Source organism: Pseudomonas sp. GW821-FHT07G06 (genome assembly GCF_058986625.1).
The window spans coordinates 101576-153813 of sequence record NZ_JBYSVW010000018.1; the positions used below are offsets into that span (position 1 = coordinate 101576).

A 52238-nucleotide genomic window follows, 5' to 3' on the forward strand; every position below is an offset into this window, starting at 1 on the left:
CCCCCCCCCCCCCCAGATTGTGTTGTGTGTCTGGTGGGGTCGGAGAGGGGGAGAAGAGACAGGCATTCCAATTGTGGGAGCGAGCCTGCTCGCGAAGGGGCCCTTGAGAACAGCGCAGGCCTTAGACGCTGAGCATCAGGAACTCACGCTCCCAGGAACTGATCACGCGCTTGAAGTTCTCGTGCTCGGCGCGTTTGACCGCGACGTAGCCCCGTACGAACTTGCTGCCCAGGTAGCGGCTGATGGTGTCGCACTCTTCCATCTGGGTCAGGGCGTCTTCGATGGTGATCGGCAGGCGCAGATTACGACGCTCATAAGCGCGGCCCTGTACCGCAGCACTCGGCTCGATGCGCTCGACCATGCCCAGGTATCCGCACAGCAGGCTGGCGGCGATGGCCAGGTACGGGTTGGCGTCGGCGCCCGGCAGACGGTTTTCAACGCGCATGGCATCCGGGCTGGACGTCGGTACACGCAGGCCGACGGTGCGGTTTTCTTCGCCCCATTCGACGTTCACCGGTGCCGAGGTGTCCGGCAGGAAGCGGCGGAACGAGTTGACGTTCGGCGCGAACATCGGCAGCACTTTCGGGATGTACTTCTGCAAGCCACCGATGTGATGCAGGAACAGATCGCTCATGTTGCCATCGGCATCGGCGAAGATCGGCTGGCCGGTGGCAATGTCCACCACGCTCTGGTGAATGTGCATGGCGCTGCCAGGCTCGTCGCCGACCGGCTTGGCCATGAAGGTTGCCGCCACGTTGTGCTTGAGCGCCGCTTCACGCATGGTGCGCTTGAACACGGTGATCTGGTCGGCCAGGTCCAGTGCGTTGCCATGACGGAAGTTGATTTCCATCTGCGCCGGGCCGTCTTCGTGGATCAGCGTGTCGAGGTCCAGGCCTTGCAGTTCGCACCAGTCGTAGACGTCTTCGAACAACGGATCGAATTCGTTGGCCGCGTCGATGGAGAACGACTGGCGACCGCTTTCGGCACGGCCCGAACGGCCCATCGGCGCCTTGAGCGGCAAGTCCGGGTCTTCGCAACGCTGGGTCAGGTAGAACTCCATTTCCGGCGCGACAATCGGCCGCCAGCCTTTGTCGGTGTACAGCTGCAGGACTTTCTTGAGTACGTTGCGTGGCGACAGTTCGATCGGGTTGCCGAACTTGTCGAAGGTGTCGTGGATCACGATGGCGGTCGGCTCGATGGCCCATGGCACCACGTAGACGGCGTCGGCGTCCGGCTTGCAGACCATGTCGATGTCGGCCGGGTCGAGCAGGTCGTAGTAGATGTCGTCGTCGACAAAGTCCCCGGTTACCGTTTGCAGAAGGACACTTTCCGGCAGGCGCATGCCTCGCTCATGCAGGAACTTGTTGGTCGGTGCAATTTTGCCGCGTGCAATGCCGGTCAGGTCGCTGACAACGCACTCGACTTCGGTAATCTTGTGATCTTTCAGCCAAGTGAACAGCTGATCGAAAGGGACATTCATAAAGACCTCGTTATTGGTTTTATTAACGCCAGGAGAGGCCGGTTTCATCCGCCGGACACTTCCCCTGTAGCGCGTTGAGGTCTATCTTGGGCGAGCCTTGCGGTTCCATCTATCCACTTTAAGCAGCACAAAGCGCACCAAAAGAGTGCGTAAGGTCACCCATGACAGGTTCCAATTCCCTCCAGGTCCAAGCCTTCAACACCGCTGATGTCGCCGAGCAAATCCGCGCCACACCGGGTTGGACTCAGCATTACCAGCAGATGTCGCCGGGGCATTTCGCGGGGTTGGTGCGCTATCTGGATCTGCAGGGCGTGGAGATTTACGAAGAGTCGATGAACACCCGGGTCGAGCAGAATTTCAGTGCGCCCCAGGGCTCGTTGTCGTTCTGTTTCGATCGCGGCGACAACGCGCTGTACGTGTTGAATGGCGAAAGTCGCAACATCTGGATCACCCCGGAGAACTACCAGGAAATCGCCGTGGTGTTCGGGCCGGAGTTTGTAAAACGCCACAGCCTCGACATCGCCCGGCTCGAAGGGCTGTTCATGGCGCCGCTCAACTCGCAGCAGAACGCGCTGTTCTGCCGCTGGCTCAGCGGGACCCTGACGCGGCTGTCGCAGACCTTCGATCCACCGAGCCGCGAAGCGCTGACCCAGCAATTGCTGGAAGACTGTCTGTTCATTCTCGACAACGCCTGTGTCGGTCTCGACCAGGGCGCCTTGCAGCGCCGTGCTGGAGAGCGGGCGATCATGAAGCGGGTAGGGGAATGGGCGGCGGACACCCCGGAGGAACACCTCAACCTGCTGGAACTGTCCCAGGTGGCCGGGGTTTCACTGCGCCAGTTGCAGCATGCGTTCAAGACCTACACCGGCATGGCGCCGACCCAATGGCTGCGCCTGCGCCGCCTCAACAGCGCCCGCCGCGAACTGCTGAGCCGCACGCCCACGCAAACCACCGTGGCCGAAGTGGCGATGCACTGGTCGTTCTGGCACCTGGGGCGGTTTTCCAGTAGCTATCGCGCGCTGTTCAAGGAACTGCCGAGCGACACCCTCAAGCGTGCGAGTGTCGCGCAGCCGATCGGGCGCGGCCGGCGTTAAAACGTCGGCGGCGTAATCACCCAGATCACCACCGCGTCCACATCGCCGGGGTTGCCGTAGCGGTGCGGTTCCTGGCTGGAAAAGCTGAAGCTGTCGCCTTCATTGAGCTGGAAATGGCGTTCGCCAACCCACAGCTCGAAGCTGCCGGACAGCAGAAATCCGGCTTCTTCGCCTTCGTGGCTGTAGCATTGCTGGCTGTAGGTGCCGGGCGGGAACCGTGAGTGGAGCATTTCCAGTTGGCGGTTGGCTTGGGGCGTCAGCAACTGGTCGACGATGCCGTCTTCGTAATGCACGTTCAGGCGGCTGTTCTTGCGCACCACGACGCCATCGTCTTCGGGGGCGGTGACCGCTTCACTGGCGAAGAACCACTGGATGGTGACACCGAGGCTGCGGGCTATGTTGAACAGCGCCGGAATCGACGGGTAGGCGAGGTTGCGCTCCAGCTGGCTGATGTAGCCGGCCGTGAGTTCGCTCTGTTGCGCCAGTTCCGCCAGGGTCATGCCCCGGCGTTTGCGCAGGCCGCGAATGCGCGTGCCGAGGAAATGCGGTTCGGCGCTGCCGGTTTCGGACGGTTTCCTGCTGTTATTGCTCATGCTGAGTTCCAAACCCGGGTCTTCGCTACACCCCTGTAGGAGCTGCCGCAGGCTGCGATCTTTTGATCTTGTTTTTGAAAAGCAAAATCAAAAGATCGCAGCCTGCGGCAGCTCCTACAAAGAGCGATCATGTGTATGTAAAGCCCCGGAGTATAAACAGCCTTAAAGCTCCCACGCGACTTTCAGGCCCTCATAAATCGCTTCTTCAGCGGTGCGCGGCGCCAGGCAGTCGCCGATGCGGCGAAACTCCACCAGCCCTTGCAGCTCGGCACCCAGGGTATCCACCGGTTGGTGACCCTGGCACAGCACCAGCGTATCGATGTTCTCCATCAGCATCGGCTCGCCGCTGGCGGTGTGTTGCAGGTAGACCGTGTTGTCATCGCAGCCATACAGCCGCGCGTACGGCGTGATTGGCACGCCCAGTTTATGCAGCTCGCCGGCCAGTTGATCGCGCACGTACAGCGGCAGGTTTTCCCCGCAATGGGTGCCGTTGACCGCCAGTTGCACCTGATGCCCGGCACGCACCAGGCGCTCGGCGATGCCGGGGCCGATCCAGTCGCAGCGCCAGTCGACCACCACCACCGAACGGCCGATCTGTACCTCGTCGCGCAACACCTGCCAGGCGTCCACCACCTGCAATTCACCGCCACGCTCGAAGGTTGGCCAGTAGGGCTCGGCACCGGTGGCGATGATCACCATGTCCGGTTTTTCCTGCTCCACCAGCGCCCGGTCGACCCGGGTATTGCGCACCACGCGCACCCCGGCCAGCTGCATTTCCCGCTGCAGGTTGGTGCTGGCGCCGCCAAACTCGCTGCGCCGTGGCAGCAGTTGCGCGAGCAACACCTGGCCGCCCAGTTGTGAACCGGCCTCGTACAGGGTCACGTCATGTCCGCGCTGGGCGGCGACAGCGGCTGCTTTCATCCCGGCCGGGCCGCCGCCGGCGATCATGATGCGTTTGCGATTTGTCGCTTGTCGGCGCTCAGCAAAAATCAGTTCGCGACCGGTTTCCGGGTGCTGGATGCAGGAAATCGGCAAGCCCTTGTGGAAGTGCCCGATGCATGCCTGATTACAGGCAATGCACGCGCGCACGTCTTCGACGCGGCCGGTGTCGGTCTTGTTGGGCATCTGCGGATCGCAGATCAGCGCCCGGGTCATGCCGCAGACGTCGGCCTGGCCGCGAGCCAGAATCAGCTCGGCTTCCTGGGGCTGGTTGATGCGCCCGGTGACGAACAGCGGAATGTTCAAACCGGCCTTGAACGTCCCGGCTTCCTTGGCCAGGTACGCCGCTTCGATCGCCATGGGTGGCACGATATGCACCGCGCCGCCAAGGGAAGCCGAAGTCCCGGCGACGATGTGCACGTAGTCGAGCTGCGCTTGCAGTGACTGTACGGCGGCCAGGGATTCGTCTTCGGTCAGGCCTTCGGGGTCGCGCTCGTCGGCGGAAATGCGCAGGCCGATGATGAACTGCTCGTCAGTCGCCGCCCGCACTGCGGCGATGACTTCGCGCAGAAAACGCAAGCGCTGTTCCAGCTCGCCGTTGTAGCCATCGGTGCGCCGGTTGACCCGCGGATTGATGAATTGCGCCGGCAGGTAACCATGGCTGGCAACCACTTCGACGCCATCGATCCCGGCCTGATGCAGGCGGCGGGCGGCAGCGGCATAACCGGCGACGATCTCGTCGATCATGGCCTGATCGAGGGCGCGGGGCATCACCCGGAAACGTTCATTTGGCACTGACGAGGCCGAATAGGCCACCGCCAGCAGGCCATCGCTGGACTCCATGATCTCCCGCCCCGGATGGAACACCTGGGACAACACCACGGTGCCGTGGGCATGGCAGGTTTGCGCCAGTTTGCGATAGCCCTCGATGCACGCATCGTCGGTGGCCATCAGCACATGGGAGGTGTAGCGCGCACTGTCGTGCACACCGGCCACTTGCAGCACGATGAGCCCGGCACCGCCTTCGGCACGCGCCCGGTGGTAGGCGATCAATTGCTCGTTGACCAGATTGTCGGTGGGCATCGAGGTGTCGTGACCGCTGGACATGATGCGGTTTTTCAGGCGCTTGCCACGGATTTCCAGGGGTTCGAACAGGTGCGCGAAGGCAGGTGTCGAGGTCGGCATGGTGCGGGTACTCCAGGCAGGCTGACCTGTGTAGGAGCGAGCTTGCTCGCGATGGACCTGAGAACGCCGCGGGGTGTCAGGTACCCAGCGTTATCGTTGACGTCCATCGCGAGCAGGCTCGCTCCTACAGAGGCATCAGGTTTTCGGTTGTTATTATTGGTCTATAGAAATTTACCTTCAGTAAAAAATCAACTTGTTTTTTTACTGTGGCGTGGAGTAATTTCATTTCGAGCCCGCTCCCGGGCCGTACCTCACAACAATAAAAAGGGCTGCGCCGGCCTCTGTCCGGGCGGTACCTGCAAGAGGAACCCTTGATGAAATCGCACACGCTCAAGCACGGTTTTTATCCCTTGGTGTTGTCCGTGGCCATGGGCCTGGGCAGCGCTCAGGCAGCATCGGACATGGTGGTGGTCGGATACGGCGGAGCCGGACAAAAAGCCCAGGACGTGGCGTTCTTTCAACCCTTCGCCACCGTGGATCAAAGCAAGGTGATCCAGAGCGAATACAACGGCGAGATGGCCAAGATCAAAGTCATGGTCGACACCGGCAACGTCGACTGGGACGTGGTGCAGATCGAAGGCCCGGACCTGATGCGCGGCTGCGAGGAAGGCATGTACGAGCGGCTGGACTGGACCCGCCTGGGCCACGCCGACCAGTTGATCCCCGATGCGGCGCAGGAATGCGGTTCCGCCGCACTGGTGTGGAGCGTGGCGATTGCCTACGACACCGACAAACTGGCCCAGGCCCCGACCTCCTGGGCAGACTTCTGGGACGTGAAGAAAACCCCCGGCAAGCGCGGGCTGCGCAAACGCGCGGTGTACAACCTGGAATTCGCCTTGCTCGCGGACGGCGTGAAAACCGAAGACGTCTACACAGTACTCGGCACCCCGCAAGGCGTGGACCGGGCATTCGCCAAGCTCACTGAACTCAAGCCGTACATCCAGTGGTGGGAGGCCGGCGCGCAACCGCCGCAATGGCTGACCGCCGGCGATGTGGTGATGACCTCGACCTACAGCGGACGCATCGCCGACGCCGCGCAGAAAGGCAGTCACCTCGGCCTGGTCTGGCCCGGCAGCCTGTACGGCATGGACTACTGGGCGATCATCAAAGGCTCCAGACACGTGGACCAGGCCAAGCGATTCATCGCCTTCGCCAATCAGCCGGACGCCCAGGTCAACTACGTGCAGCAGATCCCTTACGGCCCGACCAACACCCAGGCCGCTGCACGGCTGGACGACAAACTGGCGCAATGGGTGCCTACGGCGCCGCAGAACCTCAAGGGCGCGTTGTCGATGAACGTCGGCTTCTGGGTCGATCATGGTGAAGAACTGGAAGAGCGCTTCAACGCCTGGGCCAGTAAATAAACGCGGATGGCTGGACGTGTCCAAGCGTCCAGCCTTACTGTCTGCCCAGCCGATCAGCCTGGAGAACCCCGACCATGAATAAAATCGCCAGCCACCTGGCCCCTGAGCGCAGCGCCACCGAGCAGCGCCTGCGTGAGGAACTGGCGGCCTGCTACCGCCTGATTGCGCACTTTCGCATGACCGACCTGATCTTCACCCACATCTCGGTGCGCATTCCGGGGCCGGAGCATCACTTTCTGATCAACCCCTACGGGCTGATGTTCGACGAAATCACCGCGTCCAACCTGGTGAAAATCGACCTCAACGGCCACGCCGTAGAGCCATCGCCGTACCCGGTCAACCCGGCCGGTTTCGTGATTCACAGTGCGATCCACGGTGCCCGTGACGATGCGCAGTGCGTGCTGCACACCCACACCAAGTCCGGGTGTGCGGTGGCGGCGTTGAAGTGCGGGTTGTTGCCGGTCAATCAGATCTCCATGGAGTTCTATGGCCGGGTTGCTTATCACGACTACGAAGGCGTGGCGCTGGACCTGAGCGAGCAACAACGGCTGGTGGCGGACCTGGGCGACAAATCGGTCCTGATGCTGCGCAATCACGGGTTGCTGACGGTTGGCGAGACGGTGAGCCAGGCGTTCCTGCGCATGTACTACCTGGAAAAGGCCTGTGAAATCCAGTTGGCCGCGCAAGCTGCCGGTGAAGTTGTTTTGCCATCGCACGAGGTCTGCGCGCACACCGAACGGCAGTTCAATGATCCGGGGCGGCCGTTGGAAGAGGGCGAGTTGAACGATCCGGATGCCATGCAACTGGCCTGGGCGGCGTTGTTGCGGATGCTGGATCGGGTGGCACCGGGGTATCGGGGCTGATCCAGATCCTATGTTGTTTGAACTGGCCTATTCGCGAGCAGGCTCGCTCCCACAAGGGATTTACGTCGTACACAGAATGTGTGGAAACCCGAATCAACTGTGGGAGCGAGCCTGCTCGCGAAGGGCGCGCCACGGTCTACCAGACTGGCATCTGACTGGAGACAAGGCCCACTCTTGCTGTACAGTCGTTCAGCCCGCCGCCAACCCGCGCAGGCCCAAACGATTGAACCAAGGAGCGTGTCGCCCATGAACCAGGAAGCCCGTTTTTCCCGCATGGAACCGGAGCTGCGCAAAGCCAACCTGATCGAGGCGACGCTGGTGTGCCTCAAGCGTCACGGCTTCCAGGGCGCGTCGATCCGCAAGATTTCCGCCGAGGCCGGGGTCTCGGTGGGGCTGATCAGTCATCACTATTCTGGCAAGGATGAACTGGTGGCCGAGGCCTACATGGCAATCACCGGGCGGGTCATGACCCTGCTGCGCGACGCCATGGAGCAAGCCGCACCGAATGCCCGGGAGCGGTTGTCGGCGTTTTTTCGCGGTTCGTTTTCCGCCGAATTGCTCGATCCGCAACTGATCGATGCCTGGCTGGCGTTCTGGGGCGCGGTGAAAACCGCCGAGGCGATCAACAAGGCCCACGATCATTCCTATGGCGAGTATCGCGCCATCCTGCGCAAGGTGCTGGCGGAACTGGCCCAGGAGGAGGGTTGGGAAAACTTCGACGCCGACCTCGCCGCCATCAGCCTCAGCGCCTTGCTCGACGGCCTGTGGCTGGAGTCCGGGTTGAACCCCGGTACCTTTACCCCGGAGCAGGGCATCCAGATTTGCGAGGCCTGGGTCGATGGTTTGCAGGCCGGTGGACGCCAGCGCTTTTGCGTGCAGACGAGCGACTGTTGATCAGTTGTTCAACACTGGATACTCTCTGGCGCCGATGCGGGAAAACACTCTAATAAGAAACTGGCCTTCGGGCCTGAGCCGGACACCAAGCGATGACTCCTCGGGTACTGATCGTCGATGACGATCCGCTGATTCGCGATCTGCTGCACGCCTACCTGTCCCAGGAAGGCTACGACGTCCATTGCGCCGCCACGGCGGAACTGGCGGAAACCTTCCTCGCCAGCCAGGCCGTCGACCTGGTGATGCTCGACATCCGCCTGCCGGGCAAGGACGGCCTGACCCTGACCCGCGAGCTGCGGGTGCGTTCGGAGGTCGGGATCATCCTGATCACCGGGCGCAACGACGAAATCGACCGTATCGTCGGCCTCGAGTGCGGCGCCGATGACTATGTGATCAAACCCCTCAATCCAAGGGAACTGGTGTCCCGGGCGAAAAACCTGATTCGCCGGGTACGTCATGCGCAAATGCCACAGCCGGCCGTTGCGCTGGCCAAACCGGTCAAGCAGTTCGCCGATTGGGCGCTGGACACCGACCGCCGTCGCCTGATCGATCCATCGGGCAACGAAACCCTGCTGACCCACGGCGAATACCAGTTGCTCAGCGTGTTCCTGCGCAACAGCGGCCACACCCTCAGCCGCGATCAATTGATGGACCAGATCCGCAACCGCGAATGGGTGCCCAACGACCGCTCCATCGACGTGCTGGTCGGGCGCCTGCGTCGCAAGTTGCACGACGATCCGGCCGAACCGCAGTTGATCATCACCATTCACGGCGCCGGTTACCTGTTCACCGCCGGCGTGGCGGCCTGAACCGGATGGCGCGATGGCTTTGCCTGCTGGCGCTGCTGGTGGCCGGCCATGCCGTCGCGGCGGACAAGGTTCGCTATTGCGATTACCCGGTGTACCCGCCGATCTCCTGGAGCGATGGCAAACAGGTGCGCGGCCTGGCGCCGAGTGTGGTGAAAAACCTGTTCGGTCAGTTGGGGTACGAAGTCGAGATGGTCGTGCTGGGCAACTGGAAACGCTGCCTGCTGGACGCCGCCGAAGGTCGAGTCGATGTGGTGCTGGCCTACAGCACCGCGCAACGGGAGCAGAGCATGCTGTTCTCGACGGTGCCGGTATTGCGTGAAGAAGTGGCGCTGTTCATCAACCGTCAACACCCGGTGAAATTCGAACAACTGGATGACCTGGCCCATTACCGTGGCGGTCTGTTGTTCGGTGAAAGCTACGGGGTGGAGTTCGATCGCATGGTCGCGCGCAACAACAACATCGAATGGGTCTCCGACAGCCACCAGAACTTCGGCAAGCTGATTCGTGGACGCATCGATTTCATCACCCAGGAGCGGCGCACCGGCCAGTTGTACGTGGAAAACCTGCCCGGCGGCCAGGACATCGTTGCCTTGCCCAAAGCCTTGAGCGTGGACTATCTGCGGGTGGCCGTGTCGCGGCGCTCGCCCCTGGCCAATCGCATGCCCGAGATCAACGCGCAATTGCAGCGCATGGTCGATGCCGGCGACATCGAGCGCTGGCTCAATGAAAGCGAAGTGACCTACCGCGACATGATCAACCTGCCGGCGGATGCGCAATGATTCGTGCGCGTCCCGGCGGACTGTTGCGACGCCTGTTGCTGTTCATTCTATTGTTCAGCCTGTGCTTCACCGTGCTGGCCAGCAGCGTGCAACTGTACATCGAGTATCGACGGGAAATGCGCGACATCGATTCGCGCATGGAACTGATCCGAGCCGGCTACCTGGCCAGCCTGGAACGCAGCCTCTGGGACTTGAACCAGGAGCAGTTGAACGTGCAGTTGCGCGGGCTGGTGGACTTCTCCGACGTCGCGCGGGTGCACTTGACCAGCGCCGATTTCGACCTGATACAGGGCAACCCCGAGCCGGTCGGACCGCTGCGCATCGAGCGCTTTGCCCTGGACTATCAGCCGCCGTCCGGCCCGTTGCGCCACCTGGGCGAACTGGAAGTCAGCACCGATCTGGGCGCGGTTTACCAGCGTCTCTACGCCACCGGTTTGACCAGCCTGTTGTGGATGGCGGTGTTTCTCTGCGGTCTGGCCGTGGCGTTGTCGGGCTTGTTCTATCGACTGGTGACCCGACACCTGAAAGTCATGGCCGAGTTCGCCCGGCGCATCGCCGCCGGTGAATGGCAGGAGCCCCTGCAACTGGACAAGCGCCGCGGCAGCGACGAAATCGATACCGTCGCCCATGCCCTGGACGACATGCGCCGGGCGATCCTGCACGACATCGAGCGTCGGGAAAGCGATCGCCTGGCCTTGCAGGACAACCGTGACGAGCTGCTGAAAATGGTCGAGCGCCGCACCGCCAGCCTGATGCGCGCCAAGGATGAAGCGGAAGCGGCCAACCTTGCCAAGTCGCGGTTCCTGGCGACCATGAGCCACGAACTGCGCACGCCCCTCAACGGCATCCTCGGCATGGCCGAACTGCTGCGCGGCGCGCGCCTGGATGCCCGGGACGGTAAACGCCTGGATGCCTTGCACAAGGCCGGCGAAGGCTTGCTGACGATCCTCAACGAAGTGCTGTATTTCGCCAAGCTGGAGGAGGGCGTCAGCCATCCCGAGCCGGTGGATTTCTCGCTGCGCCAGTTGCTCGACGAAGTGCTGACACTGCTGGAACCGCGAGCGCTGAGTAACGACACGATCCTCAGTTGCCGGGTCGACCAGCGGATTGCCGAACATCACCACGGCGCCGAGCAGTTCCTGCGCCAGGTGCTGAGCAACCTGCTGGCCAACGCGATCAAGTTCACCGAAGGCGGCGAAGTCAGTGTCCAGGTGGCGCTTCTCGGCGAAATCGGCGAACAGGCGGGGCAGCGGCTGCGGGTCAGTGTCACTGACGACGGCATCGGCATTGCCCCGGCGATGCAGGCGAAGATTTTCGAGCGCTTCACCCAGGCCAGCGAAGAAGTCGCGCAACGTTTTGGTGGCACCGGATTGGGGTTGGCGATCTGCAAACACCTGGTGGAACAGATGGGCGGCTGCATCGGCGTGGACAGCGAAGAGGGGCGTGGCAGTTGTTTCTGGTTCGAGCTGTCCTTGCAGCCGGCCAGCGGCGTGGCGGAGGCCCCGGCGGTTCGGGAGGCGGGGCCGGCACTGGATATCCTGGTGGTCGAAGACGTGGCGCTCAACCGCGAAGTGGCCAAGGGTTTGCTGCAACGGGACGGCCACCGGGTGTGGCTGGCCGAAGACGGGGATCAGGCGCTGCAACACTGCGCAACGCAGGTTTTCGATTTGCTGTTGCTGGACGTGCATCTGCCGGGCATCAGCGGTGTCGAGTTATGCCGGCAGATCCGCGACAGCGACGGGCCGAACCGCCATACCCGGATTTTCGCCCTGACTGCCAGCGTGCAACCGGCACTGGTGCGCGGTTATCTGGAGGCCGGCATGGACGGCGTCCTGGCCAAGCCCTTGAAGCTGGAAAACCTGCGCCAGGTGCGGGAAGGGCGTACTCACAGCGCCGGGGCGCTGATGAGCGATGAAGCGATGGACTGGCCGCTGTTGCAGACCCATCGCACCTTGCTCGGTGAGCAAAAGGTCCAGGGCCTGCTGGCGGTGTTGCGCGACTCGATCCTTCAGCACCGCGATGCGCTGCATGAAGCCATGGCTGACGCTGACTGCACAGAGGTCGCGCAACTGGCGCACCGTCTGGCCGGCAGCTGCGATTCCCTGGGTTTTCGGGCCTTGGCCAGCACCTTGAGGACGCTGGAAACCCTGGCGTTGGCCAACGATGAATCGGACATCCAGCGCATGAGCCTGGCGCTGGATGAGCAATTGCAGCACTCGCTCGACACCCTCAAAGGCTTGTTGCAGAGCTGACGTACAAATTTGTTACGACTTTGTACAACTTCGATCTTTACGGTCAACGCGAACTTACATGGCTTTCCAATAATCGACGCAACCGCCGCAGCGCGGTCTTCGAAGCTTATTGGAGATAATAATAATGAATTGCCGTAAAGCTGATCCCTCCCTGCGCCGTGACGTCCTGTCATGCGCTGCGCACCTCTTCGACTGCTGAGGTGCCGATATGAACGAAAACTCTGATCGCAGCACCCATCAAAAAGGCATACAGCTGACCCGCGCCCTCAAGAGCCGGCACATCTTCATGCTGTCCCTGGGCGGCGTCATCGGCACCGGGTTGTTCATGGGCTCCGGCGTGACCATCAACCAGGGCGGCCCGGTGGGGGCGATCCTGGCTTACCTGGTCGCGGGTTTCCTGATGTACCTGGTGATGGTCTGCCTGGGCGAACTGTCGGTGCAGATGCCGGTGTCCGGTTCGTTCCAGACCCACGCCACCAAGTACATCGGCCCGGCCACCGGGTTCATGATCGGCTGGGTGTACTGGATGAGCTGGGCCACCACCGTCGGCCTGGAGTTCACCGCCGCCGGCATGTTGATGACCCGCTGGTTCCCGGCGGTGCCGATCTGGTACTGGTCGGCGCTGTTCGTCGTGGTGCTGTTCGGCATCAACGCCATGGCCACCCGCGCTTTCGGTGAAGCCGAATACTGGTTCTCGGGGATCAAGGTCGCGGCCATTCTCGGTTTCATTGTGGTCGGCGTGCTGGTGATCTTCGGCGTGATGCCCCTGAGCAGCGGCGCACCGGCACCGATGGCGACCAACCTGATCGGCGATTCGTTGTTCCCCAACGGTCTGTCCGCCGTATTCGCGGTGATGATGACCGTGGTCTACGCGTTCCAGGGTTGCGAGATCATGGGCGTGGCCGCCGGTGAAACCGACCAGCCGGAAAAGAGCATTCCCCGCGCCGTGCGCAACGTGGTGTTCCGCGTGCTGATTTTCTACGTGCTGGCGATTGTCGTGCTGTCGGCCATCGTGCCGTGGCAGCAGGCGGGACTGATGGAAAGCCCGTTCGTACAGGTGTTCGACATGGTCGGCATTCCCTACGCCGCCGACCTGATGAACTTCGTGATCCTCACCGCGATCCTGTCGGTGGGCAACTCCGGCCTGTATGCCTCGACGCGCATCCTGTGGGCGATGTCGAAAACCGGCATGGCGCCGAAAAGCCTGTCGCCCTTGAGCAAGCGTGGCGTGCCGTTGCGGGCGCTGAGCATCACCCTGTGCTTCGCGTTGGTGTCGCTGATGACCAGCTTCGTCGCCGCCGACACCTTGTTCATGGTGCTGATGGCGGTGAGCGGCATGTCCGGCACCGTGACCTGGATCGTCATCGCCCTGGCGCAGTACAAGTTCCGCAAGGCGTACCTGCGTGAAGGCGGCAAACTCAGCGACCTGAAGTACCGCGCACCCTGGTTCCCGGTATTGCCGCTGATGTGCATCACGCTGTGCTGCTCGTTGTTCGTGTTCCTGGCCCTGGATGAAACCCAGCGTCCGTCGCTGTATTGGGGCTTTGGCTTCATTGCGCTGTGCTATGGCGCGTACTTCCTGATTCATCGCAAGCGTCAGGCGGTGCTGGCACCGAGCTTGCCGACGGCCTGATACCTTGAAGTAAACACCATCCCCCTGTGGGAGCGAGCCTGCTCGCGAAAGCGGTGTGTCAGTCAACAGAGATGTTGAATGTGACACCGACTTCGCGAGCAGGCTCGCTCCCACAGTTGTTTCAAGCCATTTGCCGCTGGTCGCTACTGTCAGATCTGACAGTAGATCGCATGCAACCTCCACAGCCTAATGAAACCGTACCCATCGCTCGGTAATGCGAACTTCAAACCGGCCAGAAAGGAGCGTGCTCATGAAACGCAATCTGATCAGCAACGGAAACTTTGAAACCAGAAACTTCGAATCCTGGACAGTGACCGAGTCCGGTGGAAGAGCAAAAGTCGTTATACACAAAGATAGCTACAGGGCTGAAATCAGAGTGGGTAAGCGTGAGAAATTAAGGCTCGATACGGGCCGTTTCCGAGCCGGTCCGGGAGAGTTCGATCTTTCCCTCCAGGCCTCGATGCCTGAGTTAAAAACCGAGGACACGGCTGTCGAACGGCAAGATCCACCAATAATGTTTTGCACGTTATTCGGATGGAGCTCTGCCGAGCCGTTGCCGGTCGTCATCATGCCTATCTTTTTTTGGTTGTCTCAGCCCCGGAAACTCTATGAACACCACGGCGTCATGCCACCTGGCGTGGAGAACGTCCAATTGATCATCGCGTTTGAATCTGTATTGGAACCAGCGCTAACAGGGCCGATCTACCTCGACAACGTGAAGTTCAAAGCGGACCTTGCGGCGTAATCACGCGGTTCAAATGTCTCTGTCATTCGTGGTGCGTAAAGCAAATACACAACATTTTTATGTGGGAGCGAGCTTGCTCGCGATAGCGGTGGATCAGTCAACAGCGATGTTGAATGTGATGCCGCCTTCGCGAGCAGGCTCGCTCCCACAGTTGTTTTGTGTTCCCGCCATGCCTGTAGGAGCTGCCGAAGGCTGCGATCCTGGCGTCATCGTGTCCACAGTTGTTCAAAGTTGTAACAAAGCAACCAAGGTATTTTCCAGAAAAATAATTAAACCTAATAAAAACAATAGGTTGTCTGAATTCTGAAGCTGTTACAGCCCATTTCCCCACCGATTGCCGCCTTACTGAACACTCGTTTAGTATGGCCTCAAGTCGCATCACCTCAGACCAATCACAATAATTCGAGGATTCCCATGACCACTCAATCGTCGCTGCTCAGCCAGGTCGAAGCAGGCGTTGCCTGGATCACCCTCAATCGCACGGCCCAGCGCAATGCGCTGGACGTTCCGACGCTGAAAAACCTGCACGCCTTGCTCGACGGGTTCAACGCCGATCCAGCGGTGCGTGTGGTGGTATTGACGGGCAGTGGCCGCAGCTTCTGCGCGGGTGCCGACCTCGATGAATGGGCGGATGCCGAAGCCCGGGGCGCACTGGAAACCTACGGCTGGACTGAGACCGCCCACGCCTTGATGACTCGCCTGCACAGCCTGGAAAAACCCACCATCGCCGCCATCAACGGCACCGCCGTCGGCGCCGGGATGGACCTGACCCTGTGCTGCGACCTGCGCATTGCCGGTCAGTCGGCACGCTTCAAGGCCGGCTACACCAGCATGGCGTACTCGCCGGATGCCGGCGCCAGTTGGCACCTGCCACGCCTGATCGGCAGCGAACAGGCCAAACGCCTGCTGTTCCTCGATGAACTGTGGGGTGCTGACCGTGCCCTCGACGCCGGCCTGGTCGGCGATGTCTGTGCCGACGATCAGTTGCTGACGGTCACCAGCGAACTGGCTGCACGCCTGGCCGCCGGGCCGACGTTTGCCTTCGCCCAGACCAAAAAACTCATGCGCGAAGGCGCCGACCGCAGCCTGGCGGAACAACTGCAAGCCGAACTCGCCGCGGGCTTGCTCTGCGGTCGCAGTGAGGACGGCAACGAAGCCCTGCGCGCCGCCATGGAAAAACGCCCGGCACGTTTCGTCGGCCGTTGATTCCCACACTTCTTTCAGTACACGAACAACAGGTAGCAGCATGAATTTCCAACTGACCCAAGAACAAGAAATGTTGGTGGACTCGGTACGCAGCTTCGTCGAGAAGGAACTGCTGCCCTATGAAGAGCAAGTCGACCGCGCCGACGAGGTGTCCCCGGAGCTGGCGGCGCAGATCCGCGGCAAGGCAATTGCCGCCGGGTTCTACGCCTTCAACATGCCCGAAGAAGTGGGCGGTGGTGGCCTGGACTACCTGTCCCAGGCGCTGATCGAACGTGAGCTGTCCAAGGTGTCCTGGGCGCTGCACGTGTTCGTCGCGCGGCCGTCGAAAATCCTCATGGCCTGCACCGGCGACCAGATCAACGACTACCTGTTGCCGTGCATCCAGGGCGAGAAAATCGACTGCTTTGCCCTGACCGAACCGGGTGCCGGTTCCGACGCCAATGCAATCAAGACCCGCGCCGTGCGTGAAGGCGACGACTTCATTCTCAACGGCAGCAAGCATTTCATCAGTCACGCCGGGCATGCCGACTTCGCCATCGTCTTCGCCGTGACCGACACCTACGAACACAACGGCAAAAAGCGTAACGCCGTGACCTCGTTCCTGGTCGACCGCAACACCCCGGGCATGACCATCCGCCGTGGACCCAAGTGCGTGAGCAACCGGGGTTACCACACCTTCGAAATGTTCTTCGACGACTGCCGCGTACCGGCCAGCAAAGTGCTGGGCGAAGTCGGCAAAGGATGGGACGTGGCCAACGCCTGGCTGACTGCCGGCCGCGTGATGGTCGCGGCCAACTGCGTCGGTCAGGCCCAGCGTGCACTCGACGTGTCGTTGCAATGGGCGGCGGACCGCAAGCAATTCGGCCAGCCGATCGGCACCTACCAGGGCGTGTCGTTCAAGTTGGCCGACATGGCCACGCAGATTCGCGCAGCGGAACTGCTGACCCTGCACACCGCGTGGAAAATGGACCAGGGCACCATGACCGATGGCGAGGCCGGCATGGCCAAGCTGTTCGCCAGTGAAGTGCTCGGCCGTACCGCCGACGAAGCGGTGCAGATCTTCGGCGGCATGGGCCTGATGGACGAAGGTCCGGTGGAGCGCATCTGGCGCAACGCACGGATCGAACGGATCTGGGAAGGCACCTCGGAAATCCAGCGCCACATCATTTCCCGCGAGCTGCTGCGGCCGCTGCTGCGCTGACCGGCCCGGAGAATTCCCATGTCCCAATCCATTCGTGACAACCTCAAACGCATGCTCGCGCCGCAACACGTGGCGTTCGTCGGCGGCCGCAGCATGGCGCGCGCCCTCAAGCGCTGTGCCGAGGGCGGCTACCCGGGGCAAATGTGGCTGGTCAATCCGCAGCACGACAGCCTAGAAGGTGTACCCTGCGTGCGCAGCGTCGCCGAGCTGCCTTGCGGCCCGGACGCGGTATTCATCGCCACCAACCGCGAACTGACCCTGACCTGCGTCGCCGAACTGGCCGCCATCGGCGCGGGTGGTGCGATCTGCTACGCCTCCGGCTTCGCCGAAACCGGCGCCGAAGGCCAGGCCCTGCAACAGCAATTGCTCAAGGCCGCCGGCGACATGGCCTTGCTCGGCCCCAACTGCTACGGCCTGCTCGACTACCTGCACAGCTCTGCGCTGTGGCCGGTGGCCCATGGCGGCAAAGCGGTGGAGAAGGGTGTGGCGGTGCTGACCCAGAGCGGCAACTTCGCCTACAACCTGTCCATGAGCGACCGCTCGTTGCCGGTGGCCTACATGGCCTCGGTGGGCAATCAGGCGCAACTGGGCGTGGCTGAGTTGATGGACGTGTTGCTCGACGAACCGCGGGTCACCGCCATCGGCCTGCACCTTGAAGGCCTGAAAAACGTCCCGGGTTTTGCCCGCGCCGCGCACAAGGCGCTGGAGAAGGGCATCCCGATCATTGCCCTGAAAACCGGCGTGTCGCAGATCGGCGCCGAACTGGCCTTGAGTCACACCAGCTCGCTGTCCGGCTCCGATGCGCTGTACGACGCGCTGTTCGACCGTCTCGGGGTGATCCGCGTCAGCGGCCCGGTGAGTTTTGTCGAAACCCTCAAGGCCGCGGCCTGCGGCAACCTGCCGGCGGGTAACAGCCTGATCGCGCTGGCCTGTTCCGGCGGAGACGCCGGCCTGATTGCCGACTACGCCGAACGCAACGACCTGGGCCTGCCGAAACTCGATCAAGGACAGGTCGGCGAACTCGCGCAAGTGCTGCCGACCTACGCCAACCTGGTCAATCCGCTGGATTTCACCACGGCGATCTGGGGCGACGGCGAAGCCTTGAACCGCATGCTCGACAGCGCCCTGCGCACCGAAGCCGACGCGGCCATGCTGGTGCTCGACTACCCGTCGGAGTTCACCGGCGAGCGCAAGGAGTGCGACCTGCTGCTGGAGCTGTACTGCGCGGCACTGCAGCGCCACGGCAAGACCGGTTTCGTCACCTCGGCCTTCCCCGAATTGCTGCCGGCCCATGCCCGTGAGCGTCTGCACGCGCAAGGCGTCGCGGCGTTGCAGGGTGTTGAAGACGGGCTGGCCGCGTGGGGCCGCATCGCCGGTTATCAGCGCAATCGCCAGGCCTTGCTGGCGTTGGGCGAATCGGCGCTGGTGCCGCTGTGCCCGCACGCGCTGGAAGGCGAGGGGCGCTTGCTCAATGAATGGGATTCCAAACAGGCGTTGAAAGCCTTTGGCCTGCCGACGCCAAACGGCGTATTGAGCACCCCGGAACAGGCCCTGAAGGATGCCGAGTCACTGGGCTATCCGCTGGTCTTGAAAGCCGTCAGCGCACAGTTGCCGCACAAGACCGAGGCCGGTGCCGTGGCGCTGAACCTCAAGGATGGCGCGGCGTTGAGCGCAGCCCTGGAAAAAATGCACAGCAGCATCGCCGCCTACGCCCCGGGCGTAGCCTTCGATCAACTGTTGCTGGAGCCAATGGCCAAACCGCCACTGGCTGAGCTGATCGTCGGCATCAAGCGCGAAAACGATTTCGGCCTCGCGCTGGTGATCGGTGCCGGCGGCATTCTGGTGGAGTTGCTCAAGGACAGTCGCAGCCTGTTGCTGCCGACCACCGACGGTGCGATCCGCAATGCCTTGCTCAGCCTGCGCAGCGCCCCGTTGCTGCAAGGTTTCCGTGGCCGCGAGTCGGCTGACCTCGACGCCCTGGTGACGGCGATCCGCGCCGTGGCCGATTACGCCTGCGAAAACGCCGCGCAACTGCTGGAACTCGATGTGAACCCATTGTTGGTCGGTGCCCAGGGCACGACTGCGGTCGATGCGTTGATTCGCCTCGGTCAGGAGTGAGGACATGAACATGCAAAGCAAAACCTTGACCGGCGGCCAGGCCCTGGTGCGCCTGTTGGCCAACTATGGCGTCGATACGGTGTTCGGCATCCCCGGCGTACACACCCTGGAGCTGTATCGCGGCTTGCCCGGCAGCGGCATTCGCCACGTCTTGACCCGTCATGAGCAGGGCGCCAGCTTCATGGCCGACGGTTATGCCCGGGTCAGCGGCAAACCCGGCGTGTGCTTCGTCATCACCGGCCCCGGCGTGACCAACGCCGCTACCGGTATCGGCCAGGCCTATGCCGATTCGATTCCGATGCTGGTGATTTCCAGCGTCAACCACAGCGCCAGCCTCGGCAAGGGTTGGGGCAGCCTGCACGAGTGTCAGGATCAACGGGCGATGACCGCGCCGATCACCGCGTTCTCGGCCGTGGCGCTGACCGCCGAAGACCTGCCGGAACTGGTCGCCCGTGCCTACGCGGTATTCGACAGCGAGCGGCCGCGCCCGGTGCACATCTCGGTGCCGCTGGACGTGTTGGCGGCGCCGATTGCCCGTGACTGGAGCAACGACGTGGTGCGTCGTCCGGGCCGTGGTCCGGCATCCGCCACTGCGCTGGATCAAGCCGTGGCCAAACTCAAAGACGCGAAGCGACCGATGATCATCGCCGGTGGTGGTGCATTGAATGCCGTGCAGGAACTGAGCGAACTCAGCACACGTCTTGCTGCGCCACTGTTCACCAGCGTCGCCGGCAAGGGCCTGCTGGCACCGGATGCACCGCTCAACGCCGGCTCCTCGCTGTGTGTGGAGCCGGGCTGGAACCTGATCGCCGAGGCCGACGTGGTGCTGGCGGTCGGCACTGAAATGGCCGACACCGACTTCTGGCGCGAACGCCTGCCGCTCAAGGGCGAGTTGCTGCGCGTCGATATCGATCCGCGCAAATTCAACGACTTCTATCCCTGCGCAGTGGCCTTGCAGGGCGATGCACAACAAACCCTCAGTGGTTTGCTTGAGCGCCTGCCATCCGACGTGCGTGATGCCGGCACGGCGATCGCCTCGGTGGCCGCGTTGCGCGAAGCGGTCAAGGCCAGCCATGGCCCGCTGCAGTCGATCCATCAAGCGATTCTCGAGCGTATTGCTGTAGAGCTGCCGGAAAACGCCTTCATCAGCACCGACATGACCCAGCTTGCGTATACGGGCAACTACGCCTTTGACAGCCTGGCCATCCGCAGCTGGCTGCACCCGACCGGCTACGGCACCTTGGGTTATGGCCTGCCGGCGGGGATCGGCGCCAAGTTTGGCGCACCGCAACGGCCCGGTCTGGTGCTGGTCGGCGACGGTGGTTTCCTCTACACCGCGCAGGAACTGGCGACGGCCGTCGAAGAGCTGGACAGCCCGCTGGTGGTGCTGCTGTGGAACAACGACGCCCTGGGGCAGATCCGCGACGACATGCTCGGCCTGGACATCGAACCCATCGGCGTACTGCCGCGCAACCCGGACTTCGCTGCCCTCGCGCGTGCGTTCGGTTGCACGGTGAACCAGCCGCAAAGCCTGGCCGAGTTGCAAACCGACTTGCGCCATGGCTTCAAGCGCAACGGCGTGACCTTGATCGAACTCAAGCATGCCTGCGCGCACTGATCTGTATTTGAAGGGGACGAAGCCATGCGCTTTTCCGATCTGACTCAACGTATCGCCGGTGATGGCGCTGCCGCGTGGGATATTCACTACCGCGCCCTGGCGCTGCGCGAGCAGGGCCAGGACATTTTGCTGCTGTCCGTGGGCGACCCGGATTTCGACACGCCACAGCCCATCGTGCAGGGGGCCATCGATAGCCTGCTGAGCGGCAACACCCATTACGCCGAGGTGCGCGGCAAGCATGCCCTGCGTGAGGCCATTGCCAGGCGCCATCAACAACGCAGCGGTCAAAGCGTTTCGGCCGATCAGGTCACCGTGCTGGCCGGGGCGCAATGTGCGCTGTTCAGCGTGGCCCAATGCGTGCTCAATCCCGGTGACGAAGTGATAGTCGCCGAACCGATGTACGTCACCTACGAAGCGGTGTTCGGTGCCTGCGGCGCCGTGGTGGTGCCGGTGCCGGTGCGTTCGGAAAACGGCTTTCGCGTATTGCCTGAAGATGTCGCCGCACGCATCACGCCGCGCACCCGGGCCCTGGCACTGAACAGTCCGCACAACCCGTCCGGCGCGAGTCTGCCGCGCAGCACCTGGGCCGCACTGGCTGAGTTGTGCATCGCCCACGACCTGTGGCTGATTTCCGACGAGGTCTACAGCGAACTGCTGTTCGAAGGCGAACACGTCAGCCCGGCGAGTCTGCCGGGCATGGCCGAGCGCACCGCGACCCTCAACAGCCTGTCGAAATCCCACGCCATGACCGGCTGGCGTGTCGGGTGGGTGGTGGCGCCACCGTCTCTCGCGGCGCACCTGGAAAACCTCGCGCTGTGCATGCTCTACGGCTCGCCGGATTTCATTCAGGACGCTGCCGTGGTGGCCCTGGAAAGCAACCTGCCGGAACTGGAGGCCATGCGCGAAGCCTATCGCCAGCGTCGCGACCTGGTGTGCGACAGCCTGGCCGATTGCCCTGGCGTGCGGGCGTTGAAACCTGACGGCGGCATGTTCGTGATGCTCGACATCCGACAGACCGGGCTCAGTGCCCAGGCGTTTGCCGACCGTCTGCTCGATCGCCACGGTGTGTCGGTATTGGCGGGCGAGGCCTTTGGTCCGAGCGCTGCGGGGCACATTCGACTCGGTCTGGTGGTCGGCGCCGAACCCTTGCGCGATGCCTGCCAGCGCATTGCCCGTTGTGCCCAGGAATTGATGGAGACCCAGGTTAATGCTTAATCACAACGCATTGTTTATTGATGGGCGCTGGCAAAAGCCGTCGGGGCAAGGGATCGCCGAGGTAATCAACCCGGCCACCGAGGAAGTGTGCGGCAGTGTTCCGCTGGGCGATGAACTCGATGTCGAAAACGCTGTGGCCGCTGCACGCCGGGCCTTCGATTCATGGTCACGCACACCCTCCAGCGTGCGCGCCGGTTACATCCGTGCACTGGCCGGGCAATTGCGTGCCCGCGCTGATGAGATGGCCGCGGTCATCACCACTGAACTGGGCATGCCGGTGCAATGGTGCCGCTCGGTGCAGGTCGACGGGCCGATCGCTGGCCTTGAGCAGTACGTCGAACTGGCTCATCTCATGGACGAGGTGCGCGAAGTCGGCAATTCGCTGGTGATCCGCGAGGCCGTGGGCGTCTGCGCGTTCATCAACCCGTGGAATTACCCGCTGCACCAGTTGATCGGCAAACTCGCCCCGGCCCTGGCCGCCGGTTGCACCGTGGTGGTCAAGCCGAGCCAGGAAACGCCGCTGCATGCCTTCCTGCTGGCGCAAATGATCGAGGACATCGGCTTGCCGGCCGGGGTGTTCAACCTGGTCAGCGGGCCGGGTTCGAAAGTCGGCGAAGCGCTGGCCAAACACCCCGACGTGGACATGGTGTCGTTTACCGGTTCCACCGGCGCTGGCGTTCGCGTTGCGCAAGCGGCGGCGCCTTCAGTGAAACGGGTATGCCTGGAACTGGGCGGCAAGTCGCCGCTGCTGATTGCCGAGGATGCGGACTTCGACGCGGCCGTGCGCTACGGCGTGCAGGACGTGATGATCAACTCCGGCCAGACCTGCACCGCGCTGACCCGCATGCTGCTGCCGGCCAGTCGTTATGCCGAAGCCGTGGAAATCGCTCTGCAGGAGACTCTGAGCCTGCGCATGGGCGATCCCCTGGACCCGCAAAGCTTTCTCGGCCCGATGTGTTCAGCGGGGCAAAAACGCACCGTGCTCGATTACATCAAGGTCGGCCAACAGGAAGGCGCACGGCTGCTGTGCGGCGGTGATGCGCCGTCGGCATTCGAGCGCGGCTTCTATGTCAGCCCGACGCTGTTCGCCGATGTCGACAACCGCATGCGCATCGCCCAGGAAGAGATCTTCGGCCCGGTGCTGTGCCTGATTCCCTACACCGACGAGGCGCAAGCGGTGCAGATCGCCAACGACTCGCCGTTCGGCCTGTCCAGTGGCGTCTGGGCCGGCAGTGCCGAGCGTGCCTTGCACCTGGGCCGGCAGATGCGCGCCGGCCAGTGCTTCCTCAATGGCGCGGCGTTCAATTACCAGGCGCCGTTCGGTGGCTACAAACAATCGGGCAATGGCCGGGAGTGGGGTGAGGAGGGACTCAACGAGTTCGTCGAAGTGAAGGCGATCCAGGTGTGACGGTTGGCGATTCAAATGTTGTATGCACCGGGCCCTGGCCCGGTGTCTTGCGTGGTTTTGAACCGGTAATTCATTAGCTTTTTGATCAGGGGCAATGCAATGAGCGATAACAAAAACAAGATTACTCAAGCGAACCATGAATTCAGCTTCCCGCGCAGGGACTTCCTGAAGTACAGCGCGGCAGCCGCGGCGGTGGCCGGGGCGTTCTCCATGGGGCTGCCGTTTGGCGCCCTTGCCGGGGAGGCCACGCCAAAACCGGGCGGCGTGTTGCGTCTGGGCCTGGCGGGTGGCAGCACCACGGACTCGAAAGATCCGGGTTCCTGGTCCGACACCTTCACCTTCGTCGGCTTCTCGGCGGTCTATAACACCCTGACCGAAATTGCCGTCGACGGCACGGCCATCCCCGAACTGGCCGAAAGCTGGACCTCGACCCCGGATGCGCGTGTCTGGACTTTCAAGATTCGTCAGGGCGTGACCTTCCACAACGGCAAGACCCTGACCGCCGAGGACGTGGTGGCGTCGATCCAGCATCACCTCGGCGAGAAATCCACCTCGGCGGCCAAGACCGTGCTGGGTGACGTGGCCAAAGTCAGCGCCAATGGCAGCGACAGCGTGGTGTTCGAACTGCATTCGGGCAACGCCGACTTCTCCTATGTGGTTGCCGATTACCACCTGGCGATCATGCCGAGCAAGGACGGCGCGGCGGACTGGCAGGCCGGCGCCGGCACCGGTGGCTATCGCCTCAAGGACTTCGAACCGGGCGTGCGCATGACCCTGGAACGCAGCCCCGATTACTGGAAACCGGGGCGCGCGCACTTCGCCAGCGCCGAGTTGATCGCGATCTCCGACGGCGCGGCACGGGTCAATGCGCTGGTCACCGGGCAGGTGGATGTGATCAACAAGGTCGACCTGAAAACCGTCGCGCTGCTCAAGCGCAACCCGAACCTGGTCATCGAAGAAACCAAAGGCGCCCAGCACTACACCTTCCCGATGCTCACCGACAGCCAGGTCTTCCTCAACAACGACGTGCGCCTGGCGATGAAGCACGCGATCAACCGCGAAACCCTGTTGGCCTCGGTGCTGCACGGCTATGGCCTGGTGGGCAACGACCACCCGATCCAGCCCGGCAGCCGTTTCATCAACACTGCGCTGGAACAACGCACCTACGATCCGGACAAGTCGCGCTTCTACCTGAAAAAGGCCGGTCTGGATTCGCTCAAGGTGCGCCTGCAAGCCTCCGACGCGGCCTACACCGGCGCCGTGGACGCCTCGGTGCTGTTCAAGGAACAGGCCCGCGCCGCCGGGATCGACATCGACGTGGTGCGCGAACCGGCCGATGGTTTCTTCTCCAACGTGTGGATGAAGCAACCCTTCACCACCTCGTTCTGGTACAGCAGCCTGACCGCCGACCGCATGTTCAGCATCGGCTACGCCAAGGGGGCGGCCTGGAACGAAACCCACTGGGACAACCCGCGTTTCAATCAACTGCTCAACGCCGCTCGCGGCGAAATGAACGACCCGCTGCGCCGCGAGATGTACAACGAAATGCAGGCGCTGTGCCGGGACGAGGGCGGGGCGATCGTGCCGCTGTTCGCCAGTTCCGTGGCAGCGCGTTCCAACCGGGTGGTTCACGGCGGGCAGACGGCGCCCTACGGGGAACTGGATGGCCTGCGGGTGATCGAGCGCTGGTGGCAGGCATAAAGCGGAAAGTTGAACTGTGGAGATCAACTGTGGGAGCGAGCTTGCTCGCGATGACGGCAGCACATTCAACATCAATGTTGGCTGACAGTCCGCTATCGCGAGCAAGCTCGCTCCCACAGGGGGGCGTGTTCCCACAGTAGAAATTTTCAGGATTATGCAAGCGTGCCCACTTTCAAGGAACTGCACGATGAGAAGTATTTTCAAGCTGTTGGGACAGCGCCTCGCATTAGGCCTGCTGTCCCTGTTCGCCGTTTCAGTGATCATCTTCCTGGCTGTCGGCATGCTCCCGGGCGACATCGCCCAGGCCATGCTCGGCCAGTCGGCCACTCCGGAAACCGTGGCGGCCTATCGGGCGCAACTGGGGCTGGATTTGCCGCCGCTGACCCGTTTCGGCCACTGGATCTGGCAGTTGTTGCACGGTGATCTCGGTGTATCGCTGGCCAACCAGCGGCCCATCGCCGAGCTGGTTGGCTCGCGCCTGGGCAACACCTTCAGTCTCGCCTTGCTGGCGGCCCTGGTGTCGGTGCCGCTGGCATTGTGTCTGGGGATGCTCGCCGCGCTGTACCGCAACAGCTGGTTCGACCGCTTGCTCAACACCTCGGCCCTGAGCGCAGTGTCGTTCCCCGAGTTCTTTGTTGCCTACATCCTGATCCTGGTGTTCGCGGTGAAGCTCAACTGGTTCCCGAGCATTTCCAACCTGGCGCCCGACGCTTCGTTGGGCACGGTACTGGAACGCTCGGTGTTGCCGGTGGCGACCCTGAGCCTGGTGGTGATCGCGCAGATGATGCGCATGACCCGCGCCTCGTTGATCAACCTGCTGGCCAGCCCCTACATCGAAATGGCCAGGCTCAAGGGCATCAGCCAGTCGCGGATCATCTTTCGACACGCCTTGCCCAATGCCCTGGCGCCCATCGTCAACGTGGTGGCGTTGAACCTCGCGTACCTGGTGGTCGGCGTGGTGGTGGTCGAAGTGGTGTTTGTCTATCCGGGGCTCGGCCAGTTGCTGGTGGACTCGGTGGCCAAGCGCGACATCCCGGTGGTGCAGGCCTGCAGCCTGATCTTCGCCGCGACCTACATCCTGCTCAACACCAGCGCCGATGTACTGTCGATTGCCAGCAACCCACGCCTGATGCATCCGAAGGGGTAGACCATGAGCCTGTTAAGACACGTGTGGCGGGCGCCCCTGAGCGCCCGGTTCGGTTTGTTGATGATCCTGCTTTACGTGCTGGTGGCGGTGTTCGCACCGGTACTGGCGCCGTTCGGCGAAACCCAGGTGGTAGGCGGGGGCTTTGAGCCGTGGGGCGGGCAGTTCCTGTTGGGCACCGACAACCTGGGGCGCGACATGTTCAGCCGCCTGGTCTATGGCGCGCGCAACACCCTGGGCATTGCCTTCCTCACCACGGTGTTGGCGTTTTTGCTCGGTGGGTCCTGCGGCTTGATCGCGGCGATCAAGGGCGGCTGGGTCGATCAGGGTTTGTCGCGGGTGGTGGATATCCTCATGGCCATTCCGCAACTGATCTTCGCCTTGCTGATCCTCAGCGTGGTCGGTACCACGGCGACGTCGTTGGTGCTGGTGATTGCGCTGCTGGATGCGACCCGGGTGTTTCGCCTGTCGCGCGCGGTGGCCATGAACGTGGTGGTGCAGGACTTCGTCGAAGCCGCGCGCCTGCGCGGTGAAGGCCTGTGCTGGCTGGTGACCCGCGAGGTGCTGCCCAACGCCGCGGCGCCGCTGATTGCCGAGTTCGGCCTGCGCTTCTGCTTCGTGTTCCTGTTCATCAGTGCGTTGTCGTTCCTCGGCCTGGGCATTCAACCGCCCACCGCCGACTGGGGCAGCATGGTGCGCGACAACGCCGTGCTGATCACCTTCGGCGACATCAGTCCGTTGCTGCCCGCCCTGGCCGTGGCCTTGATCACGGTCAGCGTCAACTTCGTCGTCGACTGGATGCTGCACAAATCCAGCGGCCTCAAGGAGTGCTGAACATGACGACCACAAAACCTTTGCTGGAAATCCGCGACCTGCACATCGAAGGCCATTACGAAGACGCCTGGCATCCGCTGATCAAGGGCATCGACCTGACCCTGCAGCGGGGCGAAGTGCTGGGGCTGATCGGCGAGTCCGGCGCGGGCAAGTCGACCCTCGGCCTGTCGGCCATGGGCTACACCCGCGACGGTTGCCGGATCACCGGCGGTTCGGTGCACTTCGACGGCATCGACCTGCTCAAGGCCAAGCCTGAAGCCCTGCGCAAACTGCGGGGGCTGCGCATTGCCTATGTGGCACAGAGCGCGGCGGCTTCGTTCAACCCGGCCCACCGGCTGATCGACCAGCACGTCGAGACCGCTGTGAAAAACGGCGGCATGAGTCGCGAACAGGCCATGCGTGACGCAGTGGAACTGTATCGGGTACTGCGCCTCCCCAACCCCGAAACCATCGGCCAGCGCTATCCGCATCAGGTCTCCGGCGGCCAGTTGCAGCGGGTCATGACCGCCATGGCCATGGCTTGTCACCCGGACCTGATCATCTTCGACGAACCGACCACGGCGCTGGACGTCACCACCCAGATCGAAGTCCTCGCCGCCATTCGCGACGCCGTGGCGACCTATGGCAGCGCGGCGATCTACATCAGCCACGACCTGGCGGTGGTCGCGCAGATGGCCGACCGCATCATGGTGCTGCGTCACGGCAAACTGGTGGAAGAGGCCGAGACCCGCAAGATGCTCGGCGACCCGCAAGAGGACTACACCAAGTCACTGTGGGCGGTGCGCAGTTTCCGCACCGAGCCCAAGGCTTGCCCGCAACAGGAACAACCGCTGCTGGAACTGCGCAACAGCTGCGCCAGTTATGGCCGGCAACCAGTGTTGCACGACGTGTCGTTGAAGCTGTATCGCGGCCAGACCCTGGCGGTGATCGGCGAATCCGGTAGCGGCAAGAGCTCCACGGCGCGGCTGATCACCGGCTTGCTGCCGCCGACTTACGGCCAGGTGCTGTACGACGGCGAACCCTTGCCGGCGGACTTTCGCCAGCGCAGCAAGGAGCAACTGCGGCGCATCCAGATGATCTACCAGATCCCCGACACGGCGCTGAACCCGCGCCAGCGCATCGTCGACATCATCGGTCGGCCATTGACGTTTTATCTGGGCCTCAAGGGTAAGGCCATGCGTGCCCGGGTCGCCGAACTGCTGGAGATGATCGAACTCGACCCGGCGACCTTCATGGAGCGTCAACCCCGGGAGCTGTCCGGCGGGCAGAAGCAACGCATCTGCATCGCCAGGGCCCTGGCGGCCGATCCGCAACTGATCATCTGCGATGAAGTGACCTCGGCCCTCGACCAACTGGTCGCCGAAGGCGTACTGAAATTGCTCAACCGCATCCAGCAACAACTGGGTGTCGCCTATCTGTTCATCACCCACGATGTTGCTACAGTGCGGGCGATTGCCGATGAGGTATTGGTGATGCAACGGGGCAGGGTGGTGGACCACGGCTCGCGCAGCCAGATCTTCACCCCGCCGCACCAGGACTACACCGGGTTGCTTTTTTCTTCCGAACCGCAAATGGACCCCGACTGGCTCGACCGCTTGCTGGCCACACGCGCTTGCACACCTTCAACCGATACGCTGGAACAAGTCTAAGGAACCACCATGAAAGTACTGATCGTCCACGCTCACCCGGAGCCGCAATCCTTCACCGCCGCCCTGCGTGACCAGGCCGTCGACACGCTCGAAGCCCAGGGCCACGAAGTGCAGGTCAGCGACCTGTACAAAATGAACTGGAACCCGGTGGCCAGCGACGCCGACTTCTCGAATCGGGAAAACCCCGAGTACCTGGTCTATGCCCTGGAACAACGCCTGGGCGTGAAGAGCCAGTCGCTGGCGCCGGACATCCAGGCCGAGCTGGACAAACTGCTGTGGGCCGACCTGCTGATCCTCAACTTCCCGATCTTCTGGTTCTCCACCCCGGCCATGCTCAAGGGCTGGATCGACCGGGTGCTGGTGTCCGGCATCTGCTATGGCGGCAAGCGCTTCTACGATCAGGGTGGATTGGCCGGCAAGAAGGCGCTGGTGACCGTGACCCTGGGTGGGCGTGAACACATGTTTGGCGAAAACGCGATCCACGGCCCATTGGAGGACATGCTGCGGCCGATCCTGCGCGGCACCCTGGCTTACGTCGGCTTCGATGTGCTGGAACCCTTCGTGGCCTGGCATGTGCCGTACATCAGCGAAGAGGCGCGCCAGCAGTTCCTGGTTGACTACGGCCAGCGCCTGCAACACCTGAGTGATGATCAGCCGTTGGTATTCCCGAAGCTGTCGCAGTTCGATGACAAGCTCTATCCGCTGGCCACCAATGCCTGACTAACACCACACCCCCTGTGCGAGCGAGCCTGCTCGCGAATACGGTGGCACAGTCAACATTGATGTCGGCTGACCCACCGCCTTCGCGAGCAGGCTCGCTCCCACAAAGGCCTGCATTGTTCTGAATACGCAAACACTGAAGTCGCCGAGAATGGAATTGTTGGTGCAGTGGCGGACTTGTAGCCTCCATTACGCCGAACACCACGATCTGCCAACGACCGGGTGGAGCTCAAGCCAGGGCTCATCAAGACGTCATACCTTGCTTTCGGCCTCATGCCCCTTCGGGGGATTGGCGCCTAATAAAAATAAGGAAGGCAGGTATGAGTATTCGTGCATGGGTTTGCGCAGCAACCCTGTTCGCGCCCGTTCTGGGTGCCGGCGTTTTGTTTCCCTCTATGGCTCTGGCAGCAGACGATCCCATGGGTTCGCTGGTGCGCAATGTCTTCGGCGACAGTCTTGAGCGCGAACACGGGATCAAGATCTACGGCTGGGCTCAGGCCGGTGTGATCTATAACAACAACGGCACGGATGACGTCAGCAAGCAAAGCTTCTTCAATACCGATGAAGGTGTGAACCTCAACCAGTTCGCCCTGGCCGTGGAGAAGAAACCCAAGAGCAATGTGATCGGCCGCGTCGGGCCGTTTCCCGGCGCGATGCCGCAAGAAGCCGATTGGGGTTTCAACGTCACCGCGCTGTACGGCAAGGATGCGCGCTTCTTCAAGACCTATGGCTGGGACGAAGACCTGAGCGTCAACCGCGACAACAAGCCTGAAGATCCGGCGTTCACCGTCGCCCAGGCCTACGTCAACTTCTACTTCCCGGTGCTCGGCGGTTCGGAGTTGATGGTCGGGATTTTCCACACGCCGCTGGAAAACGAAATCGGTTTCGCCTTGCCATCTCCGGCACCGACCGACTTCTACACCCACACTTACTCCTTCATGCACGGCCCGGCCAAACATGCCGGTGCACTGTACTCGTTCAAACTGCCTTCGGAGCCTGGCGAAAGCATGCTCGGCTTCGAACTGGGCGTGGTCCAGGGCTGGAACAACCTGCAGGACCCCAATCACTCGCCGGACGTGATCGCCAACGTGCGCTGGCGCTCGGCGGACTTCGGCACCTGGATAGACTGGGAAAACATCTACGGCAATGGTGCTGGCGACAGTTTCGCCGAATGCAGTTGTGGCTCGCCGCTGCCGGCGGGCACCAAGGATGACGACTACAAGCGCCTGGCGTCGTACCTGACCCTGTCGCAAGTCATCGATCCGAACAACCGCGTGGCGCTGGAGTTGAACTACGGCAAGCAGGAGCAGGGCGCCTTCGCCGGGTTCGCCAACAAGAACGACGCGACCTGGTATGGCACCGACATTAACTGGTATCACAAACTCAGCGAAAACCTGATGTGGAACAGCCGCGCCGAGTGGTTCTACACCGACGCCCCGGTCCACGTGATGATGGCCAACATAGACCCGAACACCGGGATTCCCGATCCAACCTGGGGCAGTTTCTACGGGGTCACTACCAACCTGGCCTGGACGCCGACACCCAACGTGCGCCTGCGCCCGGAACTGCGCTACGACATCCATTCAGGCCCCGGCCGCGATGCCTATGCCGACGGCGAAAAGGATTCGCAAGTGGTCGCGTCGTTCGACGTCAGTTTCTTTTTCTAAACGGATTTCCCTGCTTTACCCCTGACCCTGCGTGATGGCCCGGCCACACGTGGCGACCCCGTTCGTCCAGGCTTTTGGAGTACTTACATGACAGACAACAACGATAAAAACCTGTTAGGCCGCGACTTCTCCCGCCGTGACTTCCTGCGCAGTACCGGCATTGCCGCCGGTGGCGTGGCACTGGCAAGCATGCCGTTCACCTTTGCCATCGGCGGTGAGCGGGTGATCAAGCTCGGTTATGTCAGCCCGCAGACCGGGCCGTTGGCGCCGTTTGCGGCAGCCGACAACTACATCATCGAGTCGCTCAAGCAAGTGCTGAAGAATTCGATCAACGTTGGCGGCAAGGCCTATCGCCTGGAAGTCATCGTCAAGGACAGCCAGTCCAACCCCAACCGCGCGGCGGAAGTGGCGAGCGAGCTGATCCTGTCGGACCAGGTCGACCTGATGCTGGTGTCGTCGACCCCGGAAACCACCAACCCGGTCTCCGACCAGTGCGAAATCAACGAAATTCCCTGTATCTCCACCGTTGCCCCGTGGCAGCCGTGGTTTTTCACCCGGGGTGGCAAGCCGGATCAAGGCTTCGAGTGGACCTACCATTTCTTCTGGGGCCTGGAAGATGTGATCGGCACTTACAGCGCGATGTGGGGTGCGATGCCGTCGAACAAAGTGGTGGGCGGTCTGTTTCCCAACGATGGTGACGGCAATGCCTGGGGCGATCAGAAACTTGGTTTCCCGCCGGTGTTGGCACAGAAGGGGTTCGAGCTGGTCGATCCGGGTCGCTTTCAAAGCCTGACCGACGATTTCTCCGCGCAGATCGCCGCGTTCAAAAAGGCCGACGTCGAGATCGTTACCGGTGTGGTCATCCCGCCGGACTTGAGCACGTTCTGGACCCAGGCTCGGCAGCAAGGCTTCAATCCGAAAGCCGTGTCGGTGGGCAAGGCATTGCTGTTTCCGACGGCAGTCGAGGCATTGGGCAAGGCCGGCAACAACCTGTCGACCGAAATCTGGTGGAGCCCGACTCACCCGTTCAGCTCATCGTTGACCGGCGCCAGTGCCGGCCAATTGGCCCAGGGTTTCACCCAGGCCACCGGCAAGCAATGGACGCAACCGCTGGGCTTCGTGCATGCCTTGTTCGAACTGGCGGTGGACATCCTCAAGCGCACCGAAGAAGTCGGTGATGCACAGGCCGTCCGCGATGCCTTGCTCAAGACCAACCTCAATACCGTGGTCGGCCCGATCAACTGGAATGGCGGGCCGGTGAAGAACGTCGCCAAGACCCCGCTGGTCAGCGGTCAGTGGCGCCTGGGCAATGACAGCAAATACGACCTGATCGTGACCAGCAATGCCACCGCACCGGCGATTCCGTTGGGCGGCGAGATGCAGGCCATTACGTATTGATCGCGCAACAGGACACGGGTGCACCATGCAACAACCACTTTTGCAAATGACCGATGTACACAAAAGCTACGGCGCGGTGAAGGTCACGGATGCGATCAACCTGACCCTGCAACCGGGTCAAGCATTGGGCATCATCGGTCCCAATGGCGCGGGTAAAAGCACGCTGTTCAACCTGATCGCCGGTGGCGTGGCGGCGGACAAAGGCACGATTCATTTCGAGGGCCGCAACGTCACCCGCGAACCCGTGTTCAAACGCTGCCAACAAGGCATTGGCCGTTCCCACCAGATCCCGCATCCGTTCGTGAAAATGACCGTGTTCGAGAACCTGCTGGTAGGCGCGACCTTTGGTGCGCGGCTGCGGGACAAGGAAGCCAGTCAGTGGTGTGCGCAGACGCTGGAACTCACTGGCCTGATGCGCAAGGCCAATGTGCTGGCCGGTTCCCTGACCTTGCTTGACCGCAAGCGCCTGGAAATGGCCCGGGCCTTGTCGACCCGACCGCGCCTGTTGTTGCTCGACGAAATCGCCGGTGGCCTGACCGAACCGGAATGCCTGGCACTGGTGGAAACCATTCAGGGCATCCACAAGTCGGGTGTCGCCATTATCTGGATCGAGCACATCGTGCACGCCTTGCTGGCGGTGGTCAGTCGCCTGACGGTGATCAACTTCGGCGCCAAGCTGGCCGAAGGCGAACCGCGCAGCGTCATGGCCGACCCTCGGGTCCAGGACATCTACATGGGCATCGGGAGCTGACGCATGCTGACCATCGAAAAACTCTGCGCCGGCTACGGCGACTTTCAAGCGCTGTTCGACATCAGCCTGACTCTTGAGGCCGGTGAAACGGTGGCGATCATCGGCTCCAACGGCGCGGGCAAATCGACGTTCCTGCGCTCCTTGGCCGGGTTGATCAAGAACCAGCCGAGCGCCATTACTTTCAAGGGGCAGGCCATTGGCGACATGGCCGCCAATCAGGTGCTGGAGCGCGGCATCGCGCTGGTGCCGGAGGGCCGAAAGCTGTTTCCGTCCCTGAGCGTTGAAGAAAACCTGCTGATCGGCGCCTACAGCAAACGCCCGGGACCGTGGACGTTGAAGCGCATCTATCAGTTGTTCCCGGTGCTGGAAAAACTGCGCAAGCGTCCGGGCACCGCACTGTCTGGCGGCCAGCAGCAAATGGTCGCGATTGGCCGGGGTCTGATGGCCAACCCGCACTTGCTGTTGTGCGACGAAATCAGCCTGGGCCTGGCGCCGACGACGATCAAGGACATCTACGCCGCATTGCCCTCGATCAAGGCCGACGGCACCACGGTGATTCTCGTCGAGCAGGACATCAATCAGGCACTGAGTGTGTGCGACCGCTTCTATTGCTTCCAGGAAGGGCGCGTGTCCCTGACCGGCCGGCCCGGGGATGCGGACAAAGCACAAATCAAAGCCGCGTATTTCGGGATCTAGTGATGGAATGGCTCAATACTTTGCTTCAAGGCATGTTGCTCGGCGGCCTGTACGCGATGTTCGCTGTGGGGCTGTCGCTGATGTTCGGCATCATGCGCCTGGTCAACATCGCCCATGGCGACTTCATCGTGCTGGCGTCGTACCTGGCGCTGGTGGTGGTCAATCATCTGGGTTTCAGCCCGTTGGCGAGCCTGCTGATCGTGGTGCCGCTGATGTTCTGTTTCGGCTATCTGCTGCAACGCCTGTTGCTCAACCGCACGCTGGGTACGGACATCCTGCCGCCACTGCTGGTGACCTTCGGGTTGTCGATCATCGTGCAGAACGTGCTGCTGGAATTCTTCAGCGCTGATAGCCAGAAGCTGTCCCAGGGTGAGCTTGAGGTCGCCAGTGTCGGTTTCGGTGGTTTGAGTGTGGGCGTCATGCCGCTGATCGTGTTCGCCAGCGCCTTGCTGATCATTGGCGGCCTGCAATTGCTGTTCTACAAAACCTCGCTGGGCCGGGCATTTCGCGCGACTTCAGACGACCAGCACACGGCACGGCTGATGGGCGTCAACAACGCGCACATCTTCGGCCTGGCCATGGCGCTGGCGATGGCGGTGGTGTCGATTGCCGGGGTGTTTCTGGCGATTCGCACCAGTTTCGACCCCACCGTGGGGCCGGCGCGGCTGTTGTACGGCTTCCAGGCGGTGATCATGGGTGGTTTGGGTAGCCTGTGGGGCACGTTGGCGGGCGGGGTGATTCTCGGTGTTGCGCAATCCCTGGGCGCAAAAATCGATCCCGGCTGGCAAATCCTCGCTGGCCATCTTGTGTTTCTGCTGATCCTGGTCGTGCGTCCGCGTGGCCTGTTTCCCCGGAGTGTCGACTGATGAATGCCTTGAACAATCCCGCACCGGTTTATCGCGTACAACGCGCCACCACCAGCAGCACCATCGGCCTGTCCTTGGTCGGGCTCTGCGTACTGGTGTTGCTCAGCGCGCCCTTGTGGGCCGATCGCGCCAGCCTGCGGCTGGTGGTGGAGTTCGCCTACTACCTGGCCCTGGCACAAATGTGGAACTTGCTGGCGGGTTACGCCGGCCTGGTCTCGGTGGGGCAACAGGCTTTCGTCGGCCTGGGTGGCTATCTGTTGTTCATGCTGGCGAGCCAGTTCGGTGTACCGCCTTTGTTAGCGGTCCTGCTCTCCGGGGTGCTGGTCGCGTTGCTGGCGATTCCCACGGCGTTGATCGTCTTTCGCCTGCGTGGCGCTTACTTCGCCATCGGCACCTGGGTGGTGGCGGAGGTCTTCCGTCTGGGCCTGGCGCAAATGAGCAGCCTTGGCGGCGGATCGGGACAAAGCCTGCCGGCAGCGATTGTGCGGCAAATCGGCAATGACCGGGAAGGGCGCGAAACGCTGATCTACTTCACCGCGCTGGCGATCGCCATCGGCGCCGTGGCGGTGGTGTACTTCCTGTTGCGCTCGCGACAGGGGCTGGCCCTGGCGTCGATTCGCGATTCCGAGGCGGCATCCGGCAGCCTCGGTGTGGATACGTTCCGCACCAAACTGATGGTCTACGTACTGGCCGCCGGTTGTACGGGCGTGGTTGGAGCGTTGATCTTCCTGCAAAAGCTGCGGATTTCTCCGGATGCGGCGTTCAATCTGCAGGACTGGACGGCGGTGGTGATCTTTATCGTGATCATCGGTGGCATCGGCACCCTGGAAGGCCCGTTGATCGGCACGCTGATTTACTTCGTATTGCGCGGCTGCCTGGCGCAGTACGGCGCGCTGTACATGATCATCCTCGGTGTGGTCGCGGTGGTGATGATGCTCAAGGCGCCGCAAGGGGTGTGGGGGTTGATCAGCGAGCGGCTGGGCTGGCAGGTGTTCCCGATGCAGCGACGATTGTCCGCCCGGACCCGGCCATGACCTGTAGGAGCGAGCTCGCTCGCGATGGAGGTTAACGATGACGCTGGGTACCTGACACCCCGCGGAGTTCTCAAGTCCATCGCGAGCAGGCTCGCTCCTACAGGCAGGTTTTCGCTCTGGATGTGGAGCGGCAGGCTAACCTCTTATTCCTATAAGAACAAAAACATCCAGAGAACCTGCCCATGGATCGTTTACTCAGTGTCGAAGCCTTTGTGCGGGTGGCCGAGACCGGCAACTTCGCCAAGGCGGCCCAGCAACTGGGGGTGACCCGTTCGGTGATCACCCACCGCATCCAGCAGCTGGAGCAATTCATCAACGCGCCGCTGTTCCACCGCAGCACGCGCCATGTGCGGCTTTCCGAAGTGGGCGAGACCTACTACAAGGAATGCGCCGACATGGTCGCCGGTTTCAACTCGCTGACCGAACACATGCGCGAACTGCGGGCCAAGCCCACCGGCAAGCTCCGGGTGCAGATGCTGCCGGGTTTTGCCATTGGTCACTTCGGCCGCATGCTGGCCGAGTTCACGCGCCTGTACCCGGACATCGAAGTCGACGTGATCGTCAATGACCGGGTGGTGGACCCCATTGAAGAAGGCTTCGACGTGGCGTTCCAGATGTTCCCGCCCATGGCCGAAACCCTGATCGAGCGCAAGCTGTTCAGCGTGCGCCGATTGTTCTGCATGTCGCCGGATTACGCCGGCGAGTTCGGTGTACCGACCCATCCCCAGGAGTTGCTGCAACACAAGATCGCCTTGTACGAGGGCTATCCGTCGCGCAACCGCTGGATCTTCACCCGCGACGACGAGCAAGTGGAGCTGAGCCTGCCGGGCCAGGTGCGCTCCAACTCCGTGCACTTGCTGCGCGATTACGCGCAGACGGGGGTGTGCATTGTCTGCCTGCCGACCCTGGTGGCCAGTGATGACCTGCTCAGCGGCCGGCTGATTCCGGTGTTGCCGGAATATGCGCTGTCCTCGTTCAACTTCTCGGCGGTGTATCCCGCCACCCAGCGCCGGGCCTTGAAAGTGCGTACGTTGATCGACTTTCTGGTGGACAACTTCGGCGATGAGCCATGCTGGGACAAGCCCCTGCTGGAGCGTGGCTGGGTGCGTTGAAAAGCAGGGTCTTGGCTAATACACGAAACCTGTGGGAGCGAGCTTGCTCGCGATGGCAGTGTGTCAGTCAACATCAATGGTGGATGACGGCCGCTATCGCGAGCAAGCTCGCTCCCACAAGGATTGTGGTGTTCAAAGCATTAGCTGATCGGCATTAGACCCATGGTTTCAATGTTCGCGTTTCGCAAACACTGTTGTCGCCGGTCCTCTAATTGTTCGCCGAGGTAGTGCGACGTACTGTTGGCTCACTGTTACTACAACAACAAAACGGTGAAAACCATGAGTAGCGCTGTAATCGAAACGGTCTTCGGCTCGCTGGATAACTACACCAAAGGGTCGGTTGAAATCATCAGCGGCCAGGCCAGCCACTACGCCTTTTCCAACATTTTCGAAGTGGCGGATAAATCCCTCCCTTATGAAAAAGTCGTGGTGGGTTTCAACCTCGGCTACGTCGTTGAATCCATCCGTGCCGAAGGCCAGTCGCCCTGGTACACCGCAGCACACGACGAATTCGCCATCGTCATGGACGGTGAGGTTCGCGTGGACTTCCTCAAGCTCGATGCGCCGTTGAAAGCCGGTGAGGGCACGCATCTGGCCGGTGACGTACCTGCCGGCAAACCGATGGGTTATGTGTTGCTCAAGCGCGGCCATCAGTGCCTGTTGCCGATCGGCACCGCTTATCGCTTCGAAGCCAGCCGCCCGGGTGTGATCCTGCAGCAGACCATCAAAGGCCCGCTGTCGGTCGAGAAATGGGCCGACATCTGCTTCAAGTGATCTGCCACGCCCGACCGCCCAACCCACGACAACAAGAGGAATTCCGCCATGGCCATGCTTGAAACCGCTGCCGACACCGCCCACCTTGCCGACGATGAAGTCCAGGCCAGCGCGCCCCATGCCGTCACCGGCTACTGCTCATTCAAACTCGGCGCCTTCGAACTGTCGCGCGACGAGTATTTCGCCCGCATCACCTGGCCGGCCAAGGGCCAGACTCGCTCGCACCTGATTCCGGTCGACGCCTTCCTGCGCGCCATGATGCGCGACGTGGCCTGGGGCTTTTTCTATGGCTGGGTCAACTTTGACCACGTCATCGGCACCCGCAACTACTACGGCAAGGTCGACCTGTACGCCGGCACCTTCAACGGCACGCTCAAGGCGGCCGGGGTCAATTACACCGAAAACTTCGAAACGCCGCTGATCATGGCCACCTTCAAGGCCATCCTGCGCGACTGGACCAACGCCACCTTCGACCCCTTTGCCGCCCCGGAAGAAACCGGCAGCGCATTCGGGCGCAAGAACGGCAACAACATCGAAGCCATCGAGCGCTCGCGCATCGCCACCAAACGCATGCCGGGCCTGAAGGATGACTCGCCGCTGCGTGACGACCTGCCGGTCAACCGCCAGTTCATCGATGTGCCGCAGGACGAGCCGGAGGTCCATGCCGCCGAAGGCTTCGAAGGCGAACTGCATGCCTTCAACCTGTTCAAGTACCTGTCGCGCTCCGACGTGACCTGGAACCCGTCGGTGACCTCGGTGTGCAAGGCCAGCCTGTTCTGCCCGACCACCGAGGAGTTCATCCTGCCGGTGTTCCACGGCAACGACCGCATCGAGTGGTTCCTGCAGATGTCCGACGAAATCATCTGGGACGTCGGCGACAAGGACGACGGCAATCCCCGTGCGCGCATCACCATGCGTGCCGGCGACATCTGCGCCATGCCCGCGGACATCCGACACCAGGGCTACTCGACCAAACGCTCGATGCTGATGGTCTGGGAAAACGCCACGCCAAACCTGCCGCAACGCTACGAAAGCGGTGAGCTCAAGCCGTATCCGATCGAGTTCTAGGACCTCGTGTCCGGCCCGGCCCGGCGCCGGGCAAAGCGTTCAGCAATCACTTCGTCAAACACTGCGCCAGCCGCGCGGTGCGAGGAAACCATTATGCAAAATCAGCTCTATATCGATGGCCGCTTCGTGGATGCCGTCGGCGGCGGCACCATCGACGTCGTGTCGCCCCATGACGGTTCGTTGATCACCCGCATCGCTGCCGCCGAAGCCGCTGACATCGACCTCGCCGTGGCCGCCGCCAAGCGCGCCTTCCCGGCCTGGTCGGCGCTGGGCGCCGCCGAACGCGGACGCCTGTTGCTCAAACTGGCGGACAGGATCGAAGCGTGCGGTGAAGAGCTGGCGCAGCTCGAATCTCTCAATACCGGGCATCCGATCCGCGATTCCCGTGGCCTCGACGTGCCGCGCACGGCGGCGTGCTTCCGTTATTTCGGCGGCATGGCCGACAAGATCGAAGGATCGGTGATTCCGGTCGAAGCGGGGTTCCTCAACTACGTGCAACGCAAGCCGATTGGCGTGGTGGGGCAGATCGTGCCGTGGAACTTCCCGCTGATGTTCACCAGTTGGAAAATGGGTCCGGCGCTGGCGGCGGGAAACACCATCGTGATCAAGCCTTCGGAAATCACTCCGTTGTCGACCTTGCGCATTGTCGAGCTGATGACGGAAGTCGGCTTCCCCAAAGGCGTGGTCAACGTGGTGCCGGGCTACGGCCATACCGCCGGGCAAGCGCTGGCCGAACACCTCGACGTGGGCAAGATTGCCTTTACCGGTTCGACTGCCACGGGGCGTCGGATCGTCGAAGCCTCGAAAAGCAACCTCAAACGCATCCAGCTGGAACTGGGCGGCAAGGGCGCGAACATCGTGTTCGAGGACGCCAACCTGGAGGCGGCGGTCAACGGTGCCGCCTGGGCGATTTTTCACAACCAGGGCCAGGCCTGCATCGCCGGCTCGCGGCTGATTCTGCACAAAGACATCGCTGATCAATTCCTTGAGCGTTTCATTGCGTTGGCCAAGTCCATTCGCCTGGGCGACCCGCTGGACCCGGACACCGAAATGGGCCCGCTGACATCGGCGCTGCACCGCGACCGGGTGATGGCGTACATCGATATTGCCATCGAGCAGGGCGGCAAGGTCCTGGCCGGCGGCAAGGCGCCGGATGACAAGGCATTGGCCAACGGGTTTTACATCGAGCCGACGGTGGTCGAGGCCAGGCCCGGTGACCGTGTTTGCCAGGAGGAAGTCTTCGGCCCGTTTGTGACCGTGGTGCGTTTCAGCACTGACGAAGAAGCCCTGGCCATCGCCAATGGCTCCGAATACGGGCTGGGCAGCGGCCTGTGGACGCAGAATTTGAGCCGCGCGCACAAGATGGCCGACGCGATTCACGCCGGCATGTGCTGGATCAACTGCTACAAACGGGTCAACCCGGGCAGTCCGTTTGGCGGTGTCGGCCAGTCCGGCTATGGCCGGGAAATGGGCTTCGAAGCGATCCACGACTACACCGAAGCCCGTTCGGTCTGGGTCAATGTCGACGCCAACATCCCGCCGTATTACAAGCGTTGAGGCCAGCCATGAATCCCTTTGTCTATCAAAGCCTGCCGACCCGTGTGGTGTTCGGCTGGGGCAAGCTCTCGGCGCTGGCCGAGGAAATCGAACGGCTGGGTGCCCGGCGCGCGTTGATCCTGACCACACCGGAACAGCACGGGCTCGGCGAACAGGTCGCCGCGTTGCTCGGTGATCGTGCCGCCGGTGTCTATTCAAAGGCCGTGATGCACGTTCCGCTGGAAGTGGCGCAAGCGGCGCGCCTTGAGGCAGCCCGGCTGGATGCCGATTGTTGCGTGGCCATTGGCGGTGGCTCGACCATCGGCCTGGGCAAGGCGATTGCGATGGATTCCGGCCTGCCCATAGTGGCAGTGCCGACCACCTACGCCGGCTCCGAGATGACGCCGATTTACGGGCTGACCGAAAATCGCCTGAAAAAAACCGGACGAGATCCCCGGGTCTTGCCCAGGACCGTCATCTACGACCCGCAATTGACCCTGACCCTGCCAGCGCACATCTCGGCCTGTTCGGGCATGAACGCCATGGCCCACGCGGTCGAGGCGCTGTACGCCCAGGACGCCAACCCGATCATCGGCTTCATGGCCGAAGAGTCGATTCGCTCGCTGGCGCAGGCCTTGCCGGGCGTGGTCAAGCATCCCGATGACCCCGAGGCGCGCAGCCAGGCGCTGTACGGCGCGTGGCTGGCTGGCATTTGCCTGGGTTCGGTCGGCATGGCCTTGCACCACAAACTCTGTCACACCTTGGGTGGCACGTTCAATTTACCCCATGCCCAGGCCCACGCTATCGTCTTGCCCCACGCCGCGCATTACAACCGCGAAGCAGCGGCCGGGCCTTTGCTACGGGCTGCACGCGCGTTGGGTGGGAGTGAGGCGAGCGAGGTCGGTGCCTTGTTGTACGCACTGAACCAGAAGCTGGGTATTCCACTGGCCCTGGCGGACATCGGCTTCCCGGCCAACGCCCCGGCCGAAGCCGCGCAGATCGCCTGCGCCAGCCCTTACTACAACCCGCGGCCGTTTGAGCAAGGCCCGATTGAGGCGCTGCTCAACCGCGCTCTGACAGGTCAGGCTCCAGCCTGATCTGCCAGCCACCCTTATCCTCGTCGGAATAACAACAATGACCGATCAAGACAAAACCATGGAATCACTGATCTCCCGGCAGGCAGTGAACAGCTTCAACGACGCGCCCAACGCGCGTTACAAACAGATCATGCAAAGCCTGGTGCATCACCTGCATGCATTTGTCAGCGAGGTCGAATTGACCGAACAGGAGTGGTTCGAAGGCATTGGCTTTCTGACCGACACCGGGCACACATGCGATGGTCAGGTGCGACAGGAATTCATTCTGCTGTCGGACACCCTGGGCGTTTCGATGCTGGTCGACGCAATCAACCATCGCCACAGCGCAACGGCCACCGAAACCACGGTGTTCGGGCCGTTCTACATCGATGGCATGCCGGATCGCGAGTTCGGCGAAAACATGGCCTTCACGCCCGGGCAAACGGCGCTGGTACGTGGGCGCGTGGTCGACATTCATGGCAATGCCTTGGCCGGAGCGGTGCTGGACGTGTGGCAGACCGCTGAAAACGGCATGTATTCCGGACAGGACACCGAACAGCCGTTCGGCAACTTGCGTGGGCGCTATCGCACCGACGCGGATGGCTGCTTTGCGATTCGCACCATTGTCCCGGTGGCCTATCCGATACCGACCGATGGCCCGGTTGGGCGCATGCTCGATGCCGCCAACCGCCATGCGTGGCGGCCAGCTCACCTGCATTTCATGATTGATGTGCCGGGCTATCGCAAACTGGTCACGCACCTGTTCAACCACGATGATCCGTACCTGCAATCCGATGCAGTGTTTGGGGTGAAACAGTCGTTGCAGGTGATTTACGAAGACTTGACCTGCCACGAAGATGTGTCCGCCAGGCTGGGTATGGACGTGCCGTTCAAGCGCGCGTGTTATGAATTTGTCATGGAATCTGCGTGAATCATGGGTCAGTTCTTTGCGGTGTTTGCCACTGATCATTCGGACTGCCAGGCGCTGCGCCAGCGTCTGCGGCCCGGTCACCAGGCACATTTGCGTGCGACCGGGGATCATCGGGTCGTCGTGCGCCTCGGCGGCCCGATCCTTGATGACGCCGGCGCGGCCATGACGGGGACGTTGCTGGTCATCGAGGCGGGCAGCCTGCCGGAGGTGGAAGCGTTCATGCGCGACGATCCCTATGTCCAGGCGGGACTGTTCGCCAGCCTGCAGATTCGCCCCTGGCACTGGAGCCTGGGCAACCCGGAACTGCGCGGTTTTCCATGATCACCATTCCATTGTGCCGACTCGACGACATCGCCGACGGCGGGGCGCTGGGGCTGCCACAGCACCAGCAACTGCATCCCGCCGGACTGGTGGCGGTGCGTCAGGGCGAACAGGTGTGGGTGTACATCAACCGCTGCCCGCATTTCTCGGTGCCGCTGGACTTCAATCCGCAGCAATTCTGCACCTGGCGCGGCAAGGTCCTGATGTGCGCCCATCACAGCGCGATGTTTCGTTACGACGACGGGCACTGCATCGACGGCCCGTGTAAAGGCGCGCAACTGGAGGCGGTGCCGGTACGTTGGGTCGAAGACCAACTGGTCATGGAGATTGAACTCACCGCCGGTCAGTAACCGGGTGGCTGATGGGGGCTGATCTAAACTCCTGTTGGGGGTGAACCAGGTTCATCCGGAGGTCATCATGAAAAAATTCTCACCCATCAGTCTGTGTCTCGCCTTGTCGGTTTTGAGCGCCCCGGGATGGGCGCAAACTGTGGTGCCGATGAAAGGGCAAAGTTCGCAACAAACCCAGGCCGACATCAACGAATGCAACAGCATCGCCGCCAGCCAAAGCACCTCGACGGCTTCCACGCCTTCCGGCGGGCGGATCAAGGGCGCTGCTGCCGGGGCTGCCGCTGGCGCGGTTGGGGCCCAGGTGCGCGGCAATCAACGTGACGAGGTCTATGATCGTGTCGACGATGACACGAAACAGGACTATCGCCAGAACCGCGCCAAGGAGACGGCGGCAGCCGGTGCCGTGGTCGGTGCGTCACGTCAGCGCCAGGAACGCCGGGAGCAATCGAAAACCACGCAGGCGAACACCACGTCGGCTTACACCAGCTGTTTGCAGGGTAAGGGTTACCAGGTCAACCCTTGAATCAGGTACTGAACACACCGTAACTGTAGGAGCGAGCTTGCTCGCGATGGTCGTCAACGATAACGCTGGCTGGCAGGTGCCCCGTGGTGTTCTCTGGTTTTTCGCGAGCAGGCTCGCTCCTACAGAGAGCATTGGCCGCCGGCGAAAACACAAACCCTGTAGGAGCGAGCCCGCTCGCGATGGTCGTCAACGATAACGCTGGCTGGCAGGTGCCCCGCGGTGTTCTCTGGTTTTTCGCGAGCAGGCTCGCTCCTACAGAAGCACCCATCTGACAACCGTTCATCGGTGAACTACGCTGCGGTACGTACACTCGACCAGAAATTTGTGAAGTAGGGATCTGACAGATGCGGAGCAGGCTGCTCATTGTATTGTTCACTGTTTTCGGGTTGTTCTGGTCGTTGCAGCTGTGGGCCGAGGATTCACCCAAGGTGGCTGATGCCCCTGCTGAACTGAAAGTGGCCAACCGCAGTGTCGTGGTGTTTCGCGCGACCCTCCTCGGTGAAGCCCCGGCCTCGCGGGTCAAACGGGCGAAAGCGGTGATCGGTGAGGCGCTGGACGAGGCCGACGACCTGAAGGTTACCCTCGACCCGATCATGACAAGCTACATGGTGCTGCTCGGTTCTCGCCGCGCTTTCATCGTTACGCCCAAGGATTTCGACGCCACCGAATTCGACTCGGTGCAGCAAGCCGCCGAAGCCGCCGCTGAACGCCTGCGTCAGGTGGTGGCCGAAACCCAGGAAGCTCGCAGCCTGCACTTGATACTCCGGTCGGTGGGCGCCGCGCTGCTCGCCACCGGTATCTATCTGGGCCTGCTCCTGGCCATGGCTTTGCTACGGCGCAAACTGCTGAAAAAACTGCCCGACCTGATGCATCGGCACACCCAGGCCCTGAAGGTCGGGCGGGTGCCGCTGATCGACGCCAACTTCCTCTATCCATTGGTCAGCCGCGTGCTGGAATTGCTGCGCTGGGTCATCGTGCTGCTGCTCACCTACGAGTGGCTGGGGTTTGTCCTGTCGCGGTTTCCCTACACTCGGCCCTGGGGTGAAAGTCTTAACAACTATCTGCTGGAAGTCGCCGACTATTTGCTGCAAGGGATTCTCGGGGCCATCCCCGGACTCGGTGTGGCGCTGGCGATCTTCTTCATTGCGCGAGGCGTGACCGCCTTCTCTCGCCGGATACTACGGCGCATGGCCACGCCCGGCACCTTCAACTGGCTGAACCACGAAACCCTGAAGCCCACCCAGCGCCTGACGTCGCTGGCGATCTGGCTGTTTGCACTGGCCATGGCATATCCCTACTTGCCGGGTGCCGGTACCGATGCGTTCAAAGGCTTGTCGGTGCTGGTCGGCCTGATGATCTCGCTGGGTGCCTCCAGCGTCGTCGGGCAGGCGGCGGCCGGGTTGATCCTGACGTACACCCGGACCCTGCGCCCCGGTGAATTCGTGCGCATTGGCGAGCACGAAGGCACGGTCACTGAACTGGGCATGTTCACCACCAGCATTCGTACCGGCCTGGGCGAAGTGCTGACCCTGCCCAACTCGATGATCACCGGCACGGTCACCAAGAACTATTCACGGGTGGTACAAGGCCCCGGTTATGTGGTCGACACCGTGGTCACCATTGGCTATGACACCCCCTGGCGGCAGGTCGAAGGGATGTTGCTGGAAGCCGCCAGACGCACGCCCGGCGTCCTCGAAACCCCACCGCCGCAGGTGTTCCAGACGGCGTTGTCGGATTTCTACCCCGAGTACCGGCTGGTGGCCCAGGCCATCCCCAGCCAGCCACGGCCACGGGCGGTGCTGCTGAGCATGCTGCACGCCAACATCCAGGATGTGTTCAACGAGTACGGCGTACAGATCATGTCACCGCACTATCTGGGTGATCCGCAACAGGAGAAATGGGTGCCCAGGGACAAGTGGTACATGGCGCCGGCGCAGGAATCGAAGGAGACGTTGAAGTAATGGCAGGGGACTGACAGGGCGAGGACGTGCATTGCGGCAAGTGCGATGAGCGACCGGGGACCGGTCGCTCAGTTGCAGCGGTGTTAAAAAAGCATATAGGCGGAGGCAGTCGTCTGATTCAGGTCGATCTCTCCGACCTCCAGCACTTCGTATTCAGCGCGCACACCGATGTTGCGAAAGACATCGAACTCCACGCCGAGGCCGTAGGTCAGGTCAACCCCGGTATCGTCGTCGGTGGCATTGCCGTCGGCGTCCCAGGCGTGAGCACCGACACTGCCGAACAACCGCACCCGATCACCCAGCGGAAAACCGACGTGGGCGGCAGCCTGAGCCGACTTGCCGTCGAAATCGATGTTCTTGTCCTTGAATTGACCGAGATCGACGTAGGCACCTTCGAAGGCCAGGTAGCTGTTGACGCGATAGCCTGCATAAACTTTGTAGCTGGTGTCCTCGTCGTCCAGTCGGGATTCTTCGGTCTGGATGCTGCTTACGCCAGCTCCAAGATACAAACCTTTGTCATCAGCGAGCGCCTGGAAAGACAGCAGCGATAGCAGTGAAGCGAAGCCAAGGTTTCGAAGTAGCATGTGTAGTGGAGTCCTTGTACAGGTTTGTCAGGTGTTAGGGTTCGGCGAGCATTTGAGGGGCCGTGGGGGGTTAATAGAAGTCATTGATTGATATTTTCGGGTCGTAAGGCGGGCTGTTTGCCGGGCATTGAAAGTAGCGCCTTGCCAGTGCCTGGGCAGGCAGCGCTTTGGAGAACAACCAGCCTTGTGCCAACAGGACGCCCTCTGAAACCAGATGCGGCAGTTGCTCCGCAGTCTCGACACCTTCGGCCACGACCTTGAGTCTTAGCGACCTGGCCAACTGGGCAATGTGTCGCCACAAGGCATCCTCGGCTGCGATCTTGTCGCCGGCGATGAACGAGCGATCTATTTTCAGAATGTCGAAAGGCACTGAATCGAGGAGCGAGAGGTTGGAATAGCCGATACCGAAGTCGTCCACGGCGATGCGATGACCGCACGCCCGAAGCCGTCGCAATTGCATGGCGGCAGGCTTCTGGTCGAGCATGGTTCTTTCGGTGATTTCAAAGGCCATGGCTGACACCGGCATGTTGTAGGTTGCCAGCACGCTGGCCACATAGTCTGGAAAGTCCGGGTCCTGAATATCCTGGGCGGACAGATTGACCGTAATGTAGAAGTCCTTGCACGCCCAAAGGTAAGTGCTGTAATCCTCCGCTACTTGTCGAATCACCGAACGTGTCAGTTTGCGGATCAGGTCAGATTTCTCCGCCACCGCAATGAACACGTCCGCAGGCACAGGGGTACCGTTGTCGCTCCAGTGAGAAAGTGATTCGGCACCCACCAGATAGCCCGTCTTCAAGTTGACGATCGGCTGATAGTGAACACCCAGCGTATTGGCGTTCAGGGCTTTGCGAAGTCGTACGGCAGTAGAGGTGTAATGCCGTTGGATACGCCTTGCGAGCAAGAGCAGCGCGGCGAACACGCACCCAAGGCCAATGAATAATTTGAATTTGAGACCTGTCAGGTAACTCGACGGAAGTGAAATGACCGAGATGAGTTCATTTCGGTTGCCTGCAAAGGCGATAAGGACTTTGTCTGCCGAGGCAACCAGTTCTTCAAGGTGGAACGGCTTCAGCATCTGCAGGGGCTTGAGGCCTGTCGAGGCAATGGGTACTGCGCCGCCGGGGCCGATGAGGTCCAGTTGCAGGTCCTCGGGAAACTTCAAGTTGTCGAGCAGGATCTTCTTGTTTGCCCAGACGTAGGTCGACTGTTCCGACACGATGATAAAGTCGGTGTCCGCAGAAACAGCGTGGCCGGAATCGACCCAATAGGTTCGCTTTCCAACGGAGAAATTGCGCTTCTCATTACCGGCCAGTATCGACGGGAGTTCTTGTCCATAGGAGGAGCAGATCTTGCCATTGGGCAACTGGATTGCCGCTTGATCAACAAATCGCAGGTCTTTAACCAGATCGGCCAGTTGTGAATACTGCTCGACGGAGCATTCCTGACCTGAGCGATCAAGATCGCCGAGGGCTTCCAGTACCTTGTCGATCTGCGCATTGGGCTCCACTTGAGCCGCACGCAGATCGGCATAAACGTTATTCAACTTCCGTGCAATGACTGACTCCGCCAGACCTGCGGCACAGAACCATGCGGCCCAACCCGCTGCAGCAATCAGACATACAGTGATTGCGTGCCTTCCAAATAACGCTTTATATACGGAAATCATCGAAAACCCCGAGGTATCATTATTTCACTGTGCACCTTGCAGTCGCGAGTTAAACCTCTTCAGTACCAGTCAATGACCCAGGCCAATAAGATGCCGCTGATATAGGCGGTCATGCACAGCATGATTTTCTGCTTGAGTGGCAGCGTGTTTATTCGATGAAGCATGCTTATCTCCTTGAGTGGGAAAACAAGCAATTGTCGGCATCCATCGTTAATCAACGGAAATTATTAATCCTCATTTTCCGGGGCTTGATGGAAACGTGCCAACGACCTGATTGTAAAGGGATGAGGTGATGTTCCTGGGCCTGTCTGAGTTGCGCCGGGCCGTTTCTGACGGTGTCTCGCCGTAAGCAGTCTGATAGGCCTTGGAAAACCGGCCCAGATGATGAAAGTTCCAGAACATGGCGGTTTCCGTCACAGTGGGCCATGTTTTATTGATCAGGTCGCGGCGGGCACTGGCGAGTCTCAAGTTTCTGATATAGGCGATTGGCGACATCCCGAATGTCTCGATAAAGCCAAAATGCAGGGTGCGGGTTGTCGTCTCAAGTTGCCTTACCAGTGACTTGATGGTGAGCGTTTTTTTGATATTGTCATGAATGTACTTGATGGCTTCTATCGCCACCTTCCGTCTGGTGGGGACTTTGCGTCTGAAGCCGCCAGCGGGGGTCAATGATTGCAATACAGACGCAAGTATCGCAGTGTCAATCGTTGGGCGCTGTGCTTCAGCGTACTGTGGGGAGGCAGAGTCATTGATGTCGATACAGCAAGCGTTGATGGCTTTAATGGCAGACTGTATGAATTGAAAGTTATCAACCTGGTAGCTGTGTTGTGTTCTGTTCGCAAGTATGTCTATGACAGGGTGATGTTGGCGGCACCGGTCATAGTGTTCCAGTGTTGTGGTGAGGGTGAACAGTGTTTCATTCGGTTCGCAGGTGTAATGCACCGATTCGTCGCTGTGCAGTACGATGATTTCATCAGGCCGTAGTTTTTGATTGTTCACGACGGGGCGGCCAATCGGGGCCTGCGAGATGGCGAATGTGACGAAGCCGGCGGGGACAGAACTGACCAGAGTGACGGATGAGTCGAACTCAAGGCGGCTGCACTGCAGTTCAGGACTGTGAAACAGCTTGTGTTGCTGGATGCGCGCCTCATGCTCGGTCGGGATAAGGCTCATTTCCCAGTTGCCTATTGTTCTGTTCAGTTGGCTCGGCGAGGCGGAAGACAAATGAAAGATTTCATCGGGAGGTGCGATACTCATGAAATTGAAAGCTCACCTGTTAAATGATTAGGGTCAGGCAATGACTGTCCGCGCGGCGATGACGGTCACATGCCGGATGAAGGTACAGCCGCATCGAGAGTACTGTCAGAGCCCCCGGATTATTTCCAGTTCCGCTGAAAATGCGTAGTTGCTGTGCGATGGTGAGTCGTCCAGCTGCTGTACGTTGCGCGGGTCAACCATCGGGCTGAAGATTTTCGATTGGGGTTTCATCGGGTCAATGGCTGCCGCCGTAAAGGAATAAAAGTCGTCAATACGGTAACCCGTTTTTACCTGATAGCCAGTTTTCACAGAATCCGGAGCCTTCTTGTTGGTTTCGACACTCGTCAATTTTGCACTGTAGATGCCCTTGTCATCGGCCATGGCCTTGAGAGAGAGCAATAAACCAAACGACACGGTGACGAAGTTTTTCAGTAGCATCGAGGCGATTTCCTTATTTACAGTTTATTCAGGCAGAACCTAGTGTCAGCTGTATCTCTGCCACGACGTGGTCTGCAAATAATCTCACCCCGACTGCGCCTTCCAAAGTCAATAACTCATATTTGCCAGGTTGTCAGAAGAGGCAATCGCCGCTTGCGACGGCAAATGCCGCGCTGTTCAAAGTAATATGAGCGAGGTGGCGTAACTCATTCCGGTATCACTTTGTGGAGGAGGGAGGGCTGAATCGCTGTCCTGCTCGTCCGCATGATACTCATTCTCACTATGGATTTTCAGATGCGATAATTTCTGAGTGTCATCCGGGTTTGTTTGAATTTCATAATATTCAATGGTCGTGCTTTCAACGGAATGTTCGTCGCTCGCTAACGAACAAAAGGGCAGGGCAGACAGGAATAGAACCGCCAGGCATCCGAAGGTCGTCGATTTATTGCTGCGCAGGAAATGCATTGTTTTCACTTGATTCCCCTGTGTAGGGCATTGTCCCGGACGAGAATCAAGCAGGCTCGATTCCAGAGATTATTGGCGGGGAATTTTTTTCCGGGACGCCATCTGATTCAAGTCAATAACTGTTATTTTTATTTGAAGTGATCTTTGATATTAGTCTGTGCCAGACGGGTGTTGAATCAATTAATGATTCATGCAGCGCAATCGGCCAAGATCATGTATGTAAAAACACACGGCGTTTTTATTCTGCGTGGGGATCAGTTCGTAGTTCAGGATGGCGCCTTCTTGCAAGACGTATTGGCGTCTGAAGAACAGGTCAGGGGTCTTTTCAATGGCAAAGAGTTCATTGTCCTGGCTGAGTTTGACGTTACTGATTTTAATCTGTACTTGCGTTTTGCTTTCTCTGATTATATTTGCCGATATGGTTGCATTGCGGATTTTCCCATTCAGGCTTTCCAGTGTGGTCCCGGTGAGTCGACCATGCCCGATAGTGAGATACTCTTCGGTGTTGAGTTGATTGAGATCTTCCAGCCATTGTCGGGCCTTTGTTTGATAGCTGGTATTTTCCATGTAGTGCGAAGGAGAATAAAAAAAGGAGAAAATGCAGAGTGCATTGATCAAGGCTATAACCGGCCAGTGAACTGCTTGCGGAATTTCAAACTTCATAGGGTGACTTCCAAGCATTGACGAATCATCATGGCGAGGTCTCTTTCGCTGCTGTTTAATTGTAGATTTGCAGTGCTTAGATCCGGGCGAATGCACGAAACGGAATAGTTGGTTTTATACAGGTTGATCCAGACTTGCCCCTTCAGGTTGGGTGGAAGCCGTTCTGATTGTTTGGCCGATAGCTCCATCAACGCTTGTGACTCGGCAAGATCGCTGCCTACGGCGTGGATGATCAGTCCATTCTTGTCGACGCTGGATATTTCAATTTTTGGCGCCTCGAAGTCGAACTGAAAGACCGTCAAGGCAACGACTGCCAGAGTAACGATATAAGCGATCAGTTGGGCCTTGGTAATACGGGTGGATTTTTCGGTTTTACTTGAGGGCACCAGCAACTCATCGCCATCCGGCGGCGGTAGTTGTCCGGGAGTGGTGGCGGTCGGCTGCACAACTTCTTCTGAAGGCGCCGGCATGTCTGCTGCAGCATCGACTACAAAGTGCCGGTTGAAACAATATCCCCGGCGAGGAACAGTCATCAGGATCTCGTGATCGCGACTGTCATTCAAAATGTTTCGTAGTGAGAAAACGGTTTGATTCAAACTGCCGGAAGCAACCACGCGGTCATTCCAGGTGTAGTCGATGATTTCATCGCGGCTTTTAGTGACACCTGGCTCCATGAGCAGCAGGTCCAATAGACGCGACTCGGCTCTGCCTAGCGTGGAATTCTGTACATCTCCATGGGGTGTTGTAAGGGTGAGCATGGCGCTGTCCGGGTCGAATATCGCCACGGCGCCATTTTTCAACTTGAAGGTGTAGCTCATAGAAATCTTCCGATCAGGCGTACTGGCCTGAGTATAGGGGCCGGAGTTGGCTCGGTACATTCTGGACTGGGAGGTGAACGAAGATGAGGGCCGGGTGCAAGCCGCGCTGTGTGTCGCCTTTACATTGGGACCGGCTCGTTTCAGGCGCGTGCAGTGCGGTAAACAGCCCTGCCTGTCAGAGGCATCTGTTGAATCAAACAAAGGAAAAGCATTGCTGGATGACCCGCGGTTTTTGATTTTGACAGCATGAATAATGCGTTGAATGGACGTTCTGCGCTATCCGAAAACTGCAAGCTCGGGCGGGTGGGTTTGCGTGTAGCCAGGGTCCGAGCGGATTGCCTGCGCTGTACAGACAAGGCATTAGTTGCTCCCGGACGGGTCGAGAGTTTTCACAATACAAGTCAATGATTGTTGTTTGTGCGCCCGCTTGACTGCAGATTATTTTTGACTCCAATTAGCTTTGAACCAGGCTCGTTACCGCTTCTAATGGATCTCGAGGAGCGTTGACTCTCATCGCGTTCATGCTTTGCCTGACGCGGCGCAAACGATCCTCACCTCTCGTTCAACGGCATTTGCCCCGCGCCCTTCATGGAGGACGCGGGGCTTTTTTTGGGTTCGGGAAATTGCAGGAGCTGGCTTGCCAGCGAAGGTCGTTAACGATAATGCGTGTGATCTGGATAAACGCGGTCCCCTGTAGGAGCTGGCCTGCCAGCGATGGTCGTCAACGATAACGCGTGTGATCTGGTTCAACGCGGCGCACTGGAGTCCATCGCCAGCAGGCTGGCTCCTACAGTTTCAGCGTGGGCGCGGTCCCTTGTGGGAGCTGGCTTGCCTGCGAT

At 60.9% G+C, this 52238-nt stretch carries 47 protein-coding genes; 37 read left to right on the top strand and 10 right to left on the bottom strand.

Annotation, left to right across the window (positions count from 1 at the left end):
* Positions 1 to 121 precede the first annotated feature (121 nt).
* Complete coding sequence (locus tag AC3WJW_RS25130; RefSeq protein ID WP_493727833.1) at positions 122 to 1480, bottom strand: glutamine synthetase family protein; 1359 nt, start codon at positions 1478 to 1480, stop codon at positions 122 to 124.
* Positions 1481 to 1641: 161 nt separating this feature from the next.
* On the opposite strand from AC3WJW_RS25130, the gene AC3WJW_RS25135 reads away from it, so the two are divergent.
* Positions 1642 to 2574 (top strand): helix-turn-helix domain-containing protein, encoded by a 933-nt coding sequence (locus tag AC3WJW_RS25135; protein ID WP_429385453.1) that lies wholly within the window; start codon positions 1642 to 1644, stop codon positions 2572 to 2574.
* Here the strand turns inward: AC3WJW_RS25135 and AC3WJW_RS25140 are convergent.
* On the bottom strand, positions 2571 to 3167 hold the full coding sequence (locus AC3WJW_RS25140) for a cupin domain-containing protein (RefSeq protein ID WP_493727834.1): 597 nt from the start codon (positions 3165 to 3167) through the stop codon (positions 2571 to 2573). The two genes, AC3WJW_RS25135 and AC3WJW_RS25140, sit on opposite strands and share 4 nt — an antisense overlap.
* Positions 3168 to 3329: 162 nt before the next feature.
* On the bottom strand, positions 3330 to 5291 hold the full coding sequence (locus tag AC3WJW_RS25145) for an oxidoreductase (RefSeq protein WP_493727835.1): 1962 nt from the start codon (positions 5289 to 5291) through the stop codon (positions 3330 to 3332).
* Positions 5292 to 5605: 314 nt separating this feature from the next.
* Between AC3WJW_RS25145 and AC3WJW_RS25150 the strand changes: the two genes are divergently transcribed.
* The 36 genes from AC3WJW_RS25150 to AC3WJW_RS25325 all read left to right on the top strand — a co-directional run bounded on the left by AC3WJW_RS25150 (position 5606) and on the right by AC3WJW_RS25325 (position 45508).
* Positions 5606 to 6655, top strand: coding sequence for an ABC transporter substrate-binding protein (locus tag AC3WJW_RS25150; protein ID WP_493727836.1), 1050 nt, complete (start codon positions 5606 to 5608; stop codon positions 6653 to 6655).
* A 74-nt stretch (positions 6656 to 6729) separates the two neighbouring features.
* The gene (locus AC3WJW_RS25155) at positions 6730 to 7518 is read left to right on the top strand and encodes a class II aldolase/adducin family protein (RefSeq protein ID WP_493727837.1); all 789 of its coding nucleotides are present in this window, start codon (positions 6730 to 6732) and stop codon (positions 7516 to 7518) included.
* Positions 7519 to 7764: 246 nt separating this feature from the next.
* Positions 7765 to 8412: a TetR family transcriptional regulator C-terminal domain-containing protein gene (locus tag AC3WJW_RS25160; protein WP_007974341.1), complete on the top strand. Its 648-nt coding sequence runs from the start codon at positions 7765 to 7767 to the stop codon at positions 8410 to 8412.
* 92 nt (positions 8413 to 8504) lie between these two features.
* Complete coding sequence (locus AC3WJW_RS25165) at positions 8505 to 9221, top strand: response regulator (RefSeq protein WP_493727838.1); 717 nt, start codon at positions 8505 to 8507, stop codon at positions 9219 to 9221.
* A 5-nt stretch (positions 9222 to 9226) separates the two neighbouring features.
* Entirely contained in the window at positions 9227 to 10000 is a 774-nt protein-coding gene (locus tag AC3WJW_RS25170; RefSeq protein WP_493727839.1) for a substrate-binding periplasmic protein, read from the top strand.
* Positions 9997 to 12252, top strand: a complete 2256-nt coding sequence (locus AC3WJW_RS25175; protein WP_493727840.1) for an ATP-binding protein — start codon at positions 9997 to 9999, stop codon at positions 12250 to 12252. The genes AC3WJW_RS25170 and AC3WJW_RS25175 overlap by 4 nt, the downstream gene beginning before the upstream one ends.
* Before the next feature lie 208 nt (positions 12253 to 12460).
* Complete coding sequence (locus AC3WJW_RS25180) at positions 12461 to 13885, top strand: amino acid permease (RefSeq protein ID WP_493727841.1); 1425 nt, start codon at positions 12461 to 12463, stop codon at positions 13883 to 13885.
* Between the two features lie 250 nt (positions 13886 to 14135).
* Complete coding sequence (locus tag AC3WJW_RS25185) at positions 14136 to 14630, top strand: hypothetical protein (RefSeq protein ID WP_493727842.1); 495 nt, start codon at positions 14136 to 14138, stop codon at positions 14628 to 14630.
* 13 nt (positions 14631 to 14643) lie between these two features.
* Positions 14644 to 14937: a hypothetical protein gene (locus AC3WJW_RS25190; protein WP_493727843.1), complete on the top strand. Its 294-nt coding sequence runs from the start codon at positions 14644 to 14646 to the stop codon at positions 14935 to 14937.
* A 107-nt stretch (positions 14938 to 15044) separates the two neighbouring features.
* A complete protein-coding gene (locus AC3WJW_RS25195) occupies positions 15045 to 15836 on the top strand; it encodes an enoyl-CoA hydratase/isomerase family protein (RefSeq protein WP_116579358.1) in 792 nt (263 codons plus the stop codon).
* A 40-nt stretch (positions 15837 to 15876) separates the two neighbouring features.
* Complete coding sequence (locus tag AC3WJW_RS25200) at positions 15877 to 17037, top strand: acyl-CoA dehydrogenase family protein (protein WP_007981552.1); 1161 nt, start codon at positions 15877 to 15879, stop codon at positions 17035 to 17037.
* Between the two features lie 18 nt (positions 17038 to 17055).
* Entirely contained in the window at positions 17056 to 19155 is a 2100-nt protein-coding gene (locus AC3WJW_RS25205) for an acetate--CoA ligase family protein (RefSeq protein ID WP_493727844.1), read from the top strand.
* A 10-nt stretch (positions 19156 to 19165) separates the two neighbouring features.
* On the top strand, positions 19166 to 20773 hold the full coding sequence (locus AC3WJW_RS25210; protein WP_493727871.1) for a 5-guanidino-2-oxopentanoate decarboxylase: 1608 nt from the start codon (positions 19166 to 19168) through the stop codon (positions 20771 to 20773).
* Positions 20774 to 20797: 24 nt separating this feature from the next.
* On the top strand, positions 20798 to 21988 hold the full coding sequence (locus AC3WJW_RS25215; RefSeq protein WP_493727845.1) for a pyridoxal phosphate-dependent aminotransferase: 1191 nt from the start codon (positions 20798 to 20800) through the stop codon (positions 21986 to 21988).
* Entirely contained in the window at positions 21981 to 23396 is a 1416-nt protein-coding gene (locus AC3WJW_RS25220; protein WP_493727846.1) for an aldehyde dehydrogenase family protein, read from the top strand. Before AC3WJW_RS25215 ends, AC3WJW_RS25220 begins: the two co-directional genes overlap by 8 nt.
* A gap of 99 nt (positions 23397 to 23495) precedes the next feature.
* Complete coding sequence (locus AC3WJW_RS25225; protein ID WP_116579362.1) at positions 23496 to 25097, top strand: ABC transporter substrate-binding protein; 1602 nt, start codon at positions 23496 to 23498, stop codon at positions 25095 to 25097.
* 187 nt (positions 25098 to 25284) lie between these two features.
* Positions 25285 to 26244, top strand: a complete 960-nt coding sequence (locus tag AC3WJW_RS25230; RefSeq protein WP_476201031.1) for an ABC transporter permease — start codon at positions 25285 to 25287, stop codon at positions 26242 to 26244.
* 3 nt (positions 26245 to 26247) lie between these two features.
* Complete coding sequence (locus AC3WJW_RS25235) at positions 26248 to 27075, top strand: ABC transporter permease (RefSeq protein WP_493727847.1); 828 nt, start codon at positions 26248 to 26250, stop codon at positions 27073 to 27075.
* 2 nt (positions 27076 to 27077) lie between these two features.
* A complete protein-coding gene (locus AC3WJW_RS25240; RefSeq protein ID WP_493727848.1) occupies positions 27078 to 28724 on the top strand; it encodes an ABC transporter ATP-binding protein in 1647 nt (548 codons plus the stop codon).
* 9 nt (positions 28725 to 28733) lie between these two features.
* Entirely contained in the window at positions 28734 to 29444 is a 711-nt protein-coding gene (locus tag AC3WJW_RS25245) for an NAD(P)H-dependent oxidoreductase (RefSeq protein ID WP_493727849.1), read from the top strand.
* 320 nt (positions 29445 to 29764) lie between these two features.
* Complete coding sequence (locus tag AC3WJW_RS25250) at positions 29765 to 31111, top strand: outer membrane beta-barrel protein (protein ID WP_493727850.1); 1347 nt, start codon at positions 29765 to 29767, stop codon at positions 31109 to 31111.
* A gap of 87 nt (positions 31112 to 31198) precedes the next feature.
* Positions 31199 to 32509 (top strand): ABC transporter substrate-binding protein, encoded by a 1311-nt coding sequence (locus AC3WJW_RS25255; RefSeq protein WP_493727851.1) that lies wholly within the window; start codon positions 31199 to 31201, stop codon positions 32507 to 32509.
* Positions 32510 to 32534: 25 nt separating this feature from the next.
* Complete coding sequence (locus tag AC3WJW_RS25260; RefSeq protein ID WP_493727852.1) at positions 32535 to 33260, top strand: ABC transporter ATP-binding protein; 726 nt, start codon at positions 32535 to 32537, stop codon at positions 33258 to 33260.
* A 3-nt stretch (positions 33261 to 33263) separates the two neighbouring features.
* The gene (locus AC3WJW_RS25265) at positions 33264 to 33956 is read left to right on the top strand and encodes an ABC transporter ATP-binding protein (protein WP_095965999.1); all 693 of its coding nucleotides are present in this window, start codon (positions 33264 to 33266) and stop codon (positions 33954 to 33956) included.
* A gap of 2 nt (positions 33957 to 33958) precedes the next feature.
* A complete protein-coding gene (locus tag AC3WJW_RS25270) occupies positions 33959 to 34822 on the top strand; it encodes a branched-chain amino acid ABC transporter permease (RefSeq protein ID WP_493727853.1) in 864 nt (287 codons plus the stop codon).
* Complete coding sequence (locus tag AC3WJW_RS25275) at positions 34822 to 35856, top strand: branched-chain amino acid ABC transporter permease (protein ID WP_493727854.1); 1035 nt, start codon at positions 34822 to 34824, stop codon at positions 35854 to 35856. Before AC3WJW_RS25270 ends, AC3WJW_RS25275 begins: the two co-directional genes overlap by 1 nt.
* 182 nt (positions 35857 to 36038) lie before the next feature.
* Complete coding sequence (locus AC3WJW_RS25280) at positions 36039 to 36968, top strand: LysR family transcriptional regulator (RefSeq protein WP_104448234.1); 930 nt, start codon at positions 36039 to 36041, stop codon at positions 36966 to 36968.
* 279 nt (positions 36969 to 37247) lie between these two features.
* Positions 37248 to 37742, top strand: coding sequence for a cupin domain-containing protein (locus AC3WJW_RS25285; RefSeq protein WP_493727855.1), 495 nt, complete (start codon positions 37248 to 37250; stop codon positions 37740 to 37742).
* A 48-nt stretch (positions 37743 to 37790) separates the two neighbouring features.
* Complete coding sequence (locus tag AC3WJW_RS25290) at positions 37791 to 38810, top strand: hydroxyquinol 1,2-dioxygenase (RefSeq protein ID WP_493727856.1); 1020 nt, start codon at positions 37791 to 37793, stop codon at positions 38808 to 38810.
* Between the two features lie 93 nt (positions 38811 to 38903).
* Positions 38904 to 40367 carry an aldehyde dehydrogenase family protein gene (locus AC3WJW_RS25295; RefSeq protein ID WP_493727857.1) on the top strand — a complete coding sequence of 488 codons (1464 nt, stop codon included), beginning with the start codon at positions 38904 to 38906 and terminating at the stop codon, positions 40365 to 40367.
* An 8-nt stretch (positions 40368 to 40375) separates the two neighbouring features.
* Positions 40376 to 41443: a maleylacetate reductase gene (locus tag AC3WJW_RS25300; RefSeq protein WP_493727858.1), complete on the top strand. Its 1068-nt coding sequence runs from the start codon at positions 40376 to 40378 to the stop codon at positions 41441 to 41443.
* Between the two features lie 37 nt (positions 41444 to 41480).
* Positions 41481 to 42353: a dioxygenase family protein gene (locus AC3WJW_RS25305; RefSeq protein WP_493727859.1), complete on the top strand. Its 873-nt coding sequence runs from the start codon at positions 41481 to 41483 to the stop codon at positions 42351 to 42353.
* 3 nt (positions 42354 to 42356) lie between these two features.
* Positions 42357 to 42674: a YciI family protein gene (locus AC3WJW_RS25310; RefSeq protein ID WP_493727860.1), complete on the top strand. Its 318-nt coding sequence runs from the start codon at positions 42357 to 42359 to the stop codon at positions 42672 to 42674.
* Positions 42671 to 43024, top strand: a complete 354-nt coding sequence (locus tag AC3WJW_RS25315) for a Rieske (2Fe-2S) protein (RefSeq protein WP_493727861.1) — start codon at positions 42671 to 42673, stop codon at positions 43022 to 43024. The genes AC3WJW_RS25310 and AC3WJW_RS25315 overlap by 4 nt, the downstream gene beginning before the upstream one ends.
* A 67-nt stretch (positions 43025 to 43091) precedes the next feature.
* Complete coding sequence (locus tag AC3WJW_RS25320) at positions 43092 to 43547, top strand: hypothetical protein (RefSeq protein WP_493727862.1); 456 nt, start codon at positions 43092 to 43094, stop codon at positions 43545 to 43547.
* 344 nt (positions 43548 to 43891) lie between these two features.
* Positions 43892 to 45508 (top strand): mechanosensitive ion channel family protein, encoded by a 1617-nt coding sequence (locus AC3WJW_RS25325; RefSeq protein WP_493727863.1) that lies wholly within the window; start codon positions 43892 to 43894, stop codon positions 45506 to 45508.
* A gap of 83 nt (positions 45509 to 45591) precedes the next feature.
* Here AC3WJW_RS25325 and AC3WJW_RS25330 read toward each other — a convergent pair whose 3' ends face one another.
* The 7 genes from AC3WJW_RS25330 to AC3WJW_RS25360 form a co-directional block, all read right to left on the bottom strand.
* Positions 45592 to 46092 carry an outer membrane beta-barrel protein gene (locus tag AC3WJW_RS25330; protein ID WP_095966010.1) on the bottom strand — a complete coding sequence of 167 codons (501 nt, stop codon included), beginning with the start codon at positions 46090 to 46092 and terminating at the stop codon, positions 45592 to 45594.
* 70 nt (positions 46093 to 46162) lie between these two features.
* The gene (locus AC3WJW_RS25335) at positions 46163 to 47758 is read right to left on the bottom strand and encodes an EAL domain-containing protein (protein ID WP_493727864.1); all 1596 of its coding nucleotides are present in this window, start codon (positions 47756 to 47758) and stop codon (positions 46163 to 46165) included.
* Between the two features lie 234 nt (positions 47759 to 47992).
* On the bottom strand, positions 47993 to 49015 hold the full coding sequence (locus AC3WJW_RS25340) for an AraC family transcriptional regulator (protein ID WP_493727865.1): 1023 nt from the start codon (positions 49013 to 49015) through the stop codon (positions 47993 to 47995).
* 105 nt (positions 49016 to 49120) lie between these two features.
* The gene (locus AC3WJW_RS25345) at positions 49121 to 49453 is read right to left on the bottom strand and encodes a hypothetical protein (RefSeq protein WP_217835273.1); all 333 of its coding nucleotides are present in this window, start codon (positions 49451 to 49453) and stop codon (positions 49121 to 49123) included.
* A gap of 177 nt (positions 49454 to 49630) precedes the next feature.
* A complete protein-coding gene (locus tag AC3WJW_RS25350; protein WP_102699508.1) occupies positions 49631 to 49918 on the bottom strand; it encodes a hypothetical protein in 288 nt (95 codons plus the stop codon).
* 180 nt (positions 49919 to 50098) lie between these two features.
* Positions 50099 to 50581: a hypothetical protein gene (locus AC3WJW_RS25355; RefSeq protein WP_102699509.1), complete on the bottom strand. Its 483-nt coding sequence runs from the start codon at positions 50579 to 50581 to the stop codon at positions 50099 to 50101.
* On the bottom strand, positions 50578 to 51399 hold the full coding sequence (locus AC3WJW_RS25360) for a winged helix-turn-helix domain-containing protein (RefSeq protein ID WP_493727866.1): 822 nt from the start codon (positions 51397 to 51399) through the stop codon (positions 50578 to 50580). Before AC3WJW_RS25360 ends, AC3WJW_RS25355 begins: the two co-directional genes overlap by 4 nt.
* Positions 51400 to 52238 lie beyond the last annotated feature (839 nt).

What these genes read in the sequence shown, in the direction of transcription:
- AC3WJW_RS25285 (WP_493727855.1), top strand. Translation starts at nt 37,248, where the DNA reads ATGAGTAGCGCTGTAATCGAAACGGTCTTCGGCTCGCTGGATAACTAC.
- AC3WJW_RS25235 (WP_493727847.1), top strand. Translation starts at nt 26,248, where the DNA reads ATGAGCCTGTTAAGACACGTGTGGCGGGCGCCCCTGAGCGCCCGGTTC.
- AC3WJW_RS25320 (WP_493727862.1), top strand. Translation starts at nt 43,092, where the DNA reads ATGAAAAAATTCTCACCCATCAGTCTGTGTCTCGCCTTGTCGGTTTTG.
- AC3WJW_RS25245 (WP_493727849.1), top strand. Translation starts at nt 28,734, where the DNA reads ATGAAAGTACTGATCGTCCACGCTCACCCGGAGCCGCAATCCTTCACC.
- AC3WJW_RS25325 (WP_493727863.1), top strand. Translation starts at nt 43,892, where the DNA reads ATGCGGAGCAGGCTGCTCATTGTATTGTTCACTGTTTTCGGGTTGTTC.
- AC3WJW_RS25280 (WP_104448234.1), top strand. Translation starts at nt 36,039, where the DNA reads ATGGATCGTTTACTCAGTGTCGAAGCCTTTGTGCGGGTGGCCGAGACC.
- AC3WJW_RS25140 (WP_493727834.1), bottom strand. Translation starts at nt 3,167, where the DNA reads ATGAGCAATAACAGCAGGAAACCGTCCGAAACCGGCAGCGCCGAACCG.
- AC3WJW_RS25330 (WP_095966010.1), bottom strand. Translation starts at nt 46,092, where the DNA reads ATGCTACTTCGAAACCTTGGCTTCGCTTCACTGCTATCGCTGCTGTCT.
- AC3WJW_RS25240 (WP_493727848.1), top strand. Translation starts at nt 27,078, where the DNA reads ATGACGACCACAAAACCTTTGCTGGAAATCCGCGACCTGCACATCGAA.
- AC3WJW_RS25310 (WP_493727860.1), top strand. Translation starts at nt 42,357, where the DNA reads ATGGGTCAGTTCTTTGCGGTGTTTGCCACTGATCATTCGGACTGCCAG.
- AC3WJW_RS25145 (WP_493727835.1), bottom strand. Translation starts at nt 5,291, where the DNA reads ATGCCGACCTCGACACCTGCCTTCGCGCACCTGTTCGAACCCCTGGAA.
- AC3WJW_RS25175 (WP_493727840.1), top strand. Translation starts at nt 9,997, where the DNA reads ATGATTCGTGCGCGTCCCGGCGGACTGTTGCGACGCCTGTTGCTGTTC.
- AC3WJW_RS25130 (WP_493727833.1), bottom strand. Translation starts at nt 1,480, where the DNA reads ATGAATGTCCCTTTCGATCAGCTGTTCACTTGGCTGAAAGATCACAAG.
- AC3WJW_RS25350 (WP_102699508.1), bottom strand. Translation starts at nt 49,918, where the DNA reads ATGCATTTCCTGCGCAGCAATAAATCGACGACCTTCGGATGCCTGGCG.
- AC3WJW_RS25250 (WP_493727850.1), top strand. Translation starts at nt 29,765, where the DNA reads ATGAGTATTCGTGCATGGGTTTGCGCAGCAACCCTGTTCGCGCCCGTT.
- AC3WJW_RS25290 (WP_493727856.1), top strand. Translation starts at nt 37,791, where the DNA reads ATGGCCATGCTTGAAACCGCTGCCGACACCGCCCACCTTGCCGACGAT.
- AC3WJW_RS25185 (WP_493727842.1), top strand. Translation starts at nt 14,136, where the DNA reads ATGAAACGCAATCTGATCAGCAACGGAAACTTTGAAACCAGAAACTTC.
- AC3WJW_RS25270 (WP_493727853.1), top strand. Translation starts at nt 33,959, where the DNA reads ATGGAATGGCTCAATACTTTGCTTCAAGGCATGTTGCTCGGCGGCCTG.
- AC3WJW_RS25180 (WP_493727841.1), top strand. Translation starts at nt 12,461, where the DNA reads ATGAACGAAAACTCTGATCGCAGCACCCATCAAAAAGGCATACAGCTG.
- AC3WJW_RS25150 (WP_493727836.1), top strand. Translation starts at nt 5,606, where the DNA reads ATGAAATCGCACACGCTCAAGCACGGTTTTTATCCCTTGGTGTTGTCC.
- AC3WJW_RS25335 (WP_493727864.1), bottom strand. Translation starts at nt 47,758, where the DNA reads ATGATTTCCGTATATAAAGCGTTATTTGGAAGGCACGCAATCACTGTA.
- AC3WJW_RS25195 (WP_116579358.1), top strand. Translation starts at nt 15,045, where the DNA reads ATGACCACTCAATCGTCGCTGCTCAGCCAGGTCGAAGCAGGCGTTGCC.
- AC3WJW_RS25340 (WP_493727865.1), bottom strand. Translation starts at nt 49,015, where the DNA reads ATGAGTATCGCACCTCCCGATGAAATCTTTCATTTGTCTTCCGCCTCG.
- AC3WJW_RS25205 (WP_493727844.1), top strand. Translation starts at nt 17,056, where the DNA reads ATGTCCCAATCCATTCGTGACAACCTCAAACGCATGCTCGCGCCGCAA.
- AC3WJW_RS25305 (WP_493727859.1), top strand. Translation starts at nt 41,481, where the DNA reads ATGACCGATCAAGACAAAACCATGGAATCACTGATCTCCCGGCAGGCA.
- AC3WJW_RS25360 (WP_493727866.1), bottom strand. Translation starts at nt 51,399, where the DNA reads ATGAGCTACACCTTCAAGTTGAAAAATGGCGCCGTGGCGATATTCGAC.
- AC3WJW_RS25345 (WP_217835273.1), bottom strand. Translation starts at nt 49,453, where the DNA reads ATGCTACTGAAAAACTTCGTCACCGTGTCGTTTGGTTTATTGCTCTCT.
- AC3WJW_RS25165 (WP_493727838.1), top strand. Translation starts at nt 8,505, where the DNA reads ATGACTCCTCGGGTACTGATCGTCGATGACGATCCGCTGATTCGCGAT.
- AC3WJW_RS25275 (WP_493727854.1), top strand. Translation starts at nt 34,822, where the DNA reads ATGAATGCCTTGAACAATCCCGCACCGGTTTATCGCGTACAACGCGCC.
- AC3WJW_RS25260 (WP_493727852.1), top strand. Translation starts at nt 32,535, where the DNA reads ATGCAACAACCACTTTTGCAAATGACCGATGTACACAAAAGCTACGGC.
- AC3WJW_RS25160 (WP_007974341.1), top strand. Translation starts at nt 7,765, where the DNA reads ATGAACCAGGAAGCCCGTTTTTCCCGCATGGAACCGGAGCTGCGCAAA.
- AC3WJW_RS25255 (WP_493727851.1), top strand. Translation starts at nt 31,199, where the DNA reads ATGACAGACAACAACGATAAAAACCTGTTAGGCCGCGACTTCTCCCGC.
- AC3WJW_RS25295 (WP_493727857.1), top strand. Translation starts at nt 38,904, where the DNA reads ATGCAAAATCAGCTCTATATCGATGGCCGCTTCGTGGATGCCGTCGGC.
- AC3WJW_RS25230 (WP_476201031.1), top strand. Translation starts at nt 25,285, where the DNA reads ATGAGAAGTATTTTCAAGCTGTTGGGACAGCGCCTCGCATTAGGCCTG.
- AC3WJW_RS25315 (WP_493727861.1), top strand. Translation starts at nt 42,671, where the DNA reads ATGATCACCATTCCATTGTGCCGACTCGACGACATCGCCGACGGCGGG.
- AC3WJW_RS25265 (WP_095965999.1), top strand. Translation starts at nt 33,264, where the DNA reads ATGCTGACCATCGAAAAACTCTGCGCCGGCTACGGCGACTTTCAAGCG.
- AC3WJW_RS25215 (WP_493727845.1), top strand. Translation starts at nt 20,798, where the DNA reads ATGCGCTTTTCCGATCTGACTCAACGTATCGCCGGTGATGGCGCTGCC.
- AC3WJW_RS25225 (WP_116579362.1), top strand. Translation starts at nt 23,496, where the DNA reads ATGAGCGATAACAAAAACAAGATTACTCAAGCGAACCATGAATTCAGC.
- AC3WJW_RS25170 (WP_493727839.1), top strand. Translation starts at nt 9,227, where the DNA reads ATGGCGCGATGGCTTTGCCTGCTGGCGCTGCTGGTGGCCGGCCATGCC.
- AC3WJW_RS25210 (WP_493727871.1), top strand. Translation starts at nt 19,166, where the DNA reads ATGCAAAGCAAAACCTTGACCGGCGGCCAGGCCCTGGTGCGCCTGTTG.
- AC3WJW_RS25300 (WP_493727858.1), top strand. Translation starts at nt 40,376, where the DNA reads ATGAATCCCTTTGTCTATCAAAGCCTGCCGACCCGTGTGGTGTTCGGC.
- AC3WJW_RS25135 (WP_429385453.1), top strand. Translation starts at nt 1,642, where the DNA reads ATGACAGGTTCCAATTCCCTCCAGGTCCAAGCCTTCAACACCGCTGAT.
- AC3WJW_RS25190 (WP_493727843.1), top strand. Translation starts at nt 14,644, where the DNA reads ATGTCTCTGTCATTCGTGGTGCGTAAAGCAAATACACAACATTTTTAT.
- AC3WJW_RS25355 (WP_102699509.1), bottom strand. Translation starts at nt 50,581, where the DNA reads ATGAAGTTTGAAATTCCGCAAGCAGTTCACTGGCCGGTTATAGCCTTG.
- AC3WJW_RS25200 (WP_007981552.1), top strand. Translation starts at nt 15,877, where the DNA reads ATGAATTTCCAACTGACCCAAGAACAAGAAATGTTGGTGGACTCGGTA.
- AC3WJW_RS25220 (WP_493727846.1), top strand. Translation starts at nt 21,981, where the DNA reads ATGCTTAATCACAACGCATTGTTTATTGATGGGCGCTGGCAAAAGCCG.
- AC3WJW_RS25155 (WP_493727837.1), top strand. Translation starts at nt 6,730, where the DNA reads ATGAATAAAATCGCCAGCCACCTGGCCCCTGAGCGCAGCGCCACCGAG.